Genomic DNA, 56,200 nt, shown 5'->3' with positions numbered 1-56,200 from the left:
ACCGCCCTCGTGGCTGAGATGTACGCCCCTGCACGGGAAGTTGTTCCCAATGTGACTCAGGCGACACGAAGATAGGGGTAGTACTACCCCGTTCTCCGGTGGCGCGCCGGCATGTCGGACTGTTTCCACGCGACGGTCGGACACCCGTTAACCTCAGCGGCGTACCCGACGGCCGACGGAACGGCCCGATCGCCGGCCGCTGCCACCCACCGATGCCCGGGAGTGCCCTGATGAGCTTTGCGCGAGTGCGAGCACTCGTTGTCGTCGGCATGCTGGCGGTGCTCGCCCTGCTCTTCGTGGTCGTGGCGCTGGTCAAGGACACCCAGAGTAACGCCGGCGCCGGCGAGGGTTGTCCGGACGACTGGCCACGCGCCGACGTCACCCTGCGCGACCACAAGGATGTCAAGATCAACGTGCTCAACGGCACCGATCGCCCCGGACTGGCCGCCGACGTCGGGAACGACTTCCGCAACCGCGACTTCCAGGTGCAGAAGGAAGCCACCCAGAAGAAGAAGATCGACGACGTGGCGGTCCTGCGTTACGGCCCGAAGGGGGTCGGCTCGGCGCACCTGCTGCGGGCGTACTTCCTCGGCGACGCCGAGCTGGAATACAACGCCAAGCGCGAGGACGACATCGTCGACGTCGTGCTGGGCGGCAACTTCCAGCAGCTCGCCACCACCACCGAGGTCAATCAGTCGCTGGGCGACCTCGGCGCCCCGGTCGCACCGCCCGGTTCCTGCCCGATCGTGGTCGACAACTGACCGTCGGCCCGCTGTCGGCCGACAGCGGGCCCCGGCTCACCGGTGCGGCCCCGTACCGGCTGCTGACGGCCAGCGGGCGGCGTCCCGCCTCGCGGGTCCTGCTCCGGTCGCTGGGCGGCTACCAGGCCGCCTCAGGGGCCGCCGGAGGCGTCCAACGCGGCCAGGTGCTCGTGCAACGCGTCGAACAGGGTCGGCGGCGCGGCGATGACCATCTCCGGCCCGGGAGCCAGCCCCTTGAGCCCGCCGACCCGCAGGCCGGCCTCGGTGGCCACCAGCGCGCCGGCGGCTTGGTCCCAGGCCGCCAGGCCCTTCTCGTAGAAGGCGTCGGCCCGCCCTTCAGCAACCAGGCAGAGATCGACGGCAGCGGCGCCGAGGCGGCGGATGTCGCGTACGTGCGGGATCAGTTCGGCCAGCACCCGGGCCTGGTGGACCCGGCGCGCGGCGTCGTAGCCGAAGCCGGTGACAATCAGCGCCTGACCGAGATCGGTCTCGGTGGAGCAGTGCAACCGGCGGCCCTCGCGCCAGGCGCCCCCGCCGACGGTCGCCGTCCACTCCTCGCCGGTGTGGATGTTCCGCACCACACCCGCCACCACCTCGCCGTCCAGCTCAGCGGCGATCGACACGCCGCAGTGCGTCAAGCCGTACAGGTAGTTGACGGTCCCGTCGATCGGGTCGACGATCCACCGCACCCGGGGGCGGGGGCCGTCGCCATTCACCGCGGCGCCGTACTCCTCGCCCAGCACGGCGTCGTCCGGCCGCAGCCGGCGCAGCTCGTCGGTGATCTGTCGCTCCACGGCCCGGTCGGCAGCGGTCACCACGTCGGTGACGGTGCTCTTGGTCGCCGCCACCGAGACGCCCTCGGTACGCATCCGGTACGCGGTGGCCGCCGCGCCCCGGGCCACCTCGATCGCGATCTCCAGCAGCTGCGGTGGCGGTGGCGCCGAGCGCTCCATGTCCGTCCCCTTCCCGCACGGCCAGGTATTCGGCTTCCGCGCAGGTATCATCCTTACAAAGTCCAAAAGCGCACCGAATCGGCGGTCCCGGCCGCCGATCAGCCGTGCGGCGCAGGATGATCGCCGCAGACGGCGTTACAATTCACCCCTGCCCACGCGCCACGGGCCGCCCGACAACCGGCCGGCCCGGGACACGGGGGTTCCTCAACCACATCGCCCGGCGCGGTGCCCCACGCTGCGTCGGACGATCCCGGCCGTGCTCGCTCTTCGCCTCCGGAAGGTCATTCGTGACAGAACCCCGCCAGACCGGCGCCGACGTTCGCTCGCTCACCGACACCTTGATCGCCCACGCGCAGAGCGCTGGCGGCCAGCTCACGTCGGCCCAGCTCGCGCGCACCGTCGAGTCCGCCGAGGTGACTCCGGCCCAGGCCAAGAAGATCCTGCGGGCGCTCTCCGAGGCCGGGGTGACCGTCGTGGTCGACGGCTCGGCCAGCACCCGCCGACGGGTCGCCGCCGCCCGGTCCGCCACCCCCGCGTCCCGAGCCACCACCGCCAAGACGACCAAGAAGGCGGCCGCGCCCGCCCCGAAGCAGGCGCCCGCCGCCGAGGAGGCGCCGGCGCCGGCGCCACGGAAGGCGACCTCACGCAAGGCCGCCGGCACCACCGCGGGAGTGGCCGCCAAGGCCGCCGCGCCGGCCAAGAAGTCCACCCGGGCCACCAAGGCCACCGTGGCCGCTGCGGCGGGCGCGGCGAAACCGGCCAAGGGTGCCGAGGGCGAGGCGGCCGAGGGCGAGGTCAATCCCGAGGAACTCGCCGCCGAGATCGAGGACGTCGTGGTCGAGGAGCCGGCGGAGCTGGCCCAGGCCGCCGCGACCGACGCGGCGAACTCCGCCACCGACAACGACTTCGAGTGGGACGACGAGGAGTCCGAGGCGCTCAAGCAGGCGCGTCGGGACGCCGAGCTGACCGCTTCGGCGGACTCGGTCCGGGCGTACCTCAAGCAGATCGGCAAGGTTCCGCTGCTCAACGCCGAGCAGGAGGTGGAGCTGGCCAAGCGGATCGAGGCCGGGCTCTACGCCGCGGAGCGGCTGCGGGCCGCCGACGAGGGCGAGGAGAAGCTCGTCCGGGACATGCAGCGCGACCTGCTGTGGATCTCCCGGGACGGCGAGCGGGCCAAGAACCACCTCCTGGAGGCGAACCTCCGCCTGGTCGTTTCGCTGGCCAAGCGGTACACGGGCCGGGGGATGGCGTTCCTCGACCTCATCCAGGAAGGCAACCTCGGCCTCATCCGCGCCGTCGAAAAGTTCGACTACACCAAGGGCTACAAGTTCTCCACCTACGCCACCTGGTGGATCCGACAGGCCATCACCCGCGCCATGGCCGACCAGGCCCGCACCATCCGCATCCCCGTCCACATGGTCGAGGTGATCAACAAGCTGGGTCGGATCCAGCGCGAGCTGCTCCAGGATCTGGGCCGTGAGCCCACTCCGGAGGAGTTGGCCAAGGAGATGGATATCACACCGGAGAAGGTGCTGGAGATCCAGCAGTACGCCCGGGAGCCCATCTCGCTCGACCAGACCATCGGCGACGAGGGCGACAGCCAGCTCGGTGACTTCATCGAGGACTCGGAGGCGGTGGTCGCCGTCGACGCGGTCTCGTTCTCCCTGCTTCAGGACCAACTCCAGCAGGTGCTGCAGACGTTGTCCGAGCGTGAGGCGGGTGTGGTACGTCTGCGGTTCGGGCTCACCGACGGCCAGCCGCGTACCCTGGACGAGATCGGCCAGGTCTACGGCGTGACTCGCGAGCGGATCCGGCAGATCGAGTCCAAGACGATGTCCAAGCTCCGGCACCCCTCCCGCTCCCAGGTGCTCCGCGACTACCTCGACTGATCAGCATCCGTCAACTGATCGTGCCGTTTTGACCACCTGGCGTACATCGCCGGATGGTGATCGGGTGGTTGCACGAATGTGATCGTTGACGTGGCACCCTGGGTGCACGGCACACTGTCCGTGCCAGGTGTGACCTCGGTCCCCCGCGGGCACACAGGGAAGGCGAGGCCCGACAAGGGTGTTGCACGATAGGTGACCAAGACCGAAGAGAGTGTTCATCGGTGACGACCAGAGGAGGAAGGCGATGACCCCGACCCTCACGCCGCCGCCCGAGACGGTGAGCCCCCCGGCCGCCGATGAACGGTGCGACCGCTGCAATGCCGCCGGCAAGCTCCGGATCACCCTGGCGGGTGGCAGTGAGCTGGTGTTCTGTGGGCACCACGCCAACAAGTACGCCGAGGATCTCGTCAAGATCACCGTACGGTACGCGACGGACCCGGAGTTCACCTGGCGCGGCGCTGACCTGATGGCCAACTGAGGGCTCAGCAAAACCCGACATAAAGCCGGCCGGAGACATCCCCAGGATGTCTCCGGCCGGCTTTACCCATACCCCCCACCCGCCCAACCCCGACTCACCGTGTTGATCAAGAAGTTTGTGTCACGAAACCGCACGGACAGCGACGCAAACTTCTTGATCAACCCCTACAAGAGCGGGGCGGTGGAGGCAGGGATCGGTCAGAGGGTTTGCACGGTGGCTATGCGTTCTTCTAGTTGCTCGATGGTGGCCTGGGCGCTGGGGGGACCGCCACAGATGCGGCGCAGCTCAGCGTGGATCTTTCCGTGTGGCTGGCCGGTGCGGTGGTGCTGGGCGGCGACCAGGGCGTTGAGTTGGCGACGTAGGGCCACCCGGCGCTGGGCGGCGCTCATCGGTGCGGGCGGGGCTGCCGCCGGCGCTGCGGAATCCGTCCGTCGCTCGGTCGCCCGGCGTCGCTGGGCAGCGAGCTGATCGGCCTGCCGCTTGGCGAGCAACGACGCCACCTGTTCCGAGGTGAGCAGCCCGGGCAGGCCCAGGTACTCCTCCTCCTCGGGGGTGCCAGCCTGGGCCGCCGTACCGAACGAGGCACCGTCGAAGATCACCTGGTCCAGCTCGGCGGTGGCGGACAGCGCGGCAAAACGCTTTTCCAGTTCACCGCTGGCCTGCTCATCGCGCTGGGCCCGGTCCAGCAACTCGTCGTCGAAGCCCTCGCGGTCCTTGGGCTTGCCGAGCACATGGTCGCGCTCGGCCTCCATCTCACTGGCCAGCCCGAGCAGGTGCGGCACGCTGGGCAGGAAGACCGATGCGGTCTCCCCCGGGCGTCGGGCCCGGACGAAGCGCCCGATCGCCTGCGCGAAGTACAGCGGGGTGCTGGCACTTGTCGCGTACACGCCGACGGCCAGCCGGGGGATGTCGACGCCTTCGGAGACCATTCGCACCGCGACCAGCCACCGTTGCTCGGACGCCGCGAACGTCGCGATCCGGGCCGAGGCGCCCGCGTCGTCGGAGAGTACGACGGCCGCCCGCTCCCCCGTGACCTGCTCGATGAGTTTGGCGTACGAGCGGGCCGTCTGTTGGTCGCTGGCGATGACGAGGCCGCCCGCGTCGGGCATGCCCGCCTCCCGCAGCACGGTCAGCCGGGCATCCGCCGCCCGCAGCACCTGAGGCATCCAGTCGCCGGCCGGGTCCAGGGCGGTACGCCACGCCTGGGCGATGAGATCCTGCGTCATCGGCTCGCCCAGCCGAGCCGCCAGTTCCTCCCCGGCGTTGGTCCGCCACCGGGTCTCCCCGGAGTACGCCAGGAACAGCACCGGCCGCACCACGCCGTCGCGCAGCGCGTCGCTGTAGCCGTAGACCGAGTCGGCCCGGGAGCGCAACAGGCCGTCGCCGCCCCGTTCGTAGCTGACGAACGGGATCGGGTTGTCGTCGGACCGGAAGGGCGTACCGGTCAGCATCAGCCGGCGCACCGCGGGCTCGAAGGCCGCCTTCACCCCGTCACCCCAGGTGCGTGAGTCACCGGCGTGGTGGATCTCGTCGAGGATGACCAGGGTCCGTCGGGTCATGGTGCGCCGCCGGTGCACGTGTGGTGCCATCCCGACCTGTGCGTAGGTCACCACGGCACCGTGGAAGTCCGCCGAGGAGTGCAGGTCGGCGTTGCGGAACGCGGCGTCGAGTTGGATGCCCACCCGGGCCGCCGCCTCGGCCCACTGCGTCTTCAGGTGCTCGGTCGGCGCGACCACGGTGACCGCCTCGACGCTGCCGTCGGCGAGCAGTTCGGCGGCGATCCGCAGGGCGAAGGTGGTCTTTCCGGCCCCCGGGGTGGCGACCGCGGTGAAGTCCTCAGCCCGACGGCGCAGGTACTCCACCAGAGCCCTGCGCTGCCAGGAGCGCAGGGGTGGGAACGTCTCGAGCGCCGGCGTCCGGACTGCCACGCGTTCGCTCCTCTCCGGCCACGGGATATCCCGGCCGCAGGCCGGCGGACCCGGGCCGAGGGGCACGGCGGTCGCCCCACGAAAATGCCTCCGCGCAGCCGAGCCGCGAAGGCCGACTCAGCATAACCAGCGGCCGCCGGGCCGCCCACGCGACGCCACACCCGTCACCGGGGTGCCGTTCGCCACTGCGGGCTCACCCCGGCGGCGGCCCCGGCAGGCCGGTACGCGGCGGTCGCACCGTCGCCACCGGCGCCGACCAGCGCCGACGCAGGGCCACCAGGCGTACGCCGAAGACCAGCACCACGGCGGCGGTGAGCGGGATCGGCCCGGTGTGGTCGAGGCCGTACAGGAGCACCACCACGATCGAACCGACGAGCGACGCGACGGCGTAGATCTCCCGCCGCAGCACCACCGGGATCTCGCCGGTGAGCAGGTCGCGGACGAGTCCGCCACCGATCGCGGTGATCATGCCGATCAGGCAGGCGCCGACCGCCGGGACCTGGGCGTCGAGGGCCTTGAGGGTGCCGGCGACGGTGAACAGGCCGAGCCCGGCCGCATCCAGCACCAGGACGGTGGTGCGCAGCCGGGCGAACTGCGGATGCAGCCAGAAGATCGCCGCGGCGGTCACGGCGGCGGTGCCCGCGTAGCGCCAGTCGGCGAAGGCCAGCGGCGGAACCTCGTCGATGACCAGGTCCCGCACGATCCCGCCGCCGAGGGCGGCGACGAAGCCGACGAAGACCACGCCGAAGAGGTCGAGCCGTTTGGCCACCGCCGCGGAGGCCCCCGAGGCGGCGAAGACCGCGACCCCGGCCAGGTCAGCCAGGAGCAGGGCGGTGGAGGTGGTCACCGCCGCAGGTTACGCCGGCCGCCGGACGGGCCGCGGCTGTCACTCGCGGTACGAGTCGTAGATCTCCTTGCACTTCGGGCAGACCGGCGAACCCGGTTTGGGCGTCTTCGTCACCGGGAACTTCTCCCCGCACAGCGCCACGACGAAGGTGCCCATGACGGCACTTTCGGCGATCTTTTCCTTCCGGACGTAATGGAACATCTCCGGACCGGTGTCGGCGTCCTTCAGCTCGGGACGCTCGAGGATCTGTGTACTCACGTCTGCACCTCCGACCGACAAGTCTGGCAGGTCACCCTCACCCGGTCCACCTGAGGTGACCCGGGTGGCGGGCGTACGGTGAGCGATTGTGACCGACTTTCATCTTCGCTACGGCACCGAAGTGGCCCGGGCACTGCGCGAGCAGGGTCCCGTGGTCGCTCTGGAGAGCACCATCGTCTCGCACGGCCTGCCCCGGCCGGACAATCTCCGGGTGGCCCGGCAGATCGAACAGGCCGTTCGGGACGCCGGCGCGGTGCCGGCCACCATCGGCATGGTCGCCGGCGAACTCGTGGTCGGGCTCGACGACGCCGAGCTGACCCGGCTGGCCACCGCCGACGGGGTGACCAAACTCTCCGTACGCGATCTCGCGGTGGCCGCCGCCACCGGCGCGGACGGTGCGACCACCGTGGCCGCGACCAGCGCCGTAGCGGCCGCGGCCGGTATCGGCGTGTTCGCCACCGGCGGGCTGGGCGGGGTGCACCGCGAGGCGGCGCAGACCTTCGACGAGTCCGCCGACCTGGTCACCCTGGCGCGTACGCCGATCGCGGTGGTCTGTGCCGGGGTGAAGTCGATCCTCGACGTCGGTGCCACCCTGGAACGGCTGGAGACCCTCGGGGTGGCCGTGGTGGGCTATCGGACCCGCCGGTTCCCGGGCTTCTTCATCACCGACGGCGGCTTCGATCTGGACTGGTCGGTCGACTCCCCGGAACTGGTCGCCGATGTGCTGGCCGCCCGCGAGCAGCACCGCGCGCACCACGGTGGGCTGATCGTCGCCAACCCGCTGCCCACCGACGAGCAGCTCGACCCGGACCTGCACGACCGTACGCTCACCGAGGGTCTCGCCCTGCTGGAGCGCGACGCGGTGACCGGCAAGGCCGTCACGCCGTACCTGCTGGCCCATTTCCACTCCGCGACGCAGGGTGCCAGCCTGGCGGTCAACGTCCGGATCATCCTGCGCAACGCCGACCTGGCCGCCCGGATCGCGGTCGCCGCCGCCCAGCGCCGGGCCGACCCCTCGGCGTGACCGGGGTGACCGAAAACGGCAGCGGAGCGGGCCGAGCCGGGACCGGCCGCGTCCTGGTCGTCGGTGACGTGGTCACGGACGTGGTGGCGGTGCTCGCCGGCCCGTTGGCACCCGGATCCGACACCCCGGCGGCGATCAGGTCCACCGGAGGTGGGCAGGCGGCCAACACCGCGTCCTGGCTGGCCGCCGAGGAGGTAGCGGTGACCCTGGTGGGTGCGGTCGGTGACGATGACGCCGGCCGTGACCGGGTGACGGAGTTGATCAGCGCCGGGGTCGACTGCGCCGTACAGCGGATCGTCGGGGTTGCCACCGGCACGGTGATCGTGCTGGCGGCCGGTGACGAGCGCACGATGGTCACCGAGCGCGGGGCGAACGTACTGCTGCGTCCCGACCACGTGGACGCGGCGTTGGACGGTGCGCCGGACGCCACGCACCTGCACCTGTCCGGGTACACCCTGCTGGACGCGGACTCCCGACCGGCCGGCCTGCGGGCGCTGGCCGGCGCGCGCGAACGCGGCCTCACCACAAGTGTCGACGCGGCCTCCGCGGCACCGCTGCGGGCGGTCGGGGCGGCGGCCTTCCTGGACTGGGTACGCGAGGTCGACCTGCTGCTGGTGAACGTCGACGAGGCCACCGTGCTGGCCGGGAGGCTGGAACCGGCGGCACAGGCCAGGGCTCTTGTCACCGTGGCCCGCCGGGTGGTGGTCAAGCGCGGCGGTGCCGGCGCGGTCTGGGTCGACCGGGACGACGCGATCGTCACCTCGTCGGCTCACCGGGTGGCGGTGCGGGACGTGACCGGGGCAGGTGACGCCTTCGCAGCGGGCCTGTTGAGCGCCTGGCTGGCCGGGGCGACGCCGGACACCGCCCTGGCCCGGGCCGCGGATCTCGGTGCCGCAGCGGTGGCGCAGGTCGGTGCCCGACCGGCTCGTTGAGCCAGACCGGCGCAGATAGAACGGCTGATCCACCCGGCGGAAGGAGTGGCTGAACGAGACCCGGCCGAGGTGGGGTCAGGGCTCGGCGTCGATGATCTTGTGTGGCCGCTCCTCGGCGGCGAGGCTCATCGGGGGCGGCACCGCCTCGGTGGCCGAACGGGCCGAGAAGCGGTTGGCGAGGCGGTGGCGCTCCTTGGGCGGCCGGTCGTTGGCCAGCAGCACCGCGAGCCACGGGATGAGCACCATGCCCAGCGCGACCAGGGGCAGCCAGAGCCAGAGCAGTGGTGCCCCCACGCCGACCAGGATCGCGCCGACGATCACGCAGGCGACGCGGACACCCATCATCACGACGTAACGCCGCTGCCGGCTGGTCAGTTGATCATCCTGGCTGCGGGAGGCGTCGGTGATGAGGATCGGCTGGTAAGCCTGACGCTTCACCCGTGGTACCTCCTCCGGAGGGGTCGCACTCCATCCTGTCACTCTGACCGGGCGAGCGACGAGGTTCGTCGCTCCCGAATTTCGTGTTACGCCCGTGGTACGCTCGCCGCGTGGGCAGCAGGTTCAGCTTCACCGACGAGGCGCTGGCCAATCTGCGGGTCTACGACGTCACGCCGGGGGAAGTCTGGGAGGCGCTGCACAGCGGCCGGCGGGTGATCCGCCACCTCGGCGATGACGTGATGGTGGTCTACGCCCCCACCGCCCGCGGACGCCGGGTGGCCGTGCTGCTGGCCGAGACCGACGGCGCCGACAACGACTGGGACGTCCTCTCCGCCCGCGAGTTGAGCGACGTCGAGGCAAAACGCTACGACGAGGCCGTGCGGAATTCTCCGGAGACGAGGAGGCGGTGACGATGGACCGTCACGACGCGATCAAGCAGTTCCACGGCGGCGGCGACCGGATCGCCGATCTGATCGACGAGAGCCAGGCGGTGGGGCTGCCCGCCCCCGACACCGAGACCCCAATGGTCAGCCGGTCGGTCCGGCTGCCACTGGAGACGTACGAACGGGTTCGGGCCGCCGCCGACGCCCGGGGCATCGGCGTGACGACGCTGATGCGGCAGTGGATCGAGGCGGGCCTGGCCGACCTGGACGACTCGGCGACCGTCTCGCTGGCCGACGTTCGGCGGGCCATCGCCTCCCTCGCTCATCCGAGCGCCGCCTGACGGAATCGTCAACCAACTTCGGCGACCCGCGTCGGGCGGTCCGTGGCGCGCGGGTCAGGTCGGGAAGTTGGCGTCACCCGGATCCGGGCGGTCCAGCGGGGATGCCGACGGCTCCATCGGCTGGTCACGAGCCCGCAGCCCGTCCACGACGGCCACCACGGCCAGCCCACCGGCGACCACGGACAGCGCCAGCATCGGCGTGCCGAGCAGGAGCAGCGGAGCGGACCCGACCAGCACGAGCATCATCAGCACCCGTCGGCGGGAGACCCGGGCGAAGATCTCGTACTCGAAACGGGTCCGACCCAGCAGAAACAGGGCCGGCCCGCCGACGATGAAGATCAGCCACGCCGGCTCGACCCGGTCGAACGGCTTCACGATGACCAACTCGTAACCCACTCCGGTGAGCAGCACGCCGAGCACCATGACCAGGTGCGTGGTCGAGGCGGAGGCACCGAGCCGACCGGGCGACCGGGCCATCCGCAGCGCCTCGACGAGCAGGTGACCGGCCCGGTGGAAGTAGATCCGCCAGAGTAACGCGGTGGTGAGAAAGGCGACCGTGAAGGCCGCCGCCGCCAACCAGCCGAATCCCTCGCCGCTGTAGGTGATCCCGATGACCAGGATCGTCTCGCCCAGCGCGATGAGAAAGATCTGCTGGTAGCGCTCCGCGATGTGCTCGCCGGCGATCCGCCATGCCGAGACCGGCGCCCGGCCCAGCCCGGGCACCGGCCAACCCAGCAGGTATCCGGCCAGGTCGATGGTGATGGCCAGCGCCCACAGCCCGAACCGCAGGTCGGCGGGGCCGAGCGCACCGGCCAGCCAGAACACCCCCGCCACCACCGCCCAGGCGGCCAGTCGCCACGGCACGGTACGGCGCGGATGTCGACCCAGCACGGCGGCGATCAGCAGCGGGCGGCCGATCACCGTCACCAGGTAGGCCACCACGAACGCCAGCGCCCGCTCCTCGAACCCGCGGGGCAGGGTGACGGCCATCACCAGGCTGCCGAACATCGTGCCGACCACGACGAGCTGGATCGTCAGGGCGTCCGGCTCGTACCGGCTGGTGACCCAGTTGATCAACGTCCAGACGTGCCACAACGCGAGGAAGAGGATCAAGGTCTCCAGGAAGCCCAGCACGGTGAGCCCGTGCTCGACCTCGTCGATGTAGCGGACCGAGACCCGGGTCAGGGCGAAGACGAGGGCCAGGTCGAGAAAGAGTTCCAGGAAGGTGGCCCGCGACGTTCCGTTCTCACCACGCAGCAGCGCGCCGCCCCGCTGCGCCATCGAACGCCCCCTGCCATCGTCGGAGGCGGCCCGGTCAGTCCGCCCGCGCGCCCGCCTTCGCCGCCGCCTTCATCTGCTGTTTGTACTCCCGAACGAGGCGCAGTGACTCGGCATCGGTCACATCGGCGACGGACCGATGGGCCTCCGGATCGCCGTAGTGGCCGGCCGCCTCCCGCCAGCCCGGCGGCTGCACCCCGAACCGCTTACCGAGCAGCGCGAGGAAGATCTGGGCCTTCTGCCGGCCGAATCCGGGCAGGGCGGTGAGCCGCCCGAGCAGCTCACGACCGTCGGCCGGGTCCGCCCAGAGCCGGGTGGCATCGCCGTCGTAGCGCTCGACCAACACCCGACACACCTCCTGCACGCGGGCCGCCATCGCCTTGGGAAAGCGGTGCAGCGCGGGTGGCTGGGCGAAGATCGCCACCAGGGCCTCGGGATCGAAGTCGGCCAGCTCCCGGGCGTCCAGGTCGTGTCCGAGCCGCTGGGCCAGCACGTACGGCGAGGAGAATGCCTTCTCCATCGAGACCTGCTGGTCGAGCACCATGCCAACGAGCAGGGCCAGCGGGTCGCGGGCCAGCAGCTGGTTCGCCTCCGGGTCGATGGGCAGTACGAGCGTCATGCCCTCATCCTGCCCGTAGGCGGAGCCGCGACGTGCGCTGACACCCACCTCGACCCGAACCGGGTCCGGCGCACCGAGGACGTGACTCGGCCCGGCGGGTCGGTTCGCACCGTCCGCCGGGCCGGTTTATCACTTGAGGATCAGTTCACCACGAACAGCAGGCGGTTCGGGGAACCGCTGCCCGGGCTGGACACCACGCCGGTGGTGGCGTTGTTGACCAGGTAGCTCTTGACCTGAGCCGGCGAGTAGGACGGGTTGGCGCCGAGCACGAGAGCGGCGGCGCCGGCCACGTGCGGCGAGGCCATCGACGTACCGCTGATGGTGTTGGTCGCGGTGTTGCTGGTGTGCCAGGCCGACGGGATGCTCGACCCCGGCGCGAAGATGTGCACGCACGAGCCGTAGTTGGAGAAGGAGGACCGGGCGTCGCTGCTGGTGGTCGAGCCGACGGTGATCGCGGTCGAGGTCCGGGCCGGCGAGTAGTTGCAGGCGTTGGCGCTGGAGTTGCCCGCCGCGACGGCGTAGCTGACGCCGGAGGCGATCGAGTTGCGCACCGCGTTGTCGATGGAGGTGCTGGCGCCGCCGCCCAGGCTCATGTTCGCCACGGCCGGCTTCACCGCGTTGGCGGTCACCCAGTTCACCCCGTTGACCACGCTGGTGGTGGTGCCGCCGCCGGAGCAGTTGAGCACCTTCACCGCGATCAGGCGGACGCCCTTGGCCACGCCGTACGTTGACCCGCCGACGGTGCCGGCGACGTGGGTGCCGTGGCCGTTGCAGTCGGTGTTGTTGCTGTCCACGGTGTTGGTGCCCCAGGTGGCCCGGCCGCCGAACTGGCCGTGGGTGGTCCGGATGCCGGTGTCGATGATGTACGCCCGCACGTTCGAGGCGGTGTTCGGGTAGGTGAAGGTGCCGCTCAGCGGCCGGTTCCGCTGGTCGATGCGGTCCAGGCCCCAGGTCGGGTTGGTCTGGGTCGCCTGGATGGTCACCACCTGGTCCTGCTCCACGTAGGCCACCGCCGGGTTGGCGGCCAGGCGGGCCGCCTGGGTGGCGGTCATCTTGGCCGCGAAGCCGGTGAGCGCGGCGCTGTAGGTGTCGGAGACGCTGCCCCCGTACCGCTTGACCAGGGCGCTGGCCCGGTCCGGAACGGCGGACCGAGCCGTCGACGAGCCGGCGGCACCGACGGCGTCGGTTCGCAGGACGACCAGGTAGCTGCCGCTGACCGCGTTCGACGCGCCGGCACCACGGATCTCGCCGGTGGGCGCGGCGACCGCCGCGGTGGTGCCGGCCGCCGAGACGGCCGCCGCGGTGGCGACGACGGCGAGCGCCCGGATGAGCTGCCGTCGCGCGGTGGACCCTGAGGACATCGTGCCTCCCTTACCTGGGCGGCCGACCGGGCTTCTGGCCGGGCGGTCCGCACCCTGGACTGAGTTGGAGGAATGCTAGCGTTAGATCGACGGATATAACAGAGATGTTTTTCGATCGATCTGTCATGTCACGGGCGGTGGTCTCCGGACCCGACGCCACCAGGCAGGATGGCGGTGTGGACGGACACGACATGCTGCTCTCCCCCGCCGGCGTCGAAGCGCTGCGGACCGCGTTGACCCGGGCTTCCTTCACCGCCAACGGCATCGCCACACGGCTCGGCCCACAGGCGACCGGTGGCGTCGCCCGCAACGACTTCCGGGCCGCGCTGCGCGCCACCGCCGACCGTGATCCCCTCGCCACCCTGATCCGGGTGTTCATCTGCGAGCAGACCGAGCCCGAAGCCGCGGTCGCCGCCGCGCTGGCGCCACTGCCGCTCACCGACGCGCTCGACGCGGGACTTGTCGAACGGCACGGCGACGGGCTGCGGATGGGTATAGACCTGGAGCCGTACGGCGACGACTGGTGGGTCCTCGCGGACGTGCCGGCCAGCGCCCGCCCCGGCCGCCCGCTGCACGCCGAACACGTGCTCGGGATCGGCGGGGCGACGCAGACGATGATCGGCGCAGCCGTACGGCGACCGGTGGCCAGCGCGCTGGACCTGGGTACCGGCTCGGGCGTGCAGGCGTTGCATCTGGGCACCCACGCCCGGCGGGTCACCGCCACCGACGTGTCCCGGCGGGCGCTGCGCTTCGCCGCCACCACCGCCGCCCTCAACGGCCAGGACTGGGAGCTGCTGCATGGCGACCTGGTGGCCCCGGTCGCCGGCCGGCAGTTCGACCTCGTGGTGAGCAACCCGCCCTTCGTGGTCGGGCCGGGCACCACCACCCATGTCTACCGCGACTCCGGTCGGGTCGGCGACGCGATCGGCGCCGAGCTGGCCGCCGCCGCCCCGGGCCTGCTCACCGAAGGCGGCACCATGCAGTACCTCGCCAACTGGGTGCACGTGGCCGGCGAGGACTGGGGCGAACGGGTCGCCGGCTGGTTCGCCGGCACCGGCCTGGACGCCTGGGTCATCCAGCGCGAGGTCGCCGACCCGATGGCGTACGTCAACCTGTGGCTGACCGATGTCGGGGAGGCCACCGACCCGCAACGGATGGCGGACTGGCTCGACTGGTTCGACGCGCACAAGGTGGAAGCGATCGGCTTCGGCATCGTCTCGCTGCGCCGCAGCGACCGTGACGAACCGGTGCTGCGGGTGGAGGATCTGCGCCAGCGGGTGCAACCACCGATGGGTGATCGGATCGCCGACTGGTTCGACCGGCAGGACTGGCTGCGCGTACGCGACACCGAGGGCCTGCTGGCCGCCCGCTACCGCGCCGCCGACGGGCTTCAGCTGCGCCAGGAGGCGACGATGGGCTCCGAGGGCTGGGCGGTGGACCGACAGGTCCTCGCCCTACCGAACGGACTGCGGTGGACCGAGGAGATCGACCCGCTGGTGCTGGCCCTGGTGGGCGGGGCCGACGGGCGGTTGCCGCTGCGTGACCAGCTCGCGCTGCTCGCCGTCGCGCACGACGTGGCCGTCGACGAACTGGCCGAGGCGGCCGGGCCGATCGTGGCGCACCTGGTGGAGCGGGGCTTCATCGCGCCGGAGATCGCCTGATGCGGGCAGTGGTGCAGACGGTCGGCCGGGCCAGCGTGACCGTCGATGGCGAGGTGGTCGGCGCGATCGACGATGGGCTGCTGGTGCTGCTCGGGGTGACCCACACCGACACCCCGGAGACTGCCCGGACGATGGCTCGCAAGGTGCACGAGTTACGCATCCTGGATGACGAGCGGTCGGCGGCGGATGCAGCCGCGCCGATCCTCGTGGTCAGCCAGTTCACCCTCTACGGCGACGCGCGCAAGGGCCGTCGGCCCACCTGGACCGCGGCCGCCCCGGCCGAGGTGGCGGAACCGCTCGTCGACGAGACGGTGCGGGCGCTGCGCCAGCGCGGCGCGACGGTCGAGACCGGCCGCTTCCGCGCGCACATGCTGGTGGAGAGCGTCAACGTCGGTCCATGCACCATCCTTCTGGAGCTGTAACGCAACCATTGGTTGCACATGTCGACCGCGAGCCCTAGAGTCAGACGCAACCACAGGTTGCATGTCTGGAGGAACGCATGGAGTACGGCAGCATCGAGCGGGAGATCCACATCGACGCCACACCGGAGGTGGTCTACGAGGTCGTCACGGCCCCCGAACATCTCCGGCAGTGGTGGCCGGACGACGCCGATCTCGATCCGGTCCCCGGCGCCACCGGGACCATCTCCTTCGGTGAGCCGCCCAACACCGAGGTCATGCCGCTGACCGTGGTGGCGGCCGACCCGCCCCGGCGGTTCTCGTTCCGGTGGGTGTACGACGATCTCGCCGTCGCGACGCCGAGCAACTCGCTCCTGGTGACCTTCGACCTGGTCCCGTCGGGCAGGGGTACGCTGCTGCGCCTCACCGAGACCGGGTTCCGGGAGCGGGGCTGGGAGGCCGCCGTGCTCGAAGAGCACTACCGCGACCACGTCACCGGCTGGGACCACTTCCTGCCCCGCCTCGTCGACTACGTGGCCCGGCTGGTGTCGGCTCGATGAGTGTCGGTGTCGACGACGACCTCTGGTCCGCCGTCGGGGACCCGACCCGGCGGCGGATGCTCGACCTGCTACTGGCCGACGGCGGCGGTACGGCGACCACGCTGAGCGACCAGCTGCCGGTCACCCGGCAGGCGGTCGCCAAACACCTCGGCGTACTCGGCCGGGTCGGACTGGTCCACGGCACGCCGGCCGGCCGGGAGCGCCGCTACGAGGTTGACGAGGCACAACTCGCCCGCGCGGTCGCGCAACTGTCGGCGGTCGGCGCGACCTGGGACGCACGGCTGCGACGGATCAAGCGGATCGCCGAGGCGATCCAGCGCGACCAGCGGAGCTGAACCACACCTGACGAATCGCCGCCATGTCCGTGGCGGCGTGACTCACCCTGCCCATGTTCGGGCCTCCTACCGAGACAAAGAGGTATCAAGATGCTGGACATCCTGCACCGGGTCGGCGTCACGTCGGATCCCGAGGACGTGTACGCGGCCCTGACCACCGTCGACGGGCTCGCGAACTGGTGGACGAAGGACACGGACGGCGACGGTGAGGTCGGCGGTGTGCTCCGGTTCCGGTTCATCCCGGGCGGCTTCGACATGAAGGTCCTGGAGAGCCGGCCGGCCGAGCTGGTGCTCTGGGAGGTCGTCGACGGCCCCGAGGAGTGGATCGGCACCCGGGTCCGCTTCGAGCTGAAGCGGGAGAACGACTTCACCATCGTGCTGTTCCGCCACGAGGGTTGGCAGGAGCCGGTGGAGTTCATGTACCACTGCAGCACCAAGTGGGCGATCTACCTGATGAGTCTCAAGCAGTTGGTCGAGACCGGTAAGGGCGAGCCCGCGCCGCACGACGTGCAGATCAGCAACTGGCACTGAGGTACGGCGCGGGATCGCGGAGTTCAGCCGAAGAGGCCGCGGCGTTGCAGCGACTGACGCAGCCAGCCGTCGAGCTGGGCGACCAGGTCGGTGTTGGCCGCCGAGGCGTGCTCGACGGCGAAGCGACCGAAGACGTCGCGGCCCTCGGTGAACAACCCACCCCGCTTGTCCAGCTCCAACACCACCTGCACCTGCCGGGGGTCGGTGACGAAGGTGACCTCCAGCTGCTTCATCGCGCCCGCGTACTGCGGGGGCGGGTAGAACTCGATCTCCTGGTAGAACGGCAACGTCTGGTGGACACCGTAGATGTGCCCGCGCTCCACGTCGGCTCGCGCGAACCGGAAACCGAGCCGCAGCAGCGCATCCAGCAGGCGCTCCTGGGCCGGCAACGGGTGCACCGCCACCGCGTCCAGGTCGCCCTTGTCGACGGCGCGGGCCACCTCCAGTTCGGTACGCAGACCCATGGTCATCCCGTGCAGGTGCTGCCCGTACAGCTCGGTGAGCGGGGTCTCCCACGGCACCTCGAACCGGAACGGGATGTCGTAGCGCTGCCCCGCCTCCAGCCGGAACGGGCCGGTGACCTGCTGCCGCTGGAACTCCTGATTGGTGGCGTACTCGTTGTCGCCGCTCTCCACCTCCACCCGGGTGAGCAGCCCCAGGGCCACGTAGGACACGTCGACTCCATGGTCACCCCCGGTGACCGCGATGCTGCCCTCCAGGTGGCCGCCCGGCCGGCAGTTCGGATTCGACAGCACCGTCTCCACCGACGGACCACCGACTCCCATCGCCTGCATGAGCCGTTTGAACACCACGATTGCCTCCGTCGCTCGATCGCCCGGCACCCGGGCAGGTAGGCCGGCCCGACAGCCGACCGCTGGCACGGTAACCGGCGCCAACAAGCCGAGCCGGCCGAACCGCCGGGCCAACGCGTCGCCGAGTGCCGGCTCAGCGACCGTCGGGCAATCCGGGCGACTTTCCCGATGGTCGCTCACAGACTGTCGGTTCCCCGATCGCCTCACTCCCGTTTTACGCCCCGACGGCCAAGCTGTTTGTCACCGGCGCAACAGGCCGGCGGACACGGCACGGACGTGGACACGGGGAGACTGAGATGGCCCAGCAGATGACGGAACACCGCACGCACGCCGGCACCGAGGCGGAGCACGGCGTAGACACCCTGACCGACCTGGACGCCACCGACGAGCGCGGCGTCTCCACCGACCTGGTCCGGGCATACCTCAACGGAATCGGTCGGACGAAGCTACTCACCGCCGTGCAGGAGGTGGACCTGGCGAAGCGGATCGAGGCCGGCCTGTTCGCCGAGGAGAAGCTCAGCACCTGCATACCGGTCTCGGAAGAGCTGCGCGCCGATCTGGAGCTGGTCGCGCGGCAGGGCCGAGCCGCCAAGAACCACCTGTTGGAGGCGAACCTGCGCCTGGTGGTGAGCATCGCCAAGCGGTACACGGGCCGGGGGATGGCGTTCCTCGACCTCATCCAGGAAGGCAACCTCGGCCTCATCCGCGCCGTCGAAAAGTTCGACTACACCAAGGGCTACAAGTTCTCCACCTACGCCACCTGGTGGATCCGACAGGCCATCACCCGCGCCATGGCCGACCAGGCCCGCACCATCCGCATCCCCGTCCACATGGTCGAGCAGGTGAACCGGATGGTCCGCGCCCGGCGTGAGTTGACCGTGTCGCTGGGTCGGGAGCCCACGGTCGCCGAGGTGGCCCGCGCGCTCGACGTGCCGGAGTTCCAGGTCATCGAGCTGATCTCGTACGACCGGGAGCCGGTGAGTCTGGACCAGGCTGTCGGCGAGGACGGTGAGAGCGCCCTCGGTGACTTCGTCGCCGCCGTCGACCCGGCCGCCGGGCCCGGCGACGCCGCCGCCCATGGCGAACTGCGCAACGAGGTGAGCATCGTGCTGGCCACGCTCTCGCAGCGGGAGCAGGCCGTGATCCGGTTGCGGTTCGGCCTCGACGACGGTCGGCAACGCACCCTGGACGAGGTGGGCCGGGAGTTCGGCCTCTCCCGGGAACGGATCCGGCAGATCGAGAAGGTGACCCTGCTCAAACTGCGTGCCCCGGAGCGGGCGCAGCGGTTGGAGGCGTACGCCTGCTGAGCTGAGCGTTCGATCATCGGCCCCGGCGGTTCGCCGGGGCCGATGCGTGCGTGCCCGCTTGACGTGCGGACGCCCCAGCCGGTACAAACCTTTTGGTTATCAAACCGGAAGGTTATATGCAATGCTCAATGACCTGGACGCCACCTTCGCCGCTCTCGCCGACCCCACCCGGCGCGCCATACTCGCCCGGCTGGCGGCCGGCGAGGCAACCGTCACCGAACTCGCCGCGCCTTTCGCGATGAGTCAACCGGCCGTCTCCAAACACCTGCGCGTGCTGGAACGTGCCGGACTGGTCAGCCGGGGACGAGACGCCCAGCGCCGCCCGTGCCGCCTCGAAGCCGCGCCGCTGCGTGCGGCCACCGCCTGGCTCGCCGCCTACCGCGAGCACTGGGCCGAGCGCTACCAGCGCCTCGACACCCTGCTCGACGAGCTGCGTTCGGCCGAGGAAGAGCAACTCGGGGCCGGAACGCCGGACGGTGGTGCGGCATCGTGATCGACGACCATCTGGTGGTCGACACGCCGGGCGATCGGGAGATCGTGCTGAGCCGGGTCTTCGACGCACCGGCGCGGCTCGTGTTCGCCGCCTTCACCCGCCCTGACCTGCTCGTCCGCTGGTACGGCGCACGCGGTTGGCAGCTGGTCGGCTGCGAGGTCGACCTGCGGGTCGGCGGGCGCTGGCGGTTCGAGTCGCAGGGCCCGGACGGGCAACGGATGGTCCAACGCGGGGTCTATCGGGCGATCACCGCTCCGCACCAGCTCGTCTGCACCGAACGCTTCGACGACCAGTCGTACCCCGGCGACACCCTGGTCAGCCACACGTTCACCGAGCTCGCCGGGCGGACCACCGTCACCACCACGCTGCGCTACGCCACCCCCGAGGGACGCGACGTCGCCCTGCGGTACCCGATGGTCCGTGGGATCACCGAGAGCTTCACCCGCCTCGCCGGACTGCTGGCGACGAGAACAGGAGGACAGCAATGAACTGGACGCTGGAAGTGGTGGTCGTACCGGTCTCCGACATCGACCGGGCCAAGGCCTTCTACGCCGACCAGCTCGGTTTCGCCGTCGACCACGACACCGTGATCGGCGACGACGTACGCATCGTGCAGTTGACCCCACCCGGGTCGGGCTGCTCGATCGTGATCGGCAAGGGCGCCGTGCCGCAGATGCCACCGGGATCGCTGAAGGGCCTGCAACTCGTCGTACCGGACCTCGCCAAGGCCCGCACCGAACTACTCGAACGCGGCGTCGAGGTGAGTGAGATCCAGGTGCTCGGCGAGAATCCGCGTCCGGTGCCGGAGCCGCTGGACAATGTCGGCTTCGTCTTCTTCACCGACCCCGACGGCAACGCCTGGGCGGTGCAGCAGATCTCCGGCCGAGCGTGACCGGCCGCCCACTCACAATCGACGGGGGCCGGTGTCGGGGCGCGGCACGGCGGCGGAGCCGATCCGGACGTTCGCGTGCAGCACCGACAGACCGTCGGGCCGGGCCAGCACCGGGTTCAACGTCAGCGCCCGGACCCGGGGCTGGTCATCGGCGAGGCGACCGACCCGCAACAGCAGATCGGCCAGGGCGGCGCGGGCGACCGGCGCGGCCCCCCGATGGCCACGAAGCAGCGGCGCCGCCCGGGGCGCGTCGACCAGCTCGGTGGCGTCCCGGTCGGTCAACGGCACGGCTCGCCACGCCCGGTCACCGAGCAGCTCGGTGGCGACCCCACCCAGCCCGAACCCGACCACCGGTCCGAACGCCGGATCCTCGACCAACTCCACGACACAGGCCACGCCGGGCGGCACCATCGGCTGCACCAGGACGTCCGGACCGAAGGCCGCCGCCAGCTCCGCACCGGCGCGGCGCACGGCGGCGGCGTCCGGCAGATCGAGGCGGACCGCACCGAGGTCGAGGCGGTGCCGCAACCCCGGGGCTGCGGCCTTGAGCGCCACCGGGAACCCGAGCCGGGTGGCCACCTCGACGGCCTCGTCTACCGACGAGACCGGCACCGACTCGACCACGTCGATGCCGTACGCGGCAAGCAACGCCTCCGCATCGCTGTCGTCCGCCCGCAGCGCCGCCTGTGCCGCCGCCGGGTCGACGCCGGGCAGTTCCGGCAGAGTTCCGGTGGGCCGGCGCAGCCATTGCGCGTACGCGGTGACCCGGGCCAGCGCCCGGACCGCCTCCTCCACGCTCGGGTAGGAGGGCATCCCGGCCGGGGCACGGCCGACCAGGAAGGTGGCCACCGCCGGCTTGCCACCGGAGAGCGCCGCCGGCAGGGCAGCGGTGAAATCGGCCTCGGTGCCGGTGAACTGGCCGGGCAGCGGCGGGGCGAAGAGCGCCACGAGCGCGTCGACCGCATCGTCGGCGGCGGCTGCGGCCAACGCCTCGGCGAACTCGGCCGCGCTGGCCCTCGGACCGACATCCCGCGGGTATCCGTCGGCGACGGTGAGCCCCTGGGTTGCGCAGGCGGTGGCCGCGAGACCGGTCAGCGCCGAGGAGTTACCGACCACGCCGACCCGGTCACCGGCCGGCAGCGGCTGGTTGGCCAGCAGCACCCCGACGTCGAGCAGCTCACCGACGGTGTCCACCCGGATCACCCCGGACTGGGCGAACAACGCGCTGACCGCCGTGGCGTCCGGCCCGGCGACGTCACCGACACCCGACGGGCGGGCCGGTGACGCCAATGCCACCACCGGCTTGTCCCGGCCGATCCGCCGGGCCAGCCGGGCGAACTTGCGCGGGTTACCGAAGGTCTCCAGGTACAGCATGATCACGTCGGTGCCGGGGTCGTCCTGCCAGTACTGCAACAGGTCGTTACCGGAGACATCGGCCCGGTTCCCGGCCGAGACGAAGCTGGACAGACCGAGCCCCCGCCGGTCCGCCTCCGCCAGCAGCGCCACGCCGAACGCACCGGACTGGCTGAAGATGCCGACCCGGCCCGGCACCGGCAGGCGCGGAGCGAGGGTGGCGTTGAGGCGTACGTCCGGGTCGGTGTTGGCCACCCCCAGGCAGTTCGGGCCGATCACCCGCATGCCCGCGGCGTGGGCCGCGCGAACCAGGGCACGCTGGGCGGCGGCACCTTCGACACCGGCCTCGGCGAAGCCGGCGGAGATCACGACCAGGCCGTGCACCCCGGCCGCCGCGGCGTCGGCGACCACCGACGCGGCGGCCTCCGGGGGCACCGCCACCACCGCCAGGTCGACCGGCAGCCCGGCGTCGGCCGCCGACGGGTACGCGGGCAGCCCGGCCACCCGCGCGGCGCTCGGGTGCACCGGCACCACCGACCCGGTGAACCCGCCGTCGCGCAGGTGCCCGAGCACCGCGGCCCCCACCCCCTGACCGGTGGCACTGGCACCGTAGACGGCGACGCCACGTGGGGCGAGCAGCCGGGCGATGGACCGCGCCTCGGTGCGGTGCTCCCGTCCGCGCTGCACCTCCAGGGTCGTCTCGGTGGGCGCGATCGGGAAACTCAGGTGCACCACCCCGTCGGCGAACTGGCGCTGGATCTGGTACCCGAAGTCGGCGAAGACCCGCAGCATCTGCCCGTTGGCCGGGAGCACCTCGGCCACGAAGTTGACGATCCCGGCCCGGCGGGCGGCATCGGCGAGATGCTCCATCAGCACCGATCCGATGCCCCGCCCCTGGTAGGCGTCCTCGACCACGAAGGCCACCTCGGCGTCGGGCGAGGCCGGGCCGAGCCGTTCGTAGCGGCCCACGGCGACGATCCGGTCGCCGGCCAGGACCACGAACGCCTCCCGGTCACGGTGGTCGACGTTGACGAAGCGGCGCAGATCCCGCTCCGGGATCCGCGGGTACGGCGAGAAGTAGCGCAGGTAACGGGTGCGTTCGGAGAACCGGGAGTGCATCGCCACGATCTCGGGTGCGTCGGACGGCGCGATCGGTCGCAACTGGACCGTGCTGCCGTCGCTGAGCAGCACGTCCACGGTGTGTTCGGCTGTGGTCACCTCGGACGGCCCTCCCCGGCCCGCTCAGTCAGTCACGCGGATCGTGCGGGTCGAGGCCGAGCAGCGGGAAGACCGCCTTCCGGGTCGCCGCGATCGCCCGGTCCACCGGGCTCGGCTCCCCGGTGGGCTGCCACGGCTCGTAGCCCGGGTCGACGTCGTCGGTCATCCGCAGCGGTACGTCGAAGCCGGGCCGGCGGGCCGTGGCCAGTTCCCGCCAGGCCGGCGGGGTCAGCGTCGCCGGATCCAACGGCGCGCCGGTGGCCACCGCCAGCAGATGCGTCCAGGCCCGGGGCACCACCTCGACCAGGGCGTACCCGCCACCGCCGGTGGCCACCCAGCGTCCGTCGCACAACTCGTCGGCGAGCGCCCGCAACGCCAGGTAGGTGGCGCGCTGCCCGTCGACGGACAGGTGCAGGTCGGCCAGCGGGTCGACGCGATGGGCGTCCGCCCCGCACTGGGTGAACAGAAGTTGTGGGCGGAACGCCCGCAGCACCGAGGGCACGACCGCGTGGAAGGCACGCTGCCAACCGGCGTCCTCGACCCCCGGCGGCAACGGGATGTTGACCGCGGTGCCGGCGGCGTTCGGGCCACCGGTCTCGTCGGGGAAGCCGGTGCCGGGGAACAGGGCGAGCGGGGTCTCGTGCAGGCTGACCGTCAGCACCCGTGGGTCGTCCCAGAAGATCTGCTGCACCCCGTCGCCGTGGTGCACGTCGACGTCCACGTACGCGATCCGCTCGGCACCCAGGTCGAGCAGCCGGGCGATGGCCACCGCCGGGTCGTTGTAGACACAGAAGCCGGCTGCCCGGGCGGGCATCGCGTGGTGCAGGCCACCGGCGACGTTCACCGCCCGGCGGGCCGTGCCCCGCCACACCGCCTCGGCCGCGATCACGCTCGCCCCGGCGACCAACGCGCTGGACTCGTGCATCCCGTCGAAGACGGGATTGTCCGAAGTGCCCAGACCGAACCCGGCGAAGAGCGGGTCGCGCGGCGCGATCCGGACCGCGTCCAGATAGCGCGGGTCGTGTACCCGGGTGAGCAGGGCGTCGTCGGCAGGCGACGGCGGCACCAACCGCACCCCGGCGCGTTCCAGGATGCCCAGTTCCCGGGCGAGTGCGATGGTCAACTCCACCCGGACCGGATCCAGCGGGTGGTCACCGAGGTCGTAGGCGAGCAGCGACTCGTCCCACACCACCACCGTGTCGTCGGACATCTGCCCATGGTCGCACGAGGGCCGGTTGGCGGTCCGGCAGCCGGGCCGCCGGCCGGTCACACGTTGCCCCCGGTCCGCGCCCTCCGGTCGCCGACGCGGCCGGTCAGGCGTCGGACCGGTCAGGCGTCGGGTCGGTCGCCACCGGTCGGTCCGGGTCGGCGACCCAGTTGCTCCACGAGCCGACGTAGAGCGCGGCGTCCGCGCGGCCAGCCAGATGTAGCGCGAACACGGCCTGGGCCGCGGTCACCCCGGATCCGCAGTACGCCCCGACCGGCGCCTCGGCGGCCACGCCGGCAGCGGCGAAACGGTCCCGCAGCGCCTCCGCAGCCGGGAAGCGTCCCTCGGCGACGTACTCGGGTGCGGGCAGATTCACCGCGCCGGGGATGTGGCCGGCGACCGGATCGATGGGCTCGTGCTCGCCCCGGTAGCGTGGCGCGGCCCGCACGTCGATCAGGACACCGTCGCCGGCCGCCAGACGGGCGGCAGCCGCGGCGTCCAAAACCGGCAGGGCACCCGGACGAACCGTCACATCGCCCGGCCTCGGAGCGGGTTGGTCGGTGCTGACCGGCAGGCCGGCCGCCGTCCAGGCCGGGTAGCCGCCGTGCAGCAGCCGGACCGGTCGATGCCCCGCCCAGCGCAGCGTCCACCAGGCTCGGGCCGCCGACATGCCGTCGCCGCCGTCGTACACCACCACGGGATGACCGGCCCGCACGCCGGCCGCCCGCAACGCCGCCTCTAGCGCGACCGGTTCGGGCAGCGGGTGCCGCCCGGCCGGGCCGGGAGCGCCGCAGAGCGCGGTGTCCAGGTCGACGAAGACGGCACCCGGCAGGTGTCCCGCCAGGTAGTCGTCCCGTCCCGGTGCCCCGGCCAGGCGCCAGCGGACATCGAGCAGGGTGGGCGGGTCGGTTCCTTCGAGTTCGGCGGCGAGCCGCTCGGCCTCGACCAGAAGATCGTCAGTAGCGGACATGGGCCACAGTCAACACCATGAGTGACATTCCCTACGGTTCGGCGACAGACGTCCGAGGCGCGGGAGGGTACCATCAAGGCTGGAGGGCCGCTGAAACCATGAAGTCTCACGACCTGGTCGATACGACCGAAATGTACTTGCGTACGATTCTCGAACTTGAGGAAGAGGGCGTGCCTCCGTTGCGCGCCCGGATCGCCGAACGCCTGCGCCAGAGCGGCCCCACGGTCAGTCAGACCGTCGCCCGGATGGAACGCGACGGCCTGCTCACCGTCGAAGGTGACCGGCACCTGAGCCTCACCGAGCAGGGGCGCAGCGCCGCCGTCTCGGTGATGCGCAAACACCGGCTCGCCGAGCTGCTGCTGGTCAACGTGATCGGGATGCCCTACGAGGAGGCCCACGAAGAGGCCTGCCGCTGGGAGCACGTGATGAGCGACGCGGTCGAGAAGCGGGTCTACGACCTGCTCAACCGGCCGACCCGGTCGCCGTACGGCAACCCGATCCCCGGTCTGGACGAGCTGGGCTCGCCGGGCCAGGCCGAGCCCGAGCCGATCGACGGCGAGCGCAACCTGGCCTTCCCCGGCCTGACCGGCACTGTCGTCGTACGCCGAATCTGCGAGAGCGTACAGACCGACGCCGAGGTGCTCCGTCAACTGCACGCGGCCGGCGTCGACCCGGGTGCCACGGTGACGGTCGCGCAGGAGCGCGATTCCGTGTCGATCGACCGCTCCGGCGAGAGCGTCCGGTTGCCTCGGGAGATCGCCTCCCGGGTCTTCGTCGCCGCCGCCTGACCCGAAGCCGGTCTCTCAGCTCACGTACGGGCAGTGGCGACAGCCCCGGCCGCAGCAGGTGCCGCGGCGGGCCAGGAATCCGGCCGTGAGGACGAACAGGCCGGTGTCCGGGTCGAGGTAGCCGGCGTCACCGGCGGCCAGGGCAGCGGCGTGCACGGTGAGAATGTGCTGTCGGCCGGGATGATCGGGCGGCAGCCGCGTCGGGTGCGGCTCGGTCAGGGGCCGCGCCGCCAGGGGCCGTCGTTCTCCGCTCATCACCGGCAGTCTAGGTTTTCCCGAAGTCGATGGAGGAGACCTCATGGCCCAGTACGCAGTCCTGATCTACTCGCCGGCACCGGCCGACCCGATGGACCTCACCCCCGACTACATCGCCCTGCTGGAGCGGTACCCCGCGCAGGTGGCCGAGCTGGGTGGGCAGATCGTGACGGGCTTCGCGCTGCAACCGAGCACCACCGCCACCGCCATCCGCAGCGACCTCGTCACCGACGGCCCCTTCATCGAGGCCAAGGAGGTCGTGGCCGGTTTCTTCGTGCTGGAGGCGCCCGACCTCGACACCGCTGTGCGGATCGCCAAGCTGAACCCGGCCACCATCGACGGCGGGGTGGAGGTCCGGCCGCTGTTCGAGCCGCCCGCCGAGTGAGCGACGGCGAGCGCACCCTCGTGCCGGCCACGACCGCCGAGGTCGAACGGGCCGTCGCGGACGCGCACCGCCGCGAGTGGACCTTCGTGCTCGCCGCCACGGCGCGCGTCGCCGGCGACTTCGACCTCGCCGAGGAGAGCGTCCAGGAGGCGTACCTGGCCGCGCTCGGCACCTGGGGCCGGGACGGCATACCGGATCGGCCTGGAGCGTGGCTCACCGCGACAGCGCGCCGGAAGGCCCTCGACGTGCTGCGCCGTAGGCAGGTGCTCCGCGCGAAGCTGCCGCTGCTGGTGGAGCGGGACGAGCCCGAACCGGATTTCCCGGACGAGGTCGCCGTGCCGGACGACCGGCTGCGTCTGGTCTTCACCTGCTGCCATCCGGCGCTCGCCCGGGAGGCACAGGTCGCGCTCACCCTGCGTCTGGTCTGCGGCGTGAGCACCGCCGACATCGCCAGCGTCTTCCTGGTCCCCGAACCGACCATGGCGGCGCGCGTCACCCGCGCCAAGAAGAAGATCGCCGCCGCCCGGATCCCCTACCGGGTCCCGGAGGCCGCCGAACTGCCCGAACGGCTCGACACGGTGCTCGCCGTCGTACACCTGCTCTACACCACCGGGCACACCGCGCCCACCGGGGGCGAGCTGGTCCGCGCCGACCTGGCCGACCGCGCGCTGCACCTGGCCCGGATGCTGGCGGCCCTGCTACCCGAGGAACCGGAGATACGCGGGCTGCTCGCGCTGCTGCTGCTCACCGACGCCCGCCGGGCCACCCGCAGTGACCCTGAAGGACGACTGTTGCGCCTGGAGGACCAGGACCGTTCCCGCTGGGACCGGGACGCCATCGACGAGGGACGCCGCCTGGTGCTCGACACGTTCCGCACCGGGCGCACCGGCCGGTACGCGCTGCAGGCCGCCATCGCCTCGCTGCACGCCCTCGCGCCCAGCTACGAGGCGACCGACTGGGCACAGATCGTCCAGCTCTACGACATGCTGCTGGACCGCTGGCCCTCGCCGGTGGTGTCGTTGAACCGGGCGGTGGCGGTGTCGATGGTGGACGGACCGGCTGTGGCGCTCGCCGAGGTCGACGCCCTCGCCCAGGACCCGCGGCTGGCCGGCTACCACTACGTGCCGGCGATCCGGGCCGACCTGCTGCGCCGGCTCGGCCGCGACGCCGAGGCGGCGCAGGCGTACCGGGATGCGCTGGATCTGGTCGACAACGACGCCGAACGCGACTTCCTCAGCACCCGTCTCGGCGAGGTCGTCGCCTTCTGACGAGGTCATCTCGCCAGGCTGCTCCTCGCCGCTCCTCGCCCGGGCTACGGGCGGGAGGCGGGAAGGTCGCCCGGTAGTCGCGGGGACTGACGCCGACAAGCTGCCGGAAGCACGCCCGGAAGGCCGTCGGCGACGTGAAGCCGACCAGCTCGCCGATCCGCTCGACCGGCTGGTCGCTGCGCTCCAGCAGATGCTGGGCACGGCGGATCCGGTGCCGGCTGAGCCAGCGCATCGGCGTGGTGCCCGTCTGGTCGCGGAAGTGCCGGCTCAACGACCTCGGGCTCATCATCGCGTACGCGGCGATCTCAGCCAGGGTGAGCGGACGATGCAGGTTGTCGGTGAGCCAGGCCAACAGCGGTTCGAGGCTGTGCCCGGCCGGCGCGGGTGGCTCGTACGCGATGAATTGTGCCTGCCCACCGGCCCGCTCCAACGGCATCACGCAGCTGCGGGCGGTTTCGACGGCGACGGCGGCGCCATGATCGCGGCGTACCACGTGCAGGCAGAGATCGAGCCCGGCGGCGGCACCGGCCGAGGTCAACACCGGCGCGTCCTCGACGAACAACACGTCCGGGTCGACGCTGACGCTCGGATACCGGCGGGCCAGCTCGGCCGCGGCAGCCCAGTGGGTGGTGACCCGCCGCCCGTCGAGCCGGCCGGCGGCGGCCAGCACGAAAGCGCCGGTGCAGATCGAGAGCAGCCGAGCCGGGCTGGCGGCCAGTGCCGCCCGGACCGCCTCCGGCAACGGTGTGTCCAGGTCGGCCATCCCCGGTACGACCACCGTGTCCGCCTCGGCCAGCAGGGACAGGTCGTACGGCACCCGCAGCCCGAGCGCACCGGCCCGGACCTCGTCGGTCGCGCCGCAGACCCGAACCTGGTACGCGGCACCACCGTCGGCCAGTCGGGCCCGGCCGAACACCTCGACCGGCACGGACAGGTCGAACGGGACCACACCGTCGTACGCGACGACCACCACTCGGTGCATGCGCCCATTCTGGCGAGAACCCGTCGGTCGATGGCTCGCCGGCCCCTGCTCGACACCGCCACCGCTACCTAGATTGACCGCTCATGAACATCGTCGTCCCGCTGCTCATCGGCGTCCTCTACGTGTGCCTCAACTCCTTGATCCGGGAACCGCACCGCCGCCGTTTCAACGCCATCATGATCGCGGGAGCGGGCGCGGCGTACCTCAGCGGCGGTGGGCTCGGGGCGTGGGAGTTCCCGTTCGTGGCCGCGCTGGTCTACGTGGCCTTCCGCGGCCTGGAGTCGTGGCGGTGGATCGGCGTCGGCTGGCTCCTGCACACCGGCTGGGACGTCGTCCACCACCTGAAGGGCAACCCGATCATTCCCTTCGCCCACGACTCGTCGTTCGGCTGCGCAATCTGCGACCCGGTCATCGCGCTCTGGTGCCTGACCGGCGGTTGGTCGCTGCGGGACCTGCTCCGCCGGCGGTCAGCCGGGCCGGTGGCGGCTAGCCGAACCAGGTGATCTCCTGCCCGTGCCCGCGCGTCCAGGCCAGCGGCTGCCCGTCGAGCGCGAGCACGTTGAGGTGCGCGTCGCTCGGCGGCTGTGGCAGTGCGGCGTACCGCAGCACGCTCGGCCCCTCGTTGGCGATCCAGTGGCCGGGCAGCCGGCGTACCTCCTCGGCGAAGGCCGACCGGCGCGGCGTCGGCACCAGATAGAGCACGCTGGTGTGGAAGACCACCAGGGTGGCGTCGGTCGGTGCCTGCGCGGCCAGCGCCGGCAGGTCGTCGACCAGGTCGCCGCGGACCAGCAGCGGCGGATCGGCTGCGGCGATGGCCGCCGCCGACCGCAGCCGGGCCCGGCGATGCTCGTGCTCCGGCCAAATCAGGGCGTCGAGCCAGGTCAGGTCGGCCGGATCGGTCACGTCGAGCGGATTCAGGTCCAGGCCGGCTCGCCACACCACCTCCGGCCGATGGTCCGGCGGCGTCAGGTTGGTGGCCACGCAGTCGAGTACCGGCTCCCCCGTGCCGATCAGGTGACCACCGGGCGAGCTGCCGGCGTAGCGGTACGCGTACCGGTCGGGGTAGAGGCAGAGACCGGCGGAGGCACCGACCTCAAGCAAGGCAAGCGGCTGCGGGAGCGCCGCGAGCAACGGCAGCAGTACGGCGCAGCGACCGGCCTCGTTGGTTTGCGTGACCCGGGTACGGACCTCCGCCTCCACCGTCGACCAGTTGGCCGCCAGGTAGTCATGAAACGCGGCCGGTTCGTCGACCGGCCCGCCCAGCAGGCGTACCACGCTGAACAACAGGTTCGGCTGCTGCTTGGCCTCCGGCAGGGTGCCCAGCAGGCCGAGCAGTTCCTGGTCTCGGGAGACCGAGCGGGCCAGTCGCTCGTACGAGGGCGAGACCCCGCGAGCCTCGCGCTCGGCGAACCAGACGTAGCGCTCCGCGATCGTCATAACCCGATCATCCCAACCACACGGTCACTGTGAACGGTGACCTCCATCGCCGCCGCCCGTCACGTCGATCGCCGACCTGCCCGACGCCGAGGCGGCGAGCCTGGGCAGCTGGCAGGTCCGGCTCTCCCGGGCACTGACCGCCGTCACCGGCTGCGTCAAGACCTACGTCATGCAGATGGACTGCCTCGCCATCGCGCTGCGCGGCCACCTCGCCACCGAACCCACCCCACGAAGCGTCGGTGCAGCCAATCTTGGTACGGAACTGCCCTGGGACGGCGGTTTCGGTCCAAGATCGCAAGAGACGAACGAGCCCCGGGCGGTGATCCGTCCGGGGCTCGTTGCGTACTCGGGTCAGCTGCAGCCGCTGGTGGAGCCGCAGCCCTCGCAGACGTAGCAGCTACCGGCGGGGCGCATCTTCGTACCGCAGGTGAAGCAGAGCGGCGCGTCGGCGGCCTTGCCGATCACGGCCTCCAGCAGCTCGGTGCTGGAACCGACCGGCGGTGCCGGCTTGACCGCGGCGACGTCGGCGAGTTCCTGGGCCGGCTGGGCGACCGGGCCGGCCTTAGGCTCCTCCGGCTTGGCCTCCACCGGGGCGGAGGCGGCCATCGCGGTCAGGTCCGTGCCGTTCGCCTCGGCCTCGGCCTCGGCGGCGAGCTGGGCGGCCCGCTCCTTCGCGGTGAAGATGCCCAGCTCCGCGCGGCGCTCGTACGGCAGGAAGTCCAACGCCAGGCGACGGAAGATGTAGTCCATCACCGAAGCGGCCATCCGCACGTCCGGGTCGTCGGTCATACCGGCCGGCTCGAAACGCATGTTCGTGAACTTGCTGACGAACGTCTCCAGCGGCACGCCGTACTGCAAGCCGATGGAGATGGCCACCGAGAAGGCGTCCATCACGCCGGCCAGGGTGGAACCCTGCTTCGACATCTTGAGGAAGACCTCACCGAGGCCGTCGTCCGGGTACGACGAGGCGGTGAGGTAGCCCTCGGCCCCGCCCACGGAGAAGGAGATCGTCTCCGACGGCCGCTTCTTCGGCAGCCGCTTGCGCACCGGGCGGTACTCGACGACCTTCTCCACCACCGGCTCGACAGTGGCGGTGGTCGCCTCCGGCTCGGCCGACTTCTTCTTCGCCGCCGACAGCGGCTGGCCGACCTTGCAGTTGTCCCGGTAGATCGCCAGCGCCTTGAGGCCGAGCTTCCAGCCCTCGAAGTAGATCTTCTCGACGTCCTCGACGGTGGCCTGCTCCGGCATGTTGACCGTCTTGGAGATGGCACCGGAGATGAACGGCTGAACCGCCGCCATCATCCGCACGTGGCCCATCGGCGCGATGGAGCGCTCGCCCATCGCGCAGTCGAAGACCGGGTAGTGCTCCGGCTTGAGGCCGGGGGCGTCCACCACGTGACCCTGGTCGGCGATGTGCTCGACGATCGCCTCGACCTGCTCCTCCGGGTAGCCGAGGGAGCGCAGGGCGCGCGGCACGGTCTGGTTGACGATCTGCATCGAGCCGCCACCGACCAGCTTCTTGAACTTGACCAGCGCCAGGTCCGGCTCCACGCCGGTGGTGTCGCAGTCCATCATCAGACCGATGGTGCCGGTCGGGGCGAGCACGCTGGCCTGCGAGTTGCGCCAGCCGTTCTTGTCGCCGATCTTGTTGCCCTGGGTCCACTGCTTGGTGGCCTCGCGGACCAGCGCGGTGGCCACCGTGCCGGAGGGCTTGATCTCGTCGTTGGCCGCGGCGTGCTTGCGCATCACCCGCTTGTGCGGCTCCGCGTTGCGGGCGTAGCCGTCGTACGCGCCGACGATGCCGGCCAGTTCGGCCGAGCGGCGGTACGCCGTGCCGGTCATCAGCGACGTGATCGCGGCGGAGAGCGAACGACCCTGGTCCGAGTCGTACGGCAGACCGGAGGCCATCAGCAGGGCACCCAGGTTGGCGTAGCCGATGCCGAGCTGCCGGTACGCCCGAGTGGTCTCGCCGATCTTCTGGGTCGGGAAGTCGGCGAAGCAGATCGAGATGTCCATCGCGGTGATGACCAGCTCGACCGACCTGACGAACTTCTCCACCTCGAAGCCGCCGTCGGCGCGGAGGAACTTCATCAGGTTCAGCGAGGCCAGGTTACACGAGGAGTTGTCCAGGTGCAGGTACTCCGAGCACGGATTCGACGCGGTGATCCGGCCGGTCTCCGGGCAGGTGTGCCAGTCGTTGATGGTGTCGTCGTACTGGAGGCCCGGGTCGGCGCACTCCCAGGCGGCCTGGGAGATGGTGCGGAAGAGGTTCTTGGCGTCGATGGTGTCGATGGTCTGCCCGTCGAGCCGGCCGCGCAGGTCGAAACTGCCGCCGTTCTCCACCGCCGACATGAACTCGTCGGAGACCCGGACCGAGTTGTTGGCGTTCTGGTACTGCACGCTGACGATGTCGGAACCGCCCAGGTCCATGTCGAACCCGGCGTCGCGCAGCGCGCGGATCTTGTCTTCCTCGCGCGCCTTGGTGACCACGAACTCCTCGATGTCGGGGTGGTCGACGTCAAGGATGACCATCTTGGCCGCGCGGCGGGTGGCGCCGCCGGACTTGATGGTGCCGGCGCTGGCGTCGGCGCCACGCATGAAGCTGACCGGGCCGGAGGCGGTGCCGCCGGAGGAGAGCAGCTCCCGGGAGGACCGGATCCGGGACAGGTTGACCCCGGAACCGGAGCCACCCTTGAAGATCAGCCCCTCCTCTTTGTACCAATCCAGGATGGAATCCATCGAATCATCCACAGATAGGATGAAACAGGCGGATACCTGCTGGGGTGAGGGGGTGCCGACGTTGAACCAGACCGGGGAGTTGAAGCTGAACACCTGGTGCAGCAGCATCCAGGTCAGCTCGTGCGCGAAGACCTCGGCGTCGGCCGGGGAGGCGAAGTAGCCGTACTCCTCACCGGCGGTGCGGTAGGTGGTCACCACCCGGTCGATCAACTGCTTGAGCGACCACTCGCGTTCCGGGGTCCCCACCGCGCCCCGGAAGTACTTGGTGGTCACGATGTTGGCCGCGTTGACGCTCCAACTCTCCGGGTACTCCACCCCCCGCTGCTCGAAGTTGATCGAGCCGTCCCGCCAGTTCATCATCACGACGTCGCGGCGTTCCCAGGTGACCTCGTCGTACGGGTGCACTCCCGGGGTCGTCCAGACCCGCTCGACCTTGAGCCCCGCGCCCGCCTTGCTTCGTGACCTGCTTGTTGTCACACCGTCCCCCGGCATCTCATCCGCCCCCTCGTCCGCGCGGGTCCGCCGCGCGATCCGACTGTCACTGCTACTGCTGAAAAATCACTGCGCGCTGGCCGGCTCGGCACCGGCAGCCTCTCGGGCACGCGCGGCGGCCCGTAGCGTCTCGATCTCCCGCTCGAAGTCGGCGAGCGAATCGAACGACCGGTAGACGCTGGCGAACCGCAGGTAGGCGACCTCGTCCAGGTCCCGCAGCGGGCCCAGGATGGCCAGCCCCACCTCGTGGCTGGGAATCTCGGCTGCTCCCTTGGCCCGGACGGTCTCCTCGACCCGCTGCGCCAGCAGCGCGATCGAATCCTCGTCGACCGGCCGGCCCTGGCACGCCTTGCGCACCCCGCCGATGATCTTCGTCCGGCTGAACGGCTCGGTCACGCCGCTGCGCTTGACCACGGCGAGCACCGCCTCCTCGACCGTGGTGAACCGCTTGCCGCACTCGGGGCAGGATCGCCGCCGCCGGATCAGCTGGCCGTCGTCGGCCTCGCGCGAGTCGACCACCCGGGAGTCGGCGTGCCGGCAGTACGGACACCGCATCGCCCGACCTCCTCGATCGACCACGGGCCCGACCGCCCGCCCTCCGGGCACGCCTCGGTAAGCCGGAGCCATCCCCGCAGGATGGTCGCCGGCTTGGCGGTACGGGAGTGCGGTCGGTAGTCGAACCCAACCTGTAGGCAACTTACGCCCATGTGACTACTACATCTAGGGGTCGACCGTATGCCGCCGACGATCCGGGGTCAAGTTGGTCGGCGTGTCCGGCGCGTCACCCGAGACCCCACCCGCACCACCCGTTCTCCGCAACCGGAGAACCCAACGCGGACTGGGCCACGCCGGTTACCGCCCACCCGCGCGAGCATCAACAATTCACATCCACTCGAACACCCGTACTATTTATCAGGACGGACCCGCAGCCGTGCTGATTTCCGCACCGACACGCGGTGGAAGGTCGTACAGATGTTTGAAAAAGACCGATCTCACCTATACGGTCATGAACAACCGGAGGTGACCATGGTCGACCCACCGGTAATGAGATCACCGTGCGCACCACGAGCCGCCGAGGCACTCAGCGCCGACCAGGGAGGACGGACGTGACCGAGGACCGGGCCAACCGGCCACAGAGCCCGCAGCAGAGCATCGAGGCGGGTCCCCCGGCCGCCCGACGCCGGAGTGTCACCCGTGCCCGCTCCGGCCAGCCGGCCGTGCGCCCGGTGACCCCGGTGGTCAGCAGCTTCCCCGACCCGGCGACGGTCGACCTGACCGCCCGGCAGCGACGCATCCTGGATTTCATCCGCACCTGGGTGGAGCGTCACGGCTACCCGCCGAGCGTGCGCGAGATCGGTGAGGCGGTCGGGCTGGTCTCCCCGTCCAGCGTCGCCTACCAGCTCAAGGAGCTGGAGAAGAAGGGTTTCCTCCGCCGTGACCCCAACCGGCCCCGGGCGGTCGACGTCCGCTCCCCGAACGACGTCGACGACGAGTTGACCCGCTCCCAGCGGCCCACCCCGGCCTATGTTCCGATGCTCGGCCGCATCGCCGCCGGTGGGCCGATCCTCGCCGAGCAGTCGATGGAGGACGTCTTCCCGCTGCCGCGCGAGCTGGTCGGCGAGGGTGAGGTCTTCATGCTTCAGGTCAAGGGTGACTCGATGCTCGACGCGGCGATCTGCGACGGCGACTGGGTGGTCGTCCGCCAGCAGCCGACCGCGGACTCCGGCGAGATCGTCGCCGCCATGCTGGACGGCGAGGCGACGGTGAAGACCTACCGCCGACGTGACGGCCACGTCTGGCTGATGCCGCAAAATCCGGCCTTCGACCCGATTCCCGGCGACGACGCCACCATCATGGGCCGGGTGGTCGCGGTGCTACGCCGCATCTGACTCAGCGATCCGCGACCGGTACCGGCCTCAGGCCGGTACCGGTCGTCAGGTCAGTACCGGTCGCCCCGGTAGCCGTAGTTCCCGCCGCGCACCTGCCCGTACGGCCCGTTGTCGTCCTCCCGGTAGCGCCCGGAGCGTCGTCCCCGGTAGTCCGGCTCGGCCGGGCCACCACGCCGGGGTGGTTCCGCGCGCCCGCCCCCGCCGGGCTGTCCGCCGCCGCGCGCGCCACCGCCGCCGTAGACACCGCCGCCGGGGCGTCCGCCACCACCGGACGCTCGACCGCCGCCCGGCCTTCCGCCGTAGACCGGAGCACCCTCACCACCGGGCCGGCCACCGCCACCGCCGTAGACGCCACCGCCACCCTGTCCCGGACGAGCACCGTTGCCGCCGGCCGGCCGGCCACCGCCGCCGTAGACGCCGCCCGGGCGGGCGCCACCGCCGGGCCGCTCGCCAGCCGGCGAGCCCCCGTAGACGCCGCCGGCCGCTGCCCCGCCGTACACCCCGCCACGGCCCTGGTCCTGGCTGGGGCCGAAACCGTCGCCCTTACGCTTCGCAGCGGCGTCGTCGTCGCTGTCGCGGTTCCTGCCGGCTGGCACCGGGCGCTTACGAGCGCGCAGGATTCCGAAGATGCCCGCGCCGACCAGCAGGGCTCCGAGCACGCCGACCGCGGCGATCAGGTACATGATGTCGGTCGGGGTCAGCCCGTCGAGGAACGACTGCCCGGACTTCTGCGCCGCGTCGGGATCATTCGCCAGGTCCTTCGGCCCCTCTTTGGAGGGGGTGTAGCTGAGGATGTTGACGGGGTCGTCCTCCTCCAGGTGGCCGGCGTCGGAGACGGTCAGGAAGGTCTTACCGTCGGTCGAGTAGGCGATCGCCTCGCCGAAGGGGTCGGCGAGGGCGGTGACCCGGGGGGTGGCCGTGGTGAGGGCGGCGACGATGTCGCCGTTGGAGACGTCGTACTCGAAGGCGTCGGCGTAGGTGCGCAGGACCACCCGTGAGCCGTCCAGGGACCGAGCCGCACCGGTGATCGCGACTCGACCGAAGGTGCTCAGCGGGTTCTCGGTGTCCGTCCTCGGCAGTTCGATGTCGCCGAGCTTCTTCATCGGGACGGGCGCGGTGTCACCGGTCTTGAGCGGCCCATCCGGAGTGAAGATCTCGGCCTTGCCGGCGGTGACCTTGGTGATGATCAGCGGTAGCTTGTCGTCGCCGATCAGCAGCGCCTCGGCATCGCGTGGCTTGCCGTCCGGGTACGACAGCCGATGCAGCTTCGGTTGGCTGCCACCGCCGATCGGCATGCTCCAGACCGCCACCCGCTCACGGCGCTCGCGGCTTGTCACGTTGTCACCGGTGTCGGCGATCCACAGCGTCTTGCCGTCCGGTGAGATGGCGAGATCCTCGGTGTCGAAAGGACCCGCGCCGGAGTAGGGGACCTCGCGGACGACCTGGCAGTCCTTGTTGAGATAGAAGACCTGCTTGCGGTCGTTCTGTTCGGTGCTGTCGTTGATGACGACGTAGCCGTTCTTCGTCGCCACCAGGCCGGACAGCTCACGCAGCCGGGAGTCGGTGACCGAACACTGCTTCTTGCCCGCCGCCGTGACCGGCGGCCCCACCACGGCGGCCGGGGGCGCCGCCACCACGGGAGATGCTGCCTTGGCGGGTGTCGGGCCGGGCGCGGCGAGCGCGGCACCGGTGACCGCCACGGTGGCCCCGACCAGGCCGAGGGCAACCGTGACGGAGGAAACAGTGCGGAGCATGAAGGAAGTGTCGCATGCCGCAGGTTTCCGTCGGGTGACGCGGCAGTGCGGCCACCACCGGCAATTACCGCGTGATACCGGCCACCTGCGCCGTGTCGACGTACGGCACCAGTTCGGCCGCGAGTGCCTCGTTGACCCGTACGTGCAGCATCGTCCCTTCGGGCAGGTGGGCGGTGCTGAGCACCTCGCCCTGCCGGTGCAGCCGGGCCACCAGGTCACCCCGGTCGTACGGCAGCACCACGCGCATCTCGACCGCCGGGCGGGGCAGCCGCCGCTCGATCGTCTCGCGCAGATCGTCGATGCCGCGGCCGCTGTGCGCGGAGACGAAGACCGCCTCGGGCCAGAGCCGCTTGAGCCGGAGCAGGGTCTCCTCGTCGGCCGCGTCAATCTTGTTGACCACCAGCAGCTCGGGCAGCCGATCGGCGCCGACCTCGCCGAGCACCTCGCGGACGGCCCGGACCTGCTCCTCCGGGTCGGGGTGGGCGCCGTCGACCACGTGCACCACCAGATCCGCCTCGGCGACCTCCTCCAGCGTCGACCGGAACGCCTCGACGATCTGGTGCGGCAGGTGCCGGACGAAGCCCACGGTGTCGCTCAGGGTGTAGACCCGTCCGTCGGACGTGGTGGACCGGCGGATCGTCGGATCGAGCGTGGCGAACAGGGCGTCCTCCACCAGCACGCCCGCCCCGGTCAGGCGATTCAGCAGGCTGGACTTTCCGGCGTTGGTGTAGCCGGCGATCGCCACCGCGGGCACCGCGTTGCGGGTGCGGCGGGCGCGCTTGGTCTCGCGTACCGTCCGCATGGCCTTGATCTCCCGGCGGAGCCGGGCGATGCGGTGGCGGATACGCCGCCGGTCGGTCTCCAGCTTGGTCTCACCGGGGCCACGGACGCCGACGCCGCCGCCGGCACCACCGCCCCGGCCCGACCCACCGGTCTGCCGGGACAGCGTCTCGCCCCAGCCGCGCAGCCTCGGGAGGAGGTATTCCAGTTGGGCCAGCTCGACCTGCGCCCGGCCTTCCTTGCTCTTGGCGTGCTGGGCGAAAATGTCGAGGATCAGCGCGGTGCGGTCGACCACCTTGACCTTGGTGCGCTGCTCCAGGTTACGCAGTTGGGACGGGGACAGCTCACCGTCGCAGATCACCGTGTCGGCGCCGGCGGAGAGCACCACCGAACCGAGGTCGTCGACCTTGCCGCGACCGATGTAGGTCGCCGGGTCGGGACGGTTGCGTCGCTGGATGAGCCCTTCGAGCACCTGCGAGCCGGCGGTCTCCGCCAGCGCGGCCAATTCGGTGAGGGAGTTCTCCGCGTCGACCTGGGTGCCCTCGGTCCAGACGCCGACCAGAACCACCCGCTCCAGCCGGAGCTGTCGGTACTCGACCTCGGTGACGTCGGTCAGCTCGGTGGAGAGACCGGGGACCCGTCGTAGCGCCTGCCGTTCGGAGAGCTCGTACTCGCCGGTGGTGGCGTCGAGCTCGTCGTCGGGGATGGAAACGTAGGTCTCCTGGTCTCGCAAGCGATCTCTCCTGTCCGTTCTGTGCATGTACCGAGTAATCCTGACATGTGTCAACGCCCGCTGCACCTGGTATATGCCCGCCCACCGATCGGCGAGAGCGGGGGCGGATGCCGGCTGCCCGGGGCGGGCGAGTAGAAATGCGGACGAGCCGTTCAGCGCCGACGGAGGGACCTGCGTGGCCACGACCCGACTGCCCAGTGCCGGATTCTCGATCACGATCCGGATCGCCGTGCCCGCCGACGCCTCCTCGATCGGCCGGCTCACCACGTCGGTGGGTGAGGCCGGGGCGATCGTCACCGCGCTGGACGTGGTCGACTCCGATCCGACGAACGTGATCGTCGACCTGACCTGCGACACCGCCGACGCCGGTCACGCCGACCAGGTGGTCGACGCGCTCAGCGCGCTCGACGGCGTGGACGTGCGAAAGGTTTCCGACCGCACCTTCCTGCTGCACCTCGGCGGCAAGATCGAGGTGAGTCCGAAGGTCGCCCTGCGGAACCGGGACGAGCTGTCGCGCGCGTACACCCCCGGAGTCGCCCGGGTCTGCCAGGCGATCGCCGACAACCCCGCCGACGCCCGGCGGCTGACCATCAAGCGCAACACGGTGGCGGTGGTCAGCGACGGCTCGGCCGTGCTGGGGCTGGGCAACCTCGGTCCCGCCGCATCGCTGCCGGTGATGGAGGGCAAGGCGGCGCTGTTCAAGCGCTTCGGCGGGGTGGACGCCTGGCCGGTGGTGCTCGACACGCAGGACACCGACGAGATCGTCGCCATCGTCAAGGCCATCGCACCCGCCTACGGCGGGATCAACCTGGAGGACATCGCCGCGCCGCGTTGCTTCGAGATCGAGGCCCGGTTGCGCGAGGCGCTGGACATCCCGGTCTTCCACGACGATCAGCACGGCACCGCCATCTGCGTGCTGGCCGCGCTGACCAACGCGCTGCGCGTGGTGGGCAAGCAGCTCGCGGACGTGCGGGTGGTGGTCTCCGGCGCGGGTGCCGCCGGCACCGCGATCATGAAGCTGCTGCTGCGCCAGGGCGTCGGCGACATCATCGCGTACGACCGGCAGGGTGCCCTGCACCGTGGGCAGACCGATCTCAACCCGGCCTGGCGGTGGCTGGCCGAGAACACCAACCGGGACGGCTACTCGGGTGACCTGCCCGGTGCGCTGGCCGGCGCCGACGTCTTCATCGGGGTGAGTGCCCCGAATCTGCTCACCGGCGACGACATCGCCACCATGGCGAAGGACGCGATCGTGTTCGCGCTGGCGAACCCGGACCCGGAGGTCGACCCCCGGGAGGCGCGCAAGCACGCCGCGGTCGTCGCCACCGGCCGCTCCGACCAGCCGAACCAGATCAACAACGTGCTCGCCTTCCCCGGCGTCTTCCGCGGCATGCTCGACGCGCACGCCGAGGAATTCACCGAGGAGATGGCGATCGCCGCCGCCCGGGCCATCGCGGACGTGGTGGGCGAGGAAAAGATCAACCCCACGGTCATCGTGCCCAGCGTCTTCGACTCCCGAGTCGCTCCGGCCGTCGCCGCCGCCGTCCGCGCCGCCGCCCAGAACCCGACCACCAACCCACCCCCCGCCGCCGACCCCGGCCCGGCCGACCTCCCCGAGATCGCCGCCTCCGCCTCCGCCACCCCCTGACGGACCTCCCGACCCCAACGACCCATGTTGATCATGAGGTTGACGGCAAGTTCGATCTCAGAAACCGCCGCTAACCTCATGATCAACGCAGGTCAGGTCAGGGGTGGGAAGGTGAGTTCGCCGGTGGCGACGAGGAGGGCGGGGCCGGAGAGCCAGCAGGAGTCGGGGGTGACGGTCACGGTTAGGCGGCCGCCGGGGACGTCTACGGCGACAGTCCCGGTCTCCTGGTCGGCGTCGCGCAGGGCCACCGCGGCGACCGCGCAGGCACCGGTGCCGCAGGACAGGGTCTCGGCGGAGCCACGCTCGTGGACGCGCATCAGCACGTGTGCGTCGACGCCGGGGACCGGTCCACCGACGGTGGTGAACTCGACGTTCACCCCGGCGGGGAAGACCGCCGGGTCGACGTCGGGGGCGCGGGTCAGGTCCAGTCCGGCCAGGTCCAGCCCGACGGGTACCGGGCAGACCAGGTGGGGATTGCCGACGTCCACCGCGGTGCCGGGCAGGGTCAGTCCGCCCAGGGCGGCGGCGGAGGCGCCGTACAGCTGAGGTCTCTGCATCTCGACGGCGATGGTGTCGCCCTCGACCCGTGCCCGCACCACGCCGGCCCGGGTCGCCACCGGCAGTGCGTCGCCGGACGGTACGGCCAGCCCGTTCGCCAGCAGGTACCGGACGAAGACCCGGGCACCGTTGCCGCACATCTCGGCGAAGGAGCCGTCGGAGTTCCAGTAGTCCATGAACCACTCGGCCTCGCCGGCCAGGGCTGCGCCGTCGGCGTGCTTCGCGGCGCGGACCACCCGCAGCACGCCGTCCCCGCCGAGACCACGCCGCCGGTCGCAGATCGCCGCCACCAGTTCGGGCGTCAGGTCGAGCGCGCCGTCCGGGTCGGGCAGGATCACGAAGTCGTTGCCGGTGCCGTGCCCCTTGGTGAACTCCACGCTCCCATCATTGCGCAGCCTCACCGAGGATCCGCATCGCGGCCCCGATCAGCCCCGGGTCGGCCGAGTCGAGCCAGTGCACCCGAGGATCGCGCCGGAACCAGGAGCGCTGGCGGCGGACGAAGCGACGGGTGGCCCGGACCGTCTCGTCGTACGCCTCGGTCTCGGTCAGCTCCCCACCCAGGAAACGCAGCACCTGCTGGTAGCCGAGCGCCCGGCTCGCGGTAAGCCCCTGCGGCAGGCCGCGCTCGACCAGTCTCCGGGTCTCCGCGACCAGCCCGTCGGCCCACATCCGGTCGACCCGCGTCGCGATCCGCTCGTCGAGCAGCGCGGTGTCCAGGTCCACGCCGAGCTGCACCGCCGGGTAGTAGGGCGTCGGCTCGGGCAACGCCGCCGTGAACGGCTTACCGGTCAGCTCGATCACCTCCAGCGCGCGCACGATGCGCCGGCCGTTGCCGGGCAGGATGCCGGCCGCCGCGACCGGGTCGGCGTCGCGCAGTCGCGCGTACAGCGGTGCCGGCCCGAGCGCGGCCAACTCGCCTTCCAGGCGTTGGCGCACTGCCGGATCGGTGCCGGGGAACTCGAACTGTTCCAGCACCGCCCGCACGTAGAGCCCGGACCCACCGACCAGCAGTGGCACCCGGCCCCGGGCGAGGATGTCGTCGACCGCCGCCCGGGCCAGCCGCTGGTACTCCGCCACGCTGGCCGGTTCGGTGACCTCCCAGATGTCGAGCAGGTGATGTGATACGCCGTCACGTTCGGCGACGGTGAGCTTGGCCGTGCCGATGTCCATGCCCCGGTAGAGCTGCATCGAGTCGGCGTTGACCACCTCACCGTCGAGCGCGTGCGCCAGCGCGATGCTCAGCGCCGACTTGCCGGCCGCCGTCGGCCCGACGACGGCGACCACGGTGCTCGGGGCGGTCACGGCCGCTCCCAGTTCGCCACGAGGTAGCCCACCCCGTAGGGCGCGGCGTGGTAACGCAGCTCGCCACGCCAGCGATCACCCGCCGCTCGTGCGGCACCGGCGAGCACCTGCCAGGGCGCCCGTCCCGCGACCTTGAGCTGCGTCGACAGGCCGGGGTCCAGGCCGAGCAGGGCGTCGCCGTCCGCGTCGGCCAGGGCTCGCGCGACCGTCTCGTCGTACGCCTCGGCGCGCGGATCGGCGTAGCCGGGCGCCTTCTCGCCCCGGCAGGCCGAACCGTCCCCCATCACCAGCAGCGCCCACGGCTGGTCCGAGCCGAGCCGGGCACCGAGGTCGGCGCAGGTCTCGACCGGGTCGGCGGCCCCGACCGTCGTCATCCGCCAGTCCATGCCCCGGTTCCTGGCCGACGGTCGCCGGCCGAGCAGCCACGCGCCGACCAGCAGGCTGAGCGGTAGATGGTCGGTGCCCACCAATCCGTCGGGGTGGTCGCCGAGGCGTACCTCAAGCGGCACCCCCCACGGCGCGAAGCTGCCCCGGAACGGAGAGTCGAGGTCGGCCCTGCGGTCGCCGGCCCCGATCACCAGGACGGTCCGCGCTTCCGAGTCGAGCAGGCGGGCGACGGCGGCGTCACAGGCGGTGCGCAGGTCGTCCAGCTCGGACGCCGCGGCACCGGCGATCTCGGGGATGAGCAGCGGCGGGTGGGGGCAGACGGCGGCGGCGACCAGTGGCACCAGGCAACCGTAGCGGTCCGCTTCGGCAGCGTGGCCGCGTGCCGCCGGGAAGGACGACCGCGCCGCACGTACGCCGTACGGTCGAAAGCGGCACGCCGGTCGGATGGCCCAGACAGGCCCTAGGACACCGTATGGTCACGGTCGGCGATAGGCGCTCGACGCGGACCGGGGCGCACCTGTGACAATGCCCGGAGAAACTTGGCTGCGCCGTGGCGGCGCCCGGGAGACTGCTCCCTGGTGCCGGGAGAACGAGGATGGGCACATGAGCGACTGGACTGCCTTCGGACGGGTGGACGCGGACGGCACCGTTTACGTCAAGACCGCCGAGGGCGAGCGGGTGGTCGGATCCTGGCAGGCGGGAGCACCGGAGGAAGGGCTGGCACACTTCGCACGCCGCTTCGCCGACCTGGTGACCGAGGTGGATCTGACCGAGGCACGGCTCAACTCCGGTGCGGCGGACGCCAACCATTCGCTCGCCACCATCCGACGGATCCGTGCTTCCCTCCCCGAGGCTCACGTCGTCGGCGACATCGACGCCCTGGCGACCCGGCTCGACAAGCTCGCCACCGTTGCCGAGGAGAAGGCCGGTGAGGCCCGGGCGGCGAAGGAGGCCGCCCGCGTCGAGGCGCTCGCCCGCAAGACCGCCCTGGTGGAGGAGGCCGAGAAGCTGGCTGCCGAGTCGACCGGTTGGAAGACCGCCGGTGACCGGCTCAAGGAGATCCTCGACGAGTGGAAGACCATCCGGGGGGTCGACAAGAAGACCGATGGCGAGTTGTGGAAGCGGTTCGCGGCCGCGCGGGACGGCTTCACCCGCCGCCGGGGTGCCCACTTCGCCTCCCTCGACGCGCAGCGCAAGCAGGCGCAGACGGTCAAGGAGGAGCTGGTCGCCGAGGCCGAGAAGGTCGCCGAATCGACCGACTGGGCGGCGACGGCCAACCACCTCAAGAACCTGATGACGCAGTGGAAGGCCGCGCCGCGCGCCTCGAAGGAGGCCGAGCAGAAGCTCTGGGAGCGGTTCCGGGCCGCCCAGGACGCCTTCTTCAGCCGGCGTAGCGAGGTTTTCTCCGCCCGGGACAACGAGCAGCGCGCCAACCTGGAGCGCAAGCAGGCACTGCTCGCCGAGGCCGAGGCGCTCGACATCGACGGCGACCCGAAGGGCGCCCAGGCGAAGCTGCGGGAGATCCAGGCGCAGTGGCACGAGGCCGGTCGGGTGCCGCGCGAGGCGGCAGCCGGGCTGGAGCGCCGGCTGCGCGCGGTCGACGAGAAGGTCCGCGAGGTGATGGACTCGGCCTGGCGGCGCACCAGCCGGGAGGACAATCCGCTGCTGGCCCAGATGCGTTCGCAGGTCGCGGAGGCAGAGGAGCGGCTGGCCCGGGCGCAGGCCGCGGGTGACAACCGGCGGATCAAGGAGGCCGAGCAGGCACTCGCCTCGAAGCGCCAGTTCCTCCAGTTGGCCGAGCAGGCCGGCTGAGTCGTACGTCCGATGCCCTCGGCTCTCCCACGCGGGAGCCGGGGGCATCGCCCTTTTCGCAGGTCGCCGCGATGTTAGCGTACGACATTTACATCGACGTCGATCTGTGATTACCTGGGAAAGCGCTTGCCCTCGCAAGGGGTGAGACACGGGAGCCATTCCGACCAGTTCATCCCACGGCAGGGCCGCATCCTGCGACCGCCACGGCATCGCTGCCGCCGGGCACGGCAGCCTCCACCGCCGGGGCGTACCCCCTGCCGACCCCACCGGATGACGCATCCGGGCGTCCGCCACGGCCCACGCCACCCCCTCAGCCGCCGTGGCCGCCCACAACACGGACCGGTCCGGGCCGGTCCCTGACCGCCGGCCCGCCGGCACGTCATCCGATCCGTCCCACTTATCGAGGATGAGGAGAACAACCGTGCTTGCAGACGTCAAGCCTCGCCTGACGCGACGGTTGGCGGTGCTGGCCGCGACGGCCGTCGCGCTGCCCGCCGCCGCCGTCGCGGTGACCGTCGCCCCGGCCGCCGCCGCGACCGTCGACACCGGCGCCTACTACGTGTTCGTCAACCGCCACAGCGGCAAGGCCATGGATCTCTGGAACTGGTCCACCGCCGACGGCGGTGAGATCCGGCAGTTCAGCCGCCTCGACGGCAACAACCAGCAGTTCCAGTTCGTCGACGTGGGCAGCGGCTACTACCAGCTGCGCAACCGGCACTCCGGCAAGGTCGTCGCCGTCCCGAACTCGAACGACGGGGTGCAGGTCACCCAGGTCACCGCGAGTAGCGACACCAAGCAGCACTGGCGGCTCGCGGACTCCGCCAACGGCGACGTACGGTTCGTCAACCGGCACAGCAACAAGGTCCTCGACCTGTGGGGATGGTCCACGGCCGACGGGGCGATGATCTCCCAGTACGCCGATCTGGACGGCGCCAACCAACGGTGGCAGCTGGTGCGGCTCAGCGGCGGCACCAATCCCACTCCCCCGCCCAACCCCGGCCCGCAGACCGGGCTGGTCGGCTGGGCCACCCAGAACGGTGGCACCACCGGCGGCGGCAATGCCGGCACCACCACCGTCACCAACGCCTCGGCGTTGACCAGCGCGCTCAACTCAAGCAGCGCGGCGGTGATCCGAGTCTCCGGCACCATCAACTGCTCGGGCATGCTGCGGGTCCGCTCCAACAAGACCATCCTCGGCAACTCCGGCGCCACGATCGCCGGCTGCGGCTTCAACATCAACGGCGACCGTAACGTCATCATCCGGAACCTGACCTTCCGGAACTGGGACGACGACGCGATCAACGTGCAGGAGTCCGCCACCAACATCTGGATCGACCACAACAGCTTCACCGCCGGCTACGACGGTGCGGTCGACATCAAGCGCGGCTCCGACTTCATCACCGTGTCCTGGAACCGGGTCTACGGCCACGACAAGTCGATGCTGCTCGGGCACAGCGACGACAACGCCAGCCAGGACGTCGGCCACCTGCGGGTGTCGTACCACCACAACTGGTTCGACGGCAGCAACCAGCGCCACCCCCGGGTCCGCTTCGGCAACCCGGTGCACGTCTACAACAACTACTACAGCAACGTGCGCGGCTACGGCGTGGCGTCCACGATGAACGCCGGCGTGCTGGTCGAGGGCAACTACTTCGAGAACACCCCCGACCCGTACCACCTGGGTGAGGGCAGCTCCGGCCCCGGCTCCCTGGTGGCCCGCAACAACCACTTCGTCAACTCGGGCAGCGGACAGACCGGCGGCAGCGTCGCCGGCATCCCGTACTCGTACACCCTGGACACCCCGAGCAACGTCAAGTCGATCGTGACGGCCGGCGCGGGCGCCGGCCGAATCTCGGTCTGACCCATACCGGTCGGACGTACGCCTTCTGGGCCCACCTGAAACGCGTTGATCATGAGGTTAGCGGCATGATAGAGATCGAAAACCGCCGCTAACCTCATGATCGGCAAGGTGTTTGACAGGGGTGGGGATCTACTCGTACTCGCGAGGTCGATCGCTTGCGGGTCGGGCGTTGTTGTGGGGTCAGGGTTGACGGGTCAGGCCGACGATGGTGGCCAGGCGCGCGATGTCGGCCGCTGCGGGTCCGCGTTGGATGACCTGGGCGAGGAGAGTACGGGCGGCAGGGCGGCTGCGGACCTCGGCGGGGGCGATACGGTCGGCGTGCAGCAGGGCCTGTCCAGCCTGGGCGGGGTCGCCGGTGTCGAGGTAGGCGCGGGCGGCGTCGACGAGGTGGGCGGCGCGGTGTTCGGGCGGTAGGCGTCGCCAGCCGTCGCTGCGGATGAGGTGCTCGTGCCGGTGAATGGCTTCGGTGGTGTCGCCGAGGTGATGCGCGGCAAGGGCACGGGCCGACTGGACGGCGGCCGGCCCGCAGCCGGTGTGGTGTGGGTCAGTGTCGCCGATGTGTTCGTCGGCGTGGGCGGCGGCGTGGTCGAGCAGGTCGTGGGCGTTGCGGCGGTCGCCGCTGCCGGCGGCGGCGAGTCCGGCCTGGAGGTACAGGGTCGCGCGTACCGCAGGGCCGTCTGCGGTGTCCGCTGTGGTGAGGGCGGTGGACAGCGCGAGGTGGTGGTGGCCGAGGGCACGTAGGGCTTGCGCGACGGTGATCGTGGCGGTGGCGGTGAGGGTGGGACCGTCGGCCGCGGTGACGGCCCGGTCGGCGGCGAGCCAGGCGAGGTCGGGGTGGTCGAGTTTGACCAGCACGACGGCGGTGATCCGGTAGGTGGACACCAGCAGGCTGCGGGTGCCGTGGGTGGCGTCGAGCAGGCCGGGTAGCGCGTTGAGCAGGTGCGGGTAGCGGGCGTGCTGGTAGCTCATCCAGGCGTGGGCGACCTGCTGGCTGGCCTGCTGCGCCGTGACGGTGTGCCGGGGCCGGTCGTGGTAGCGGGCGAGAGCGGCACGAACCCCGTCGACCCCGTCGAGGCTGGGTGTGGTGGGTGGGGGTTGGCGGGGGCCGAGGAGCAGATACGGGTCGAGACGCAGCACTTCGGCGATCTCCCGGATGACCGAGTAGCGGTCGAGCTGCCGTACGCCACGCTCGATCTTGTCGACCCAGCTTTTCGACTTGCCGAGCCGGTCGGCGAACGCCTGCTGGCTCATTCCTCGGCTGGCCCGCAGCTCGGCGACCCGCCGTCCGATGGGTACGGAGTTGTGGTCACGCCGGTGCGGGCGGTTCACCGGTCCCCCTGCACCGGCGGCATGGCGTGAGTGGACGCCCCACAGCGCGGACACCACCGCGACTTCACCCGAAACGCGAACAGCCCGGCCAGGAACCCCAGCAACACTCCACTGAGCACCATCATCACCAGCTCGACAGCCACGAGCCCGCTCACCTCCCGACGATGCCTGCGGCACCCATCCCGATGGGGGACACGCCACAACGGACACGACTTGATTCCATCCCGTTGCTTAAGGTAATCAGGGTCGCGCATCACATGATGCTAAGCAAGTAACTAGCCCGTGATCTCCTGAGATCGCACGTGAGTCGGGGCAGGCGAGCCGACTGGATGGATGCAGAATCAAGACATGCCTCGATTCGCACCCGCGACGCCGCGCTCCCGCCGACTCGGCCGAGAGCTGCGCAAGCTCCGCGAAGCCAAGGGACTGACCGGTGAGGAGACTGCGAAGCTCGTCCGCTGCTCCACGTCCCGGATCAGTCGGATCGAGTCCGGCGAGATCAAGCCTCGTGCCGGTGACGTCATGGAACTGCTTGTCACCTACGGTGTCCGGATCGACGAAGAACCCGGCACGTCGCTGCTGGAGCTTGCCCGCGACCTGCGGGAAGAGGGATGGTGGCAGCGACTCGGCGGCAAGTACGCCACCTACATCGCCTACGAGACCGAGGCCGCCGAACTCAAGAACTTCGAGCCAATGCTCGTGCCCGGTCTACTTCAGACCGAGCGGTACGCCCGCGAGGTCAACATCATCGGCCGGGAGACCGACCCGGCAACGGTTGAGCAGCGGGTCGTCGCCCGGATGACCCGCCAGGAGGTGCTACACCGGCAGCCGACCCCGCTGCGGCTGCACGCCATCCTGTCCGAGGCGTCACTGCGGACCGAGGTCGGCGGCCCGGACGTGCTGCGCGAGCAACTGCACCACCTGGTCAAGGTGAGCCAACTGCCAAACATCACGATCCAGGTGCTCCGCTTCGAAGCCGGCGCACACCTGGCGGACAGCTCCGGCTTCGCACTGCTCAGCTTCGAGCACGACGACCCGCCGCTGGGTTACATCGAGACCCTGGCCGGTGAGCTGTTCCTCGAATCGAGCCGCGACCTGGCGCGGCTGTCGGCGGCGTACGACAATCTGAGGATGCTGGCGAGGTCGCCGGCCGAGTCGGTGAAGTTCGTCAAGGAGCTGAGCGAGCATGGAGCGTAACGTCTGGCGCACGTCGACCCGTTCCGGCAGCAACGGCCAGTGCGTCGAGGTCCGCGACCGAGGCACCGCTATCGACGTACGCGACTCCAAGGCCCCTGCTGCCGGGACGCTGGGCTTCTCCCCTGCGGCCTGGGACACCTTCGTCAGCGGCATCAAGACGGCCGGCACGCGCGCCTGAGCTGCGGCCGTCCGTGCCGCATCCGCCGATCTCCACCGCCTGAGCGTCGACGATGTTCAGCTCTGGTCGGGGCCCAGATCAGGTCGCTGAGCGGCTGCTCGTTCTTGGCGTAGTTGTTCGAGCATCGCGGTATCGGCTGCGAGGTCAGGGTGACCCACTTGGCAGTCGAGGTCGACCACGACTTCGAGTTCGTCGATCGCCTCGTCGAGATGCCCTTCATCGCGATAGATCATGGCAATGTTGTATCTGGTGACGGCTTCGCCAGCACGATCACCGACCTCCCGCCGGATGGGTAACGCCCGCTCGTAGAAGGTCAGAGCCTGCCGCCGATCCCCCAACCCGTCATACACGAGGCCAATGTTGTTCAAGGAGGCAGCCTCACCAGCACGATCACCCACCTCCCACAAGATGGGTAACGCCCGCTCGAAATAGGTCAGAGCCTGCCGCCGATCCCCCAACCCGTCATACACGTGACCGATGTTGCTGAGGGTGGCGGCCTCGCCGGCACGGTCACCCACCTCCCGCCGAATGGGTAACGCCCGCTCGTAGAAGGTCAGGGCCAGCCGAAGATCCCCAAGCTCGGCATACACGGTGCCGATGTTGTTCAAGGTGACGGCCTCGCCAGCACGGTCACCCACCTCCCGCGAGATGGGCAACACCTGCTCGTAATAGGCCAGGGCCCGCCGCCGATCACCCAAACCGGCATACACCCGGCCGATGTTGTTCAACGTGGCGGCCGCGCCGGCACCGTCACCCACCTCCCGCGAGAGGGGTAACGCCTGCTCGTAATAGGCCAGGGCCTGCCGCCAATCCCCCAGCCTGTTGTACGCGAGGCCGATGTTGCTGAGGGTGGCGGCTTCGCTGCCTTGGTCATCGGCCGCGCGATACAAGCGCAGGGCCTGCTCGTAGCTGTCTAGAGCCTGCCGGGGCCGCCCGGTAGCAGATCGGGCCCACCCCAGGTCATACAAGGCACCGGCGTCCGGGCCCAGGGTCAGGGTCGCGGTCGCGAGGGCCTCGACATCCGCGAACCGGGACCAACCCAGCCACACCCTCGCCACCCGAGCCCCGACGCTTCGGGCGATCACCGGCTCCCGGCCAGCCACCGCCAGCCGGTGCACCTCCACCCATTGGGCGAGGGTGGTCATGACGCGGGCTCGGTCGTTGCCGGGTCGGTGATCCAGAGTTTGTAGAGGGATCGCGCGGCGGCGGCGCAGGCCTGGGTGTACTCGTCGTCGGTGAGCAGGGGGCGGATGAGGGGGCGCAGCACGTTGGAGACGTAGTAGCGGGGTTGGCGGGTTTCCGGGTCGGTGCCTTCCTCCATCAGGCCGAGTTGGACGGCGCGTGCGATGTGATCGGTGGCGTCGGGGTGGTCGTGGACGGCCCGGACGGTGTCGGCAGGCACGGGGAGTTCGATGACGTTGACCTTGGCGAGCATTTTCCGCAGTTCGGCGGGTTGGGAGGCCAGGAGATTCTTGGCGAGGATGGTTTCCCGGCGGAACCTGTCGGCTGTGGCCTCGATGGCGGTGATCAGGCCGTCGATGTCGAGGTCGGGGGCGGTGACGATCAGGTCGAGCCAGTCGAGCAGGCGAGGGTTGCCGGCTGCGGCCTCCACGGCGCGTAGACGGATGTCGAGGTCGACCGGGGAGCCGGGGCGCAGGTTGGGCAGGTTCACGAGTTTCTTGGCCTGCTCGGTGTCGGTGAGGGTTTCCAGAGACTCGAAGACGGTGCCGGCGGGTGGTGGGAAGCGGTAGCGGCTGGTGATGATGACCCGGCTCGGGCTGCCGGTGTCGCGGATGGCGGCCAGCAGGGCCGGGAGAATGTCGGCCATCTCCGGGGACAGCACGTGCCCGCCGTCGCGTTCGTCGAGGTTGCCGTCCTCGAATTCGTCGAACACGAACAGACACGGAGTCTGCCCGAGAGGTCCGTCGACGTGCAGCAGGCGGCGCAGGCGGACCAGGAGGGGAGCCTCGGCGGTGTCGAGCAGCTTGGTCGCCTCGATCTGCTGCTCGATGCTGGGGAAGTCGATTTTGGTGGTGAGTTCCCGGAACTTGGTCAGGTCGACGCGGCCGTACCAGACGGCACGCTGGTGTGTGGTGGACATGCGGTCCAGCAGCCGGGAGGCGAGGCTGCTCTTGCCGAGACCACCCATACCGGCCAGGACCAGAGCCTGCGCCGCGCCGTCGCCACCGTGCGGTTGTTTGAGAGTACGCAGGCAGCGCTGGATGACCCGCCGTCGTCCGACGAATGCGGCGCGGGAGGCGACCCGGGATCTTCGGGTCTGCGGGTCCAGGAACTCCTGATCGGCGGGGCGGATCTGGATCCGGGTACGCCCCTTTTCGTGCAGGGGCGTGACCATGGGAGCGAGCGGGAATCTGTCGGCGTACACGCGCAGCAGATGCCAGTTGCCGCGCTCGTTCGCGTACAGGTGCTGGCGGGCCTTGACCACGGCGCGGTCGAGGGCCTGCCCGGCAGCCAGCGAGCGGTAGAGTTCGGCGGCGAACTCGATCGCGGAGACATCACCGACCGGCAGCGCCCACCCCAACACGACAGGGGCTCCGGCACGGACCAGGCTCTCACTCATCGACGGGAACGCGCCCGCGTCGGGGGCACTGGCGGTCAGGCAGCCGGAGACGAAGACCAGCCGGGGCCAGCGACCGTCCAACGCCTGGGCGATCTGGTCAGCGGTGGCGTCGGCACGCCCACCGAACTCGTTCTCCACCACGAAGACAGGCTGGCCGTCCGAGCCGACGTTGGCGTGGCCGCTCAGATGCAGGACGTCGAAGTATCCCGCGCCGTGGTCGGAACTGACGAAGCCAAGACCTTCCAGGGTGCCGCTCTCCTCCACCACCAGCTCGGCTCCGGTGCGGGAGGTGGCAGCCAGGATGGCCGCCTCCTCCGCTTCGTAGCCGAGCACCGGCTCGACACCCTCGGGGGAGGTGGCCATGAACAGCACCCGCAACGGCCGATTCGCGGGCTCGACCTGACCGTTGAGCGCCGCGTTGGTGTCGATGGACCGCACCGGTAGCAGCGGCGCGCTGGTGGAGACGGTCAGATACGAGCCGCCCACGGCAAGCAGTTCCCAGGGCAGATGCCGCAACCGTTCCGCGGCGGTGATGCGCAGCGTGATGCCGGGCGGACGGTCCAGAACCGGGGTCAGCCACCGCTCGTCGCCGTCAAGGAAAGCGGCCAGGCTGTCGCCGAGACCACGCAACTCCGGCGCGCCGAACTCCTCCTGCACTCTCGCATGCTGGCTGTAGTCGCGTTCCACAATCTCGATCAGCCGGTCGACCGCCGCCCTGTCCAGGCCACGCGTCTTCGGTGGGCCTCCACCGGTCGACAGGCGCAACTCCGCATAGTCGGAGGTCTGCTCGAAAACCGTCAACTCGTACGTGGGCAGCTCACCCATCCTGGTTTCCGCCCTCAGCCTGCCGCGATTCAACCTGCCGGAACGCGATCTCCAGCTCGCCACTGCTGACATCGGGCAGCTTGACCCGGGTGGCGTCCGACCCCGACACCTCGAGTACGGCAGTTCCCACCGGCTATCCCTTCCTTGTCCGCTCAAGGTGCACGAGCAACTCTCGCATCAGATTCCGATCCGGATGACTCGTCTGCTCGGCCAGCGCCACCGCGCGGCGCTGGAACTCGATGGCATCGTCCGCTCGCTGCATCTGCCATAGCACGCTGGCCATGGTGAAGCTCGCCGTGGCGGCGGATGCGCGATCATCAATTGCGCGGAAGACCTCAAGAACTTCAATGAGCACAGCCTCCGCACCAGCGAGATCGCCCTCCTGGGACCGGATAGCACCGATGTTGTAGAGGGCGGTGGCTTCGCCGGCCCGGTCGCCGACCTCCCGCTGGATAGGTAGGGCCTGCTGGAAGTAGGTGAGGGCCTGCTGCCGATCCCCGAGCCGGTCGTACGCGTGGCCGATGTTGTTGAGGGTGGCCGCTTCGCCGGCCCGTTCACCGACCTTCCGATGGATAGATAGGGCCTGTTGGAGGTAGATGAGGGCCTGCTGCTGATCCCCGAGCCCGTCGTAGGCGGCACCGATATTGGTGAGGGTGACGGCTTCGCTGGCCCGGTCGCCGACCTCCTGCTGAATGGGTAGGGCCTGCTGGAAGTAGGTGAGGGCCTGCTGGCGCATCCCAAGGCCGTCGTACACGTGGCCGATGTTGTTGAGGGTGATGGCCTCGCCGGCCCGGTCGCCGACCTCCTGCTGAATGGGTAGGGCCTGCCGATAGTAGGTGAGGGCCTGCTGCCGGTCCCCGAGCCCGCGGTACACGGTGCCGATGTTGGTGAGGGTGGCAGCTTCGCCCTTGCGGTGGCCGATCACCCGCTGGATGGACAGTGCCCCCAGGTAGTAGCTGAGGGCCCGCTGCCGATCCCCGAGCCCGTCGTACACGGCACCGATGTTGTTGAGGGTGGCGGCTTCATCGCCGAGGTCGTCGGCCTCGCGGTAGAGGCGTAGGGCCTGGTCGTAGCTTTTCAGGGCAGGCCGGGATCGCCCGGTGGCGGCTTGGGCCCGCCCCAGGTGATAGAAGGCGCTGGCGTCCGGGCCGAGGGTCAGGGTCGCGGTCGCGAGGGTCTCGACATCGGCGAACCGGGACGTGCGCAGCCACGCCCTCCCCACCCGATCCCCGACATGCCGGGCGATCGCCGGCTCCCGGCCTGCCACCGCCAGCCGGTGCACCTCCACCCACTGGGCAACCGAGGCAGCCGACCGTGGGCGAGTCAAAAGATCCTCCACACGGGCCAGCACGATACGGCCGGCACCGACTCGGCAGACCACAACGACCAAGATCTGACACCGAAGCAGGCATCAGCACCGTCGAATCAGGACGGCATGGTGAGGTGGAGGCCGTGGCGGGTTCGACCGCAGCAGCTACCGGCGGGATCCAGGCGAGAACGACTGCCTGCCTGCGAGTGCTTGAGCCTGGAGGAACGTCGACCCAGCTCAGGGCGAGACGGAGCAGCCCGTCGTCGGCGCGGGCGTCGCGGCCGGCGCGCCGATCGTGGGCAGCCCCAGCAGCACCCCGGGGGTACGCGGTGAACGACCCGCCTCGGCCGCGTCACCGGCGCGGGTCCGCCGGTGCGACAGCGGCGCACCGTCGGCGTTGAGGTGGTGCGGCGCGGCGTAGGTGATCGTGGTGTGCACGATGTCGCCCGGCCGAATCGCTTCGGCGGCACCCGGCTCGCCGGCCCCGCCCGTCGCGAAGTGCACCAGGCGACCGTCACGGGCCCGGCCCGACAGCCGGCCGGTCCGCTCGTCCTTGCGGCCCTCACCGACGGCGACCAGCACCTCGACGGTCTCGCCGACCAGCTTCTTGTTCTCCGCCCAGGTGATCTCCTCCACGCAGGCGATCAGCCGCTCGTACCGCTCCTGCACGACAGGCTTGGGCAGCTGCCCGCCCATGCTCGCGGCCGGCGTGCCGGGGCGCTTGGAGTACTGGAAGGTGAAGGCGGAGGCGAACCTCGCCTCGCGGACCACGTCCAGGGTGCGCTCGAAGTCCGCCTCGGTCTCACCGGGGAAGCCGACGATGATGTCGGTGGTGATCGCCGCGTCGGGCATGGCGGCGCGGACCTTCTCGATGATCCCCAGGTACTTATCCGACCGGTACGACCGGCGCATCGTGCGCAGCACGTCGTCCGAGCCGGACTGCAACGGCATGTGCAGCGAGGGGCAGACGTTCGGCGTCTCGGCCATCGCCGCGATCACGTCGTCGGTGAAGTCCTTCGGGTGCGGGCTGGTGAAGCGGACCCGCTCCAACCCGTCGATCTCACCGCAGGCCCGCAGCAGCTTGCCGAAGGCGTACCTGTCGCCGAACTCGACGCCGTAGGAGTTGACGTTCTGCCCGAGCAGGGTCACCTCCAGCACGCCCTCGTCGACAAGCGCCCGGACCTCGCTGAGGATGTCGCCGGGGCGGCGGTCCTTCTCCTTGCCGCGCAGCGACGGCACGATGCAGAAGGTGCAGGTGTTGTTGCAGCCCACCGAGATCGACACCCAGCCGGCGTACGTCGACTCGCGGCGGGTCGGCAGCGTCGAGGGGAAGACGTCGAGGGATTCGAGGATCTCCACCTCGGCGGCGGCGTTGTGCCGGGCGCGCTCCAGCAGCACCGGCAGCGAGCCGATGTTGTGGGTACCGAAGACCACGTCCACCCACGGTGCCCGGCGGACGATGTCGCCCCGGTCCTTCTGGGCCAGGCAGCCACCGACGGCGATCTGCATCCCCGGGTGCCGGTTCTTGACCGGACGCAGGTGACCGAGGTTGCCGTAGAGCCGGTTGTCCGCGTTCTCCCGGACCGCGCAGGTGTTGAACACCACCACGTCGGGGGTGTCCTCGGCCTCGCCCGCGCGGACGTAACCCGCCTGCTCCAGCAGGCCGGAAATGCGCTCGGAGTCGTGCACGTTCATCTGGCAGCCGTAGGTGCGCACCTGGTAGGTGCGCGGGCCGCCCGCCGCTGCGGTAGTCATGACGTGCACAGCGTAGCCGGGCCCGAGGAATCGGACGCAAACGTGATGCACTGCGGCAGCCGACCCGCCACGGCGTCGTAGGACCTCAGGCGGCGGCCAGGGCGGGGTTGACCGAGTCGGGCGCCCAGCGGGAGCGGTGGCAGCGCGACCAGCCCCGGCAGCGCGGATCCGCCTCGGTGCACAGCCGGCGGTCGCTGAGCACCTCGCCGTCGTCGGTCTCCCGCACGTCGAAGTGGACCGGGCGGATGCTGCCGTCCGGGGCCACCAGCAGGTGCCGGGTGTCGTCGAGCGTGTCGTCACGCAGGACGCAGTTGCGGCCGAGCAGCCGGGCCAGCGCCGCGACGCTGGGCAGTTCAGGCAACTCGTCCGGTACGCCGTAGCAGTCCACGATCGTGGCGAACTCCCCCGGCGCCTGCCAGACGTCGCAGACCACCGCGTACGTCGGCAGCCGCAGCGGATCCGCCACCGCCAGCGGCATCACCACCCGACCGAGCGCGTCGGCCAGCGCCGGGTAGACCTCCACCGGTCGTACCTGGTCGATTCTCCAGTTCCACAGCTCGGTCATGCCGTCTCCTCGCTGTGCTCGTCCCCACCGGCCTCCGGATCGGGCCATACGACGATGGTGGGGGGCATTTGCCCCCAGCCGGGGGCAAGTTACCGGTCTGTGACCATTCTGGCCCAAATTTCCCGGAGCATCATCGCTCCAGGTAGCGGGAAGATGACAGTTTA

56 protein-coding genes are annotated in these 56,200 nt (G+C 70.7%); 26 read left to right on the top strand and 30 right to left on the bottom strand.

The annotated features are described in order from the left end of the window. Nucleotides 1–245 precede the first annotated feature (245 nt). On the top strand, nt 246–761 hold the full coding sequence (locus KBX50_RS13390) for a LytR C-terminal domain-containing protein (protein ID WP_170863611.1): 516 nt from the start codon (nt 246–248) through the stop codon (nt 759–761). Nucleotides 762–892: 131 nt separating this feature from the next. Here the strand turns inward: KBX50_RS13390 and KBX50_RS13385 are convergent, their stop codons facing one another. Further along, entirely contained in the window at nt 893–1,714 is an 822-nt protein-coding gene (locus tag KBX50_RS13385) for an inositol monophosphatase family protein (protein ID WP_210937348.1), read from the bottom strand. Between the two features lie 287 nt (nt 1,715–2,001). Between KBX50_RS13385 and KBX50_RS13380 the strand changes: the two genes are divergently transcribed. Both KBX50_RS13380 and KBX50_RS13375 read left to right on the top strand, forming a co-directional pair. Further along, entirely contained in the window at nt 2,002–3,603 is a 1,602-nt protein-coding gene (locus tag KBX50_RS13380; RefSeq protein ID WP_210937347.1) for an RNA polymerase sigma factor, read from the top strand. A gap of 244 nt (nt 3,604–3,847) precedes the next feature. Next, entirely contained in the window at nt 3,848–4,081 is a 234-nt protein-coding gene (locus tag KBX50_RS13375) for a hypothetical protein (RefSeq protein WP_093410327.1), read from the top strand. A 197-nt stretch (nt 4,082–4,278) separates the two neighbouring features. On the opposite strand, the gene KBX50_RS13370 is transcribed toward KBX50_RS13375, so the two are convergent. The 3 genes from KBX50_RS13370 to KBX50_RS13360 all read right to left on the bottom strand — a co-directional run bounded on the left by KBX50_RS13370 (nt 4,279) and on the right by KBX50_RS13360 (nt 7,114). Continuing rightward, the gene (locus tag KBX50_RS13370; RefSeq protein ID WP_210937346.1) at nt 4,279–6,009 is read right to left on the bottom strand and encodes a DEAD/DEAH box helicase; all 1,731 of its coding nucleotides are present in this window, start codon (nt 6,007–6,009) and stop codon (nt 4,279–4,281) included. A 193-nt stretch (nt 6,010–6,202) separates the two neighbouring features. Next, on the bottom strand, nt 6,203–6,856 hold the full coding sequence (locus KBX50_RS13365; RefSeq protein ID WP_210937345.1) for a trimeric intracellular cation channel family protein: 654 nt from the start codon (nt 6,854–6,856) through the stop codon (nt 6,203–6,205). A 39-nt stretch (nt 6,857–6,895) separates the two neighbouring features. After that, nucleotides 6,896–7,114 (bottom strand): DUF3039 domain-containing protein, encoded by a 219-nt coding sequence (locus KBX50_RS13360; protein ID WP_210937344.1) that lies wholly within the window; start codon nt 7,112–7,114, stop codon nt 6,896–6,898. Nucleotides 7,115–7,202: 88 nt separating this feature from the next. Between KBX50_RS13360 and KBX50_RS13355 the strand changes: the two genes are divergently transcribed. Continuing rightward, nucleotides 7,203–8,138, top strand: coding sequence for a pseudouridine-5'-phosphate glycosidase (locus tag KBX50_RS13355; RefSeq protein WP_210937343.1), 936 nt, complete (start codon nt 7,203–7,205; stop codon nt 8,136–8,138). A 5-nt stretch (nt 8,139–8,143) separates the two neighbouring features. Beyond that, the gene (locus tag KBX50_RS13350; protein WP_210937342.1) at nt 8,144–9,070 is read left to right on the top strand and encodes a PfkB family carbohydrate kinase; all 927 of its coding nucleotides are present in this window, start codon (nt 8,144–8,146) and stop codon (nt 9,068–9,070) included. Between the two features lie 75 nt (nt 9,071–9,145). Here the strand turns inward: KBX50_RS13350 and KBX50_RS13345 are convergent, their stop codons facing one another. Continuing rightward, nucleotides 9,146–9,508, bottom strand: a complete 363-nt coding sequence (locus KBX50_RS13345; RefSeq protein WP_210937341.1) for a DUF3099 domain-containing protein — start codon at nt 9,506–9,508, stop codon at nt 9,146–9,148. A gap of 110 nt (nt 9,509–9,618) precedes the next feature. On the opposite strand from KBX50_RS13345, the gene KBX50_RS13340 reads away from it, so the two are divergent. Beyond that, nucleotides 9,619–9,918 carry a hypothetical protein gene (locus KBX50_RS13340; protein ID WP_232511440.1) on the top strand — a complete coding sequence of 100 codons (300 nt, stop codon included), beginning with the start codon at nt 9,619–9,621 and terminating at the stop codon, nt 9,916–9,918. Nucleotides 9,919–9,920: 2 nt separating this feature from the next. Next, on the top strand, nt 9,921–10,232 hold the full coding sequence (locus KBX50_RS13335) for a hypothetical protein (protein WP_210937340.1): 312 nt from the start codon (nt 9,921–9,923) through the stop codon (nt 10,230–10,232). A gap of 54 nt (nt 10,233–10,286) precedes the next feature. Here KBX50_RS13335 and KBX50_RS13330 read toward each other — a convergent pair whose 3' ends face one another. The 3 genes from KBX50_RS13330 to KBX50_RS13320 all read right to left on the bottom strand — a co-directional run bounded on the left by KBX50_RS13330 (nt 10,287) and on the right by KBX50_RS13320 (nt 13,490). Then, entirely contained in the window at nt 10,287–11,513 is a 1,227-nt protein-coding gene (locus tag KBX50_RS13330; protein WP_210937339.1) for a low temperature requirement protein A, read from the bottom strand. A gap of 34 nt (nt 11,514–11,547) precedes the next feature. Then, a complete protein-coding gene (locus KBX50_RS13325) occupies nt 11,548–12,129 on the bottom strand; it encodes an HhH-GPD-type base excision DNA repair protein (RefSeq protein WP_210937338.1) in 582 nt (193 codons plus the stop codon). Between the two features lie 140 nt (nt 12,130–12,269). Further along, nucleotides 12,270–13,490 (bottom strand): S8 family peptidase, encoded by a 1,221-nt coding sequence (locus KBX50_RS13320; protein ID WP_210937337.1) that lies wholly within the window; start codon nt 13,488–13,490, stop codon nt 12,270–12,272. Between the two features lie 176 nt (nt 13,491–13,666). Between KBX50_RS13320 and KBX50_RS13315 the strand changes: the two genes are divergently transcribed. The 5 genes from KBX50_RS13315 to KBX50_RS13295 all read left to right on the top strand — a co-directional run bounded on the left by KBX50_RS13315 (nt 13,667) and on the right by KBX50_RS13295 (nt 16,975). Beyond that, on the top strand, nt 13,667–15,151 hold the full coding sequence (locus KBX50_RS13315; protein ID WP_210937336.1) for a methyltransferase: 1,485 nt from the start codon (nt 13,667–13,669) through the stop codon (nt 15,149–15,151). Next, complete coding sequence (gene dtd / locus KBX50_RS13310) at nt 15,151–15,573, top strand: D-aminoacyl-tRNA deacylase (RefSeq protein WP_210937335.1); 423 nt, start codon at nt 15,151–15,153, stop codon at nt 15,571–15,573. The genes KBX50_RS13315 and dtd overlap by 1 nt, the downstream gene beginning before the upstream one ends. A 77-nt stretch (nt 15,574–15,650) precedes the next feature. Further along, on the top strand, nt 15,651–16,109 hold the full coding sequence (locus KBX50_RS13305; RefSeq protein ID WP_210937334.1) for an SRPBCC family protein: 459 nt from the start codon (nt 15,651–15,653) through the stop codon (nt 16,107–16,109). Continuing rightward, nucleotides 16,106–16,444, top strand: a complete 339-nt coding sequence (locus KBX50_RS13300; protein ID WP_210937333.1) for a metalloregulator ArsR/SmtB family transcription factor — start codon at nt 16,106–16,108, stop codon at nt 16,442–16,444. The genes KBX50_RS13305 and KBX50_RS13300 overlap by 4 nt, the downstream gene beginning before the upstream one ends. 90 nt (nt 16,445–16,534) lie before the next feature. Further along, entirely contained in the window at nt 16,535–16,975 is a 441-nt protein-coding gene (locus KBX50_RS13295; RefSeq protein WP_210937332.1) for an SRPBCC domain-containing protein, read from the top strand. Between the two features lie 23 nt (nt 16,976–16,998). Here KBX50_RS13295 and KBX50_RS13290 read toward each other — a convergent pair whose 3' ends face one another. Next, nucleotides 16,999–17,787 (bottom strand): sporulation protein, encoded by a 789-nt coding sequence (locus KBX50_RS13290; protein WP_210937331.1) that lies wholly within the window; start codon nt 17,785–17,787, stop codon nt 16,999–17,001. Between the two features lie 296 nt (nt 17,788–18,083). On the opposite strand from KBX50_RS13290, the gene sigB reads away from it, so the two are divergent. The 4 genes from sigB to KBX50_RS13270 all read left to right on the top strand — a co-directional run bounded on the left by sigB (nt 18,084) and on the right by KBX50_RS13270 (nt 20,479). After that, nucleotides 18,084–19,094: an RNA polymerase sigma factor SigB gene (gene sigB / locus KBX50_RS13285; RefSeq protein ID WP_247673604.1), complete on the top strand. Its 1,011-nt coding sequence runs from the start codon at nt 18,084–18,086 to the stop codon at nt 19,092–19,094. A 121-nt stretch (nt 19,095–19,215) separates the two neighbouring features. Continuing rightward, nucleotides 19,216–19,587: a helix-turn-helix transcriptional regulator gene (locus tag KBX50_RS13280; RefSeq protein ID WP_210937330.1), complete on the top strand. Its 372-nt coding sequence runs from the start codon at nt 19,216–19,218 to the stop codon at nt 19,585–19,587. Then, a complete protein-coding gene (locus KBX50_RS13275) occupies nt 19,584–20,075 on the top strand; it encodes an SRPBCC family protein (protein ID WP_210937329.1) in 492 nt (163 codons plus the stop codon). Before KBX50_RS13280 ends, KBX50_RS13275 begins: the two co-directional genes overlap by 4 nt. Then, on the top strand, nt 20,072–20,479 hold the full coding sequence (locus KBX50_RS13270) for a VOC family protein (RefSeq protein ID WP_210937328.1): 408 nt from the start codon (nt 20,072–20,074) through the stop codon (nt 20,477–20,479). The genes KBX50_RS13275 and KBX50_RS13270 overlap by 4 nt, the downstream gene beginning before the upstream one ends. Before the next feature lie 12 nt (nt 20,480–20,491). Here the strand turns inward: KBX50_RS13270 and KBX50_RS13265 are convergent, their stop codons facing one another. The 3 genes from KBX50_RS13265 to KBX50_RS13255 all read right to left on the bottom strand — a co-directional run bounded on the left by KBX50_RS13265 (nt 20,492) and on the right by KBX50_RS13255 (nt 25,227). Next, nucleotides 20,492–23,050, bottom strand: coding sequence for a bifunctional GNAT family N-acetyltransferase/acetate--CoA ligase family protein (locus tag KBX50_RS13265; RefSeq protein WP_210937327.1), 2,559 nt, complete (start codon nt 23,048–23,050; stop codon nt 20,492–20,494). 28 nt (nt 23,051–23,078) lie between these two features. Then, the gene (locus KBX50_RS13260; RefSeq protein ID WP_210937326.1) at nt 23,079–24,260 is read right to left on the bottom strand and encodes an acetoin utilization protein AcuC; all 1,182 of its coding nucleotides are present in this window, start codon (nt 24,258–24,260) and stop codon (nt 23,079–23,081) included. A 103-nt stretch (nt 24,261–24,363) separates the two neighbouring features. Then, nucleotides 24,364–25,227: a sulfurtransferase gene (locus tag KBX50_RS13255; protein ID WP_210937325.1), complete on the bottom strand. Its 864-nt coding sequence runs from the start codon at nt 25,225–25,227 to the stop codon at nt 24,364–24,366. A gap of 98 nt (nt 25,228–25,325) precedes the next feature. On the opposite strand from KBX50_RS13255, the gene KBX50_RS13250 reads away from it, so the two are divergent. Continuing rightward, on the top strand, nt 25,326–26,015 hold the full coding sequence (locus KBX50_RS13250) for a metal-dependent transcriptional regulator (protein ID WP_093410274.1): 690 nt from the start codon (nt 25,326–25,328) through the stop codon (nt 26,013–26,015). A gap of 15 nt (nt 26,016–26,030) precedes the next feature. Here KBX50_RS13250 and KBX50_RS13245 read toward each other — a convergent pair whose 3' ends face one another. Then, the gene (locus KBX50_RS13245; RefSeq protein WP_210937324.1) at nt 26,031–26,270 is read right to left on the bottom strand and encodes a DUF5522 domain-containing protein; all 240 of its coding nucleotides are present in this window, start codon (nt 26,268–26,270) and stop codon (nt 26,031–26,033) included. A 43-nt stretch (nt 26,271–26,313) separates the two neighbouring features. Between KBX50_RS13245 and KBX50_RS13240 the strand changes: the two genes are divergently transcribed. Beyond that, nucleotides 26,314–26,655 carry a YciI family protein gene (locus KBX50_RS13240; RefSeq protein ID WP_210937323.1) on the top strand — a complete coding sequence of 114 codons (342 nt, stop codon included), beginning with the start codon at nt 26,314–26,316 and terminating at the stop codon, nt 26,653–26,655. Between the two features lie 86 nt (nt 26,656–26,741). Continuing rightward, the gene (locus KBX50_RS13235) at nt 26,742–27,923 is read left to right on the top strand and encodes an RNA polymerase sigma factor (RefSeq protein ID WP_210937389.1); all 1,182 of its coding nucleotides are present in this window, start codon (nt 26,742–26,744) and stop codon (nt 27,921–27,923) included. On the opposite strand, the gene KBX50_RS13230 is transcribed toward KBX50_RS13235, so the two are convergent. Continuing rightward, nucleotides 27,889–28,905, bottom strand: coding sequence for a GlxA family transcriptional regulator (locus KBX50_RS13230; RefSeq protein ID WP_210937322.1), 1,017 nt, complete (start codon nt 28,903–28,905; stop codon nt 27,889–27,891). The two genes, KBX50_RS13235 and KBX50_RS13230, sit on opposite strands and share 35 nt — an antisense overlap. An 83-nt stretch (nt 28,906–28,988) precedes the next feature. Here KBX50_RS13230 and KBX50_RS13225 point away from each other — a divergent pair, with 83 nt between their 5' ends. Further along, a complete protein-coding gene (locus tag KBX50_RS13225; RefSeq protein WP_210937321.1) occupies nt 28,989–29,408 on the top strand; it encodes a DUF6010 family protein in 420 nt (139 codons plus the stop codon). Here the strand turns inward: KBX50_RS13225 and KBX50_RS13220 are convergent. The 3 genes from KBX50_RS13220 to nrdR form a co-directional block, all read right to left on the bottom strand. Then, a complete protein-coding gene (locus KBX50_RS13220) occupies nt 29,392–30,342 on the bottom strand; it encodes a DUF2332 domain-containing protein (RefSeq protein ID WP_210937320.1) in 951 nt (316 codons plus the stop codon). The genes KBX50_RS13225 and KBX50_RS13220 overlap by 17 nt on opposite strands. Before the next feature lie 351 nt (nt 30,343–30,693). Further along, a complete protein-coding gene (locus KBX50_RS13215) occupies nt 30,694–33,573 on the bottom strand; it encodes a vitamin B12-dependent ribonucleotide reductase (RefSeq protein WP_210937319.1) in 2,880 nt (959 codons plus the stop codon). A 66-nt stretch (nt 33,574–33,639) separates the two neighbouring features. Further along, nucleotides 33,640–34,128: a transcriptional regulator NrdR gene (nrdR, locus tag KBX50_RS13210; RefSeq protein ID WP_210937318.1), complete on the bottom strand. Its 489-nt coding sequence runs from the start codon at nt 34,126–34,128 to the stop codon at nt 33,640–33,642. Between the two features lie 551 nt (nt 34,129–34,679). Here nrdR and lexA point away from each other — a divergent pair. Beyond that, the gene (gene lexA, locus KBX50_RS13205) at nt 34,680–35,462 is read left to right on the top strand and encodes a transcriptional repressor LexA (protein WP_210937317.1); all 783 of its coding nucleotides are present in this window, start codon (nt 34,680–34,682) and stop codon (nt 35,460–35,462) included. A 50-nt stretch (nt 35,463–35,512) separates the two neighbouring features. On the opposite strand, the gene KBX50_RS13200 is transcribed toward lexA, so the two are convergent. Then, a complete protein-coding gene (locus KBX50_RS13200) occupies nt 35,513–37,216 on the bottom strand; it encodes a hypothetical protein (RefSeq protein ID WP_210937316.1) in 1,704 nt (567 codons plus the stop codon). Nucleotides 37,217–37,280: 64 nt separating this feature from the next. Then, nucleotides 37,281–38,729, bottom strand: coding sequence for a GTPase HflX (gene hflX, locus KBX50_RS13195; RefSeq protein ID WP_210937315.1), 1,449 nt, complete (start codon nt 38,727–38,729; stop codon nt 37,281–37,283). A gap of 175 nt (nt 38,730–38,904) precedes the next feature. Between hflX and KBX50_RS13190 the strand changes: the two genes are divergently transcribed. Continuing rightward, a complete protein-coding gene (locus KBX50_RS13190; protein WP_210937314.1) occupies nt 38,905–40,377 on the top strand; it encodes an NAD-dependent malic enzyme in 1,473 nt (490 codons plus the stop codon). A 92-nt stretch (nt 40,378–40,469) separates the two neighbouring features. On the opposite strand, the gene dapF is transcribed toward KBX50_RS13190, so the two are convergent. The 3 genes from dapF to KBX50_RS13175 are packed head-to-tail and all read right to left on the bottom strand — an operon-like array spanning nt 40,470 to nt 42,965. Then, nucleotides 40,470–41,312, bottom strand: coding sequence for a diaminopimelate epimerase (dapF, locus tag KBX50_RS13185; RefSeq protein ID WP_210937313.1), 843 nt, complete (start codon nt 41,310–41,312; stop codon nt 40,470–40,472). Between the two features lie 7 nt (nt 41,313–41,319). Further along, the gene (gene miaA, locus KBX50_RS13180; protein ID WP_374224621.1) at nt 41,320–42,249 is read right to left on the bottom strand and encodes a tRNA (adenosine(37)-N6)-dimethylallyltransferase MiaA; all 930 of its coding nucleotides are present in this window, start codon (nt 42,247–42,249) and stop codon (nt 41,320–41,322) included. Further along, nucleotides 42,234–42,965 carry a class III extradiol dioxygenase subunit B-like domain-containing protein gene (locus tag KBX50_RS13175; protein WP_210937311.1) on the bottom strand — a complete coding sequence of 244 codons (732 nt, stop codon included), beginning with the start codon at nt 42,963–42,965 and terminating at the stop codon, nt 42,234–42,236. Before KBX50_RS13175 ends, miaA begins: the two co-directional genes overlap by 16 nt. 262 nt (nt 42,966–43,227) lie before the next feature. Here KBX50_RS13175 and KBX50_RS13170 point away from each other — a divergent pair, with 262 nt between their 5' ends. Both KBX50_RS13170 and KBX50_RS13165 read left to right on the top strand, forming a co-directional pair. Beyond that, on the top strand, nt 43,228–44,436 hold the full coding sequence (locus KBX50_RS13170) for a DUF349 domain-containing protein (RefSeq protein ID WP_210937310.1): 1,209 nt from the start codon (nt 43,228–43,230) through the stop codon (nt 44,434–44,436). A gap of 421 nt (nt 44,437–44,857) precedes the next feature. Further along, nucleotides 44,858–46,297: an RICIN domain-containing protein gene (locus tag KBX50_RS13165; RefSeq protein WP_210937309.1), complete on the top strand. Its 1,440-nt coding sequence runs from the start codon at nt 44,858–44,860 to the stop codon at nt 46,295–46,297. Nucleotides 46,298–46,477: 180 nt separating this feature from the next. Here KBX50_RS13165 and KBX50_RS13160 read toward each other — a convergent pair whose 3' ends face one another. Both KBX50_RS13160 and KBX50_RS13155 read right to left on the bottom strand, forming a co-directional pair. After that, entirely contained in the window at nt 46,478–47,626 is a 1,149-nt protein-coding gene (locus KBX50_RS13160) for a helix-turn-helix domain-containing protein (RefSeq protein ID WP_307870943.1), read from the bottom strand. After that, a complete protein-coding gene (locus tag KBX50_RS13155; RefSeq protein ID WP_210937308.1) occupies nt 47,623–47,781 on the bottom strand; it encodes a hypothetical protein in 159 nt (52 codons plus the stop codon). Before KBX50_RS13155 ends, KBX50_RS13160 begins: the two co-directional genes overlap by 4 nt. A 193-nt stretch (nt 47,782–47,974) precedes the next feature. Between KBX50_RS13155 and KBX50_RS13150 the strand changes: the two genes are divergently transcribed. Both KBX50_RS13150 and KBX50_RS13145 read left to right on the top strand, forming a co-directional pair. Next, nucleotides 47,975–48,823, top strand: a complete 849-nt coding sequence (locus KBX50_RS13150) for a helix-turn-helix transcriptional regulator (RefSeq protein ID WP_210937307.1) — start codon at nt 47,975–47,977, stop codon at nt 48,821–48,823. Next, nucleotides 48,813–49,001 (top strand): DUF397 domain-containing protein, encoded by a 189-nt coding sequence (locus KBX50_RS13145; protein WP_210937306.1) that lies wholly within the window; start codon nt 48,813–48,815, stop codon nt 48,999–49,001. Before KBX50_RS13150 ends, KBX50_RS13145 begins: the two co-directional genes overlap by 11 nt. Nucleotides 49,002–49,057: 56 nt before the next feature. On the opposite strand, the gene KBX50_RS13140 is transcribed toward KBX50_RS13145, so the two are convergent. The 6 genes from KBX50_RS13140 to KBX50_RS13115 form a co-directional block, all read right to left on the bottom strand. Next, nucleotides 49,058–50,146, bottom strand: coding sequence for a tetratricopeptide repeat protein (locus tag KBX50_RS13140; protein WP_210937305.1), 1,089 nt, complete (start codon nt 50,144–50,146; stop codon nt 49,058–49,060). Beyond that, entirely contained in the window at nt 50,143–52,407 is a 2,265-nt protein-coding gene (locus tag KBX50_RS13135; protein WP_210937304.1) for a CHAT domain-containing protein, read from the bottom strand. Before KBX50_RS13135 ends, KBX50_RS13140 begins: the two co-directional genes overlap by 4 nt. Next, on the bottom strand, nt 52,400–52,537 hold the full coding sequence (locus KBX50_RS13130; RefSeq protein ID WP_210937303.1) for a hypothetical protein: 138 nt from the start codon (nt 52,535–52,537) through the stop codon (nt 52,400–52,402). The genes KBX50_RS13135 and KBX50_RS13130 overlap by 8 nt, the downstream gene beginning before the upstream one ends. 3 nt (nt 52,538–52,540) lie before the next feature. Further along, nucleotides 52,541–53,734 carry a tetratricopeptide repeat protein gene (locus KBX50_RS13125; RefSeq protein WP_247673603.1) on the bottom strand — a complete coding sequence of 398 codons (1,194 nt, stop codon included), beginning with the start codon at nt 53,732–53,734 and terminating at the stop codon, nt 52,541–52,543. A gap of 219 nt (nt 53,735–53,953) precedes the next feature. Further along, nucleotides 53,954–55,471 (bottom strand): tRNA (N6-isopentenyl adenosine(37)-C2)-methylthiotransferase MiaB, encoded by a 1,518-nt coding sequence (miaB, locus tag KBX50_RS13120; RefSeq protein WP_210937302.1) that lies wholly within the window; start codon nt 55,469–55,471, stop codon nt 53,954–53,956. An 85-nt stretch (nt 55,472–55,556) separates the two neighbouring features. Next, the gene (locus KBX50_RS13115; protein ID WP_210937301.1) at nt 55,557–56,036 is read right to left on the bottom strand and encodes a hypothetical protein; all 480 of its coding nucleotides are present in this window, start codon (nt 56,034–56,036) and stop codon (nt 55,557–55,559) included. Nucleotides 56,037–56,200: the final 164 nt, after the last annotated feature.

Source organism: Micromonospora sp. C51 (genome assembly GCF_018070435.1).
Lineage (GTDB): Bacteria > Actinomycetota > Actinomycetes > Mycobacteriales > Micromonosporaceae > Micromonospora > Micromonospora sediminimaris.
This window is presented reverse-complemented; position numbering and strand designations above follow the sequence as displayed.

Coding starts and splice junctions, on each gene's coding strand:
- KBX50_RS13220 (WP_210937320.1), bottom strand. CDS start 30,342: ATGACGATCGCGGAGCGCTACGTCTGGTTCGCCGAGCGCGAGGCTCGC.
- KBX50_RS13320 (WP_210937337.1), bottom strand. CDS start 13,490: ATGTCCTCAGGGTCCACCGCGCGACGGCAGCTCATCCGGGCGCTCGCC.
- KBX50_RS13335 (WP_210937340.1), top strand. CDS start 9,921: ATGGACCGTCACGACGCGATCAAGCAGTTCCACGGCGGCGGCGACCGG.
- sigB (WP_247673604.1), top strand. CDS start 18,084: ATGGCCCAGCAGATGACGGAACACCGCACGCACGCCGGCACCGAGGCG.
- KBX50_RS13375 (WP_093410327.1), top strand. CDS start 3,848: ATGACCCCGACCCTCACGCCGCCGCCCGAGACGGTGAGCCCCCCGGCC.
- KBX50_RS13240 (WP_210937323.1), top strand. CDS start 26,314: ATGGCCCAGTACGCAGTCCTGATCTACTCGCCGGCACCGGCCGACCCG.
- KBX50_RS13250 (WP_093410274.1), top strand. CDS start 25,326: ATGAAGTCTCACGACCTGGTCGATACGACCGAAATGTACTTGCGTACG.
- KBX50_RS13150 (WP_210937307.1), top strand. CDS start 47,975: ATGCCTCGATTCGCACCCGCGACGCCGCGCTCCCGCCGACTCGGCCGA.
- KBX50_RS13300 (WP_210937333.1), top strand. CDS start 16,106: ATGAGTGTCGGTGTCGACGACGACCTCTGGTCCGCCGTCGGGGACCCG.
- KBX50_RS13230 (WP_210937322.1), bottom strand. CDS start 28,905: ATGCACCGAGTGGTGGTCGTCGCGTACGACGGTGTGGTCCCGTTCGAC.
- miaB (WP_210937302.1), bottom strand. CDS start 55,471: ATGACTACCGCAGCGGCGGGCGGCCCGCGCACCTACCAGGTGCGCACC.
- KBX50_RS13260 (WP_210937326.1), bottom strand. CDS start 24,260: ATGTCCGACGACACGGTGGTGGTGTGGGACGAGTCGCTGCTCGCCTAC.
- KBX50_RS13295 (WP_210937332.1), top strand. CDS start 16,535: ATGCTGGACATCCTGCACCGGGTCGGCGTCACGTCGGATCCCGAGGAC.
- KBX50_RS13325 (WP_210937338.1), bottom strand. CDS start 12,129: ATGACGCTCGTACTGCCCATCGACCCGGAGGCGAACCAGCTGCTGGCC.
- dtd (WP_210937335.1), top strand. CDS start 15,151: ATGCGGGCAGTGGTGCAGACGGTCGGCCGGGCCAGCGTGACCGTCGAT.
- KBX50_RS13145 (WP_210937306.1), top strand. CDS start 48,813: ATGGAGCGTAACGTCTGGCGCACGTCGACCCGTTCCGGCAGCAACGGC.
- KBX50_RS13330 (WP_210937339.1), bottom strand. CDS start 11,513: ATGGCGCAGCGGGGCGGCGCGCTGCTGCGTGGTGAGAACGGAACGTCG.
- KBX50_RS13170 (WP_210937310.1), top strand. CDS start 43,228: ATGAGCGACTGGACTGCCTTCGGACGGGTGGACGCGGACGGCACCGTT.
- nrdR (WP_210937318.1), bottom strand. CDS start 34,128: ATGCGGTGTCCGTACTGCCGGCACGCCGACTCCCGGGTGGTCGACTCG.
- KBX50_RS13200 (WP_210937316.1), bottom strand. CDS start 37,216: ATGCTCCGCACTGTTTCCTCCGTCACGGTTGCCCTCGGCCTGGTCGGG.
- KBX50_RS13135 (WP_210937304.1), bottom strand. CDS start 52,407: ATGGGTGAGCTGCCCACGTACGAGTTGACGGTTTTCGAGCAGACCTCC.
- KBX50_RS13115 (WP_210937301.1), bottom strand. CDS start 56,036: ATGACCGAGCTGTGGAACTGGAGAATCGACCAGGTACGACCGGTGGAG.
- KBX50_RS13255 (WP_210937325.1), bottom strand. CDS start 25,227: ATGTCCGCTACTGACGATCTTCTGGTCGAGGCCGAGCGGCTCGCCGCC.
- KBX50_RS13280 (WP_210937330.1), top strand. CDS start 19,216: ATGCTCAATGACCTGGACGCCACCTTCGCCGCTCTCGCCGACCCCACC.
- KBX50_RS13225 (WP_210937321.1), top strand. CDS start 28,989: ATGAACATCGTCGTCCCGCTGCTCATCGGCGTCCTCTACGTGTGCCTC.
- KBX50_RS13270 (WP_210937328.1), top strand. CDS start 20,072: ATGAACTGGACGCTGGAAGTGGTGGTCGTACCGGTCTCCGACATCGAC.
- KBX50_RS13245 (WP_210937324.1), bottom strand. CDS start 26,270: ATGAGCGGAGAACGACGGCCCCTGGCGGCGCGGCCCCTGACCGAGCCG.
- KBX50_RS13385 (WP_210937348.1), bottom strand. CDS start 1,714: ATGGAGCGCTCGGCGCCACCGCCACCGCAGCTGCTGGAGATCGCGATC.
- KBX50_RS13140 (WP_210937305.1), bottom strand. CDS start 50,146: ATGACCACCCTCGCCCAATGGGTGGAGGTGCACCGGCTGGCGGTGGCT.
- KBX50_RS13215 (WP_210937319.1), bottom strand. CDS start 33,573: ATGCCGGGGGACGGTGTGACAACAAGCAGGTCACGAAGCAAGGCGGGC.
- KBX50_RS13305 (WP_210937334.1), top strand. CDS start 15,651: ATGGAGTACGGCAGCATCGAGCGGGAGATCCACATCGACGCCACACCG.